We start from the raw sequence: 41,668 nt of genomic DNA, 5'->3' as shown, positions 1-41,668 counted from the left end.
CCAACCGCTTATTTCGACAGGAATAATGCCCTGGAGGTGATGGATGATTTGGGGTACAAGTACGCGATGACCCAATATATAGAAAGGAAAAGTAGTTATACAATGTCTATGGATAAGGGAAAGGGACATATAGCTGATTTTATTTATGGAGAACGGAATATTTTTGTAGAAAAAGCAACGTATTTTCCTAAAAATAAATCTGTGCTTTTTTATCAAGGACTAAAACACCTTGTAGCTCCAGAGGTTGGAGTTCAGATGTTAACTTTAACGAGAACAAGTTTTATTCGTTATTCCCATCCAGTAGGAATCAATACATTTTGGGCTAACTTTTGGAGTTTAGTACAAGGAGGTAATAAATTTGGTAAGGAATTTGACTACATGAATGAAAATATAATGTATGAAAAAACACGATTAAAATGAAAAGTATAATTAGAACGACTTTATTATTGATAATAATATTGGGAGGATGTAAATACGACACTGCAGAACGGGTAAACAAAGAATTTAATAAAGAGTATCTAAAAATTCGTTCAATGTTTGACAGTTCGCTTGTAACCATATTTCCTTTCTATGTTCATTCTTCATATTCAAGAATTAGAGGATATACTTTGGGTTCATATGAATATTATAGGTTTAACGGAATGATTTTGGAGGTTTCTTACTCGGATTCTCTTGCCCGAGCATTAGCCAATAGTAAATTTAAGATCGCTTATTCTTCACAAGATAGTAATTTGCTGATTGTCGGTAGACTCGGGGAGAGCACTTTGGAACGATATCGGGAATTTGGAAAAAATTATTCTTGGTCGAAAAGTAAAGACTATATACCGGTACCTAATTTTTATGAACATAACTATCCTATTGGAACTCATCCGGGTATTACAGATCCACTAAACAATCGTTTACCGGAGGGATACACGATTTACGTGGTAGACGCCTCGCCCGGGATCTATATCAAAAAAGAGTGGTTGACGGAAGGTTTAGGTCTTCCTCCCGAGTGGAAGAACGGTTATTCCCGGGGCTATGCAATCAGTAGTGATACCACTAAAAATATTATTTACTGGTTAGCGATTTGGTGATTTTATTTGTAAAATAGGGATATAGTTACGGGGGAATGTCTTTTGGGCATTCCCTCGTTTGTTGTTTTATTTGAATTTTGAATATAATGTTTTAAATTTGTTATCGGCGGTAAAGTCCGGGACCGTTTTGACAGCCACCTACACTTACCTGGCCGACGGGACGAAGTTAAGGGTAGCGGACGCGAGCGGTAACGGGTTCTATTACTTGGGTTCTTTGACATACGTTAAAAACAGTGCCGGGATACAGTTAGAAGGTGCGACCACGTCGAGCGGCCGGGTGTTGGTCGCGGCGGGTAGCCGTGTCGGTACCGATATTCGTTACTTCCTGACGGATCACCTCGGTAGCGTCAGGAGTGTCGTTGACCAGACGGGAACCGTGAAGGAGCGAAACGACTACTACCCCTTCGGCACGAGATACAGCCAGTCGGGCGGTAACGTGGATCCCGCCAACCGTCTGAAATACAACGGCAAGGAAGATCAAACCACGGGCAACCTCGATTACCTCGACTACGGTGCCCGGATGTACGACGCCGAGCTGGGACGTTGGTTCAGTGTCGACCCGATGGCCGAAAAGTATTACTCGTTGAGTTCTTATAATTATTGCGCGAATAGTCCGATTTTGTTTATTGATCCTGATGGACAGGCCTTGGATTGGTTTGTTGATGCCGATGGTAGCTTGTATTACGATCCATTTATGAAAAAAGGAGACGAATCGAAGCTTGGAGATTCCTGGAGTTGGTTGGGTGAAAACGGAATGTTCGGAACCCCGGACAGGAATATTTTAAATAAATATTCCAACAAGATATCAAAGAAAGGAATTTCAACAAAAGATTTTTTTATTTCAGGTATAGGGGAATGGCGGAAAGTTGGCTTGCCAACCGCTTATTTCGACAGGAATAATGCCCTGGAGGTGATGGATGATTTGGGGTACAAGTACGCGATGACCCAATACGTGGAAGATAAAACTAGTTATACCATGTATGTAGATAAGGGAAAAGGGCGTATGGCTGACTTTATTTACGGAAAAAGTGATATCCTCGTGGAGAAGGCAACATATATTCCTAAGAATAAATCAGTTTTTGGTTATAAGGGATTAGCTTATATTACTCCTCCTGAATTTAAAAGTTGGCTATTCGTTACAAGTCGAGTAAGTTCTATACGTTATTCTCATCCCGTGGTAATTGAAGCGTCGTGGGCAGGATTTTGGAATTTAGTACAATTTAGCTCAAAATTTGGTAATGAATTTGATTATAGAGATGAAATTGTAAATTATAAAAAACAGGATTAAGATGAAAACTACAATTGGGGTAATTTTCTTATTATTAATAATATTGGGAGGATGTAAATACGATGTAGCGGAACGAGTAAGAAGAGAGTTTAATATGAATTATTTAAAAACATCTTCAATGTTTGACAGTTCGCTTGTATCTATATTTCCATCTTATGTTAATTCTTTACCTGCAAGAATTAAAGGTTACGCGTTACATTCTTTTGAATATTATCGGTTTAACGGCATGGTATTGGAGGTTCCTTACTCGGATTCTCTTGCCCGAGCATTAGCCAATAGTAAATTTAAGATTGCTTATTCTTCACAAGATAGTAATTTGCTGATTGTCGGTAGACTCGGGGAGAGCACTTTGGAACGTTATCGGGAATTTGAAAAAAATTATCCTTGGTCGAACAGTAAAGGCTATATACCGGTACCTAATTTTTATGAACATAATTATCTTTTTGGAACTTCTCGCATTGATCGTGATCCACTAAACAATCGTTTACCGGAGGGATACACGATTTACGTGGTGGATGCTTCGCCCGGGATCTATATCAAAAAAGAGTGGTTGACGGAAGGGTTAGGTCTTCCTCCCGAGTGGAAGAACGGTTATTCCCGGGGCTACGCAATCAGTAGTGATACCACTAAAAATATTATTTACTGGTTAGCGATTTGGTGATTTTATTTGTAAAATAGGGATATAGTTACGGGGGAATGTCTTTTGGGCATTCCCTCGTTTGTTTTATTTTTAATTTCGAATATAATGTTTTAAATTTGTTAGTAGCGGTAAAGACCGGAACCATGTTGACATCCCACTATATTAACTTGGCAGATATGGTTCTGTGTCGATCCGATGGCCGAGAAATATTACTCGTCGAGTTCTTATAATTATTGTACTAATAGCCCTATTTTGTTTATTGATCCGGCTGGAAGATTTTTTGTACTTATTGATCATACGGGAATTACTTTGAAATGAATTGATTTTTAAGATGGTTCCGATGCTATTTTGCAGGTAGCTTTATTATGAAACATTTTTGTTTAAAACAAATTTGTTTCATATATTTGTTTCATAAAACGGATTTTACAATGAATACACCATTTATTTTCGGAAGAATAGCCAAGTCGGAAAATTTCACCGACAGGGAAAAAGAGACCGCGTTGCTGGTCTCTAATTTTAATTCACTCATCAATACGATTATAATCTCTCCGAGACGTTGGGGGAAAAGTTCTCTTGTTGCCAAGGCTGCCGATATTGCAATTTCGCAAAATGAAAAACTCAAGATTTGTAAGATTGACCTTTTTAACGTGCGCAATGAAGAGCATTTTTACGAGCTCCTTGCTATGAACATTCTGAAAACCACCTCTTCGAGATGGGAAGAGTCTATTGATTCGGTTAAAAAATTTTTCACCCGAATTATTCCCAAAATTGTTCTTGCCGGTGATACGCGAAACGAAATCTCTCTTGAGTTCGATTGGAATGAAATAAGAAAAAATCCAGATGAGATTTTAGATTTAGCTGAACGAATTGCGATAGACAAGGGAATTCGTATAGTTGTATGTGTCGATGAATTCCAGAATATTGCCGAATTTAATGATCCGCTTTACTTTCAGAAAAAACTGCGTTCGCATTGGCAGCAACATCAATATGTTTCTTACTGCCTCTATGGAAGTAAACGACACATGATGCTCGATGTATTTACCAATTCGTCAATGCCGTTTTATAAGTTTGGTGATTTGCTGTTTCTTGAAAAAATAGACACCCCTTCGTGGGTTGCATTCATCACGGAACAATTCTCAAAGACAGGTAAAATCATAACCGAAACACAAGCACGCCTGATTGTCGGCTTAGCAGACAACCACCCGTACTATGTTCAACAGCTTGCGCAACAAGCATGGCTTAGGACAAGTGATTCTTGCACGGAAGAGATTGTAAAAGAGGCTCATATCACTATCGTCGAACAATTAAGTTTATTGTTTGTAACGATTACGGAGTCGCTAACCAATAATCAGATAAACTTTTTAAAAGCAATGGTTGCGGGAGAAACAACATTGTCATCAGCCAAGGTGATTGCTCATTACCGCTTAACGTCGTCCGGTAACGTAACTCGTTCAAAAAAATCTCTTATAGAGAAAGATATTTTGGACAATAAAGCGAATAAGCTTTCGTTTCAAGACCCGATGTATTATTACTGGCTTAAAAATCAATATTTTGCATGTGGGTTATAGTCGGAGATATAACCGTCAAACATGGGAGTACTCCGCTTTCGTTCTTTGAATATGGGTATATATTTTTTAATATAGTTAATTGTCAGATGTTTGTGTGAGCTAAAGTTGGGTTATTGAGAGCTGCGCTTTACTAACATGTACAATTTTTGTGGATTTGCTGGTGATCTAAAAAAACTTGATGATGGTTCTTGGATGTGATTTTTGTCACCCCAAAAGAACCGTCCCTGCAAATCACTAATTTTTTGTTTGAATTTATCGTGTAGTAATCCGGAGGGAGAGGGGTGTTGGTGTAAGGGGAACTTGGATAAAAGCTGTTTGTTTCTCTCAATTATTCCTAAATAGATTCTTTGTATAAGATATTGTTCGTATATTTGCGAACAATATAAAAGTATGAAAAAGCCAGAAATGAGTAAACAGGAGAGATTAGCACGGATTGCCAAAGCAATGGGACATCCTCACCGTATAGCAATACTTTCTTTTCTTGCAGGTCAGGATACCTGTTTTTTCGGTGATATTCACGAGATTTTACCCATTGCCAAAGCAACCGTATCACAACATCTCAAGGAGTTGAAAGATGCCGGGCTGATTCAGGGGGAAATTGAAACACCCAAAGTAAGATACTGTATAAATAGAAGAACCTGGGACTTGGCCCGCGAGCTGTTCCAGAATTTCTTGAGAGAATTGCCGGAAAATAAAGATGTATGCTGTTAGCATATATTTTTTATATATAATGTTCGCAATATTACGAATGATAAATAATTACAATTTATGGATAAAAATAAGATCAAAGAGATGGTAAGGCAAAAATACAGTGAGATAGCCTTACAAGATAAAGAGACAAATCAATCCTCCTGTTGTGGTTCCGGCGGATGCTCCACGGAAGTATATCGTATTATGAGTGAGGAGTACAATGAACTCGATGGTTACAATCCGGATGCCGACTTGGGGTTGGGGTGTGGTCTGCCTACTCGATACGCGAAAATTAGAAAAGGGGATACCGTGATAGATCTGGGGAGCGGTGCCGGAAATGATTGTTTTGTTGCAAGAGCGGAAACCGGGGAAACCGGAAAGGTAATCGGTATTGATTTTACTCCTGCCATGATTGCCAAAGCCAGAAAGAACGCTGAAACGCGAGGTTTTAACAATGTCGAGTTTCGGGAAGGGGATATCGAAAATATGCCGGTATCGGATGAGGTTGCCGATGTTATTGTCAGTAACTGCGTTCTTAATCTCGTACCCGATAAACGTGCCGTGTTTGCCGATATTTACAGAGTATTAAAGCCCGGAGGGCATTTTAGCATATCCGATATCGTTCTTACGGGTAATTTGCCGGAGAAGATCAAATCGGCGGCTGAAATGTATGCCGGTTGTGTTGCAAGTGCCATCGATAAAACGGAATACCTCGGTTATGTCGCGGAGGCGGGATTCACGAATGTAATCCTTCAAAAACAAAAACCGATTATAGTACCTGACGATATACTTAAGCGTTATTTGAGTGATAACGAGATTACAGAATATAAAGCTAATCCGACGGTAATTTTCAGTATCACGGTTTACGCGGAAAAGCCAAAATCTTGTTGTTTGTCGAATAGTTGTTGTAAGTAAATCATAAGTACCCCGTAAACCTTGTCATAGTAGCTTACAAATTCGTTTTGCAAGAATTCGGATTATTTTTTATAAAGTGTGAAAGCGCATACGGCTATAGAAAATACGCTATAGTCCAATAGTGTTTTTATATTTAAAAAGAACAGCATAGAAAAAGCGGACGTCAATCATGGGATGCCGCAAAGAAGAGTAGCCAAACGTTTTTGGAACCCTATCAATAACCGTATGCCGAGAATGATTTTATAGATTTATATGTTTCAGCCGGGTATATAGATGTATCGCTGATTTTCAATGTTATCCTCTATGGGTGACTGATTTTATATTTTATTGTAAGTTAAAAAAAATTATTATATTTACGAAGTTGTTGAAATAAATGTTGTTTGTGAGGACATGTGTGATAACAAATGAATATTTGTAGTATGAAAATAGAAATTTTAGATTCAAAAAAACAGATCGGACTTTTATTATTGAAAGGAGTTTGGTTGTGCTCGTTAGTAGGGCTTGCAATCGCTCTTTTTATGGTAATTCAATGTTACGTGACCGGGGAAACCGGTGAAGTTTTGGGAAAACAGTTGTTTTATACTAAAATAGGGTTTGTCGCGTCTACTTTACTCGGAGTCGCTATGATTTTCACGCGTCGTTATGTTAATAAAGCCGTGCTGCAGGTTATCCGGTTTACGGGAATTTTTTACGGCATTTGTTTGGGAAGACTTACCAAAGATATGAGTAATAGGCATTCAGGCGGTATGGCTTGGAGCGATCTGACCGTAGAGTGGTATAATGTCGTTGCGATTTCTATCGTCATTATCGTGCTTTTGTTTACTTACCATTGGGTTTATATCCGGGTTAGACGGGAAACGGTATAAACAGATGTTGATTTTATGAAGGAAAATGTACATGTATCATTGGACGAGGAGGGGATTAGAGTCACGATATTATCCTTGGAGAAACAGGCTTTAGAGCGATGGAATCATGGAGATCCGGATGGGTTTATAGAGTTGTCATCCGATGATGTCGTTTACTTCGATCCCGCTTTGGAAAATAAACTTGAAGGTAAGAAAGCCTTAGAGGAATATTATGATCGTGTCCGGGGGAAGGTTAAAATAGATTTGTATGAGATGATACGGCCTGTTATATTGTTATCCTCGGAGACTGCCGTCTTAGCGTACGATTATGAGGCTCATGGGGATGGGCAGGTGTTTAGAATGCATTGTACAGAGGTGTATAAGTCAGATTCATCCGACCGATGGCGGATCGTGCACACGCATTGGTCTTTTGTCTTGCCTAACCATTGATGTTTTTCGGGGACGGTTTCAAGCACGAAAATGTATTTTGAAACCGTCCCCGAAAATACCCGAGGGTTATTCGGTGATTTCGCTTTGCTGGTCTTCTTCCAGGACGAGGTTGATTTTGTATTGGTGTTTGCCGGAATAATCGGTCGCCTGAGAGGTGGTGACTTTCAGGTGGTCGGCGGGGATGCCTTGGGTTGTCAGGTAATTGAATGTCTGTCTGTTGCGTAATTCTATCAAACGATTTATTTGTGATTCCACAAATGCCGCAGACAGGAGGGACCGTGTTTTTTCCTGTACGGAAAGGGTGGAGATACTTGGGTCTACCTTGCTGTTCAGGTAGCTGTTGAAGTTCGGGTCTTTGGTTTCGATTTCCATAATTTTAGCGTAATCGATGGCTTGTAGCGTGGTATCGCTTTTTTCGGAATGTAGTGAAAGATAGTAATCTTTTTTGATATCGAACAGGGCTATCTCGTTGTAAGCGGCTTCCCGGTCGATCTCTTGTTCCAGGGTCAGCGTCATGTCCGGTTTAGCCTTGATTAATTCCGTTAAGGCATTGAAGGTGGAATATTGTTCGGATGTGAAATCCCATTGGGTGGCAGTCAGGGGAATGGAACTCAATTTGTCGGGAGAGAAACCTAATGAATTGGCTAAAAAAGAGACGGGAGACACGGCTACTTTGATCAGAAGGTTTGTCAGCGTTTTAAAGATGAGTTTACGGTATGAAAATTCGGGAGAGGAGATATTTCCGCTGACCGGAAGATTCATGTTGATTTTATCGTTTTTGTCTTTGATCAGGTAGAGGGCCGTTTTTAAAGGAAGGTTATACTCTACTTTAAGTCCTTTTTGTTTGTTTTCCAATTCGCAAGCGAATACGTCTAATGAGTTACGCCCTTCCAATTGGCTTTTCTTCACCGTGTTTATGCTGGTGAACGCAAGGTTCCCTTTTCGGATCGGGTAACCGAAATATTGTAAGCAGTAAGGGGTAAATTCGATCAGGTTCAGGTTTTTGATAGCTAACGTCAGATCCAGGTTGCTGATGTCGTCCAGTTTACCTTTCCAGTTGATATAGGCTGATCCACCGTCCGGTAATTTCGTTTGAAGGCGAATGTGGTTAACGCCCGATAGAGTCAACGTATCGGAAATGATACTTAATTTGTCCATGCGAAAAGAGAACGGCTTGTGCAGGGTATGATCGTTAAACGTGAAATCGGATTCGGTTACGGCTAATTTTCCCAAACGTAAATCCATGGGGATAGCGGTCGTGTCCGGTGCGGCGGTCGGTGTTTCGGGCACGGTATCCGCTGGCGTTCCCGATTCTTCTTTGAGAAATGCCGTGTAGTTATTGTGGTCGGAGTAGAGTTCGAACGAGGAGCTGAATTTATGGATGGCTAACGCGTTGAAACGGAACTTAGCTGTTCCGGGATTGATCTCTTCTATATCCAGACCGACAGAGTCGATAGAGACTATTTTTTGTGCTTTTTCATCAGTGATATGTAATTCTCGTAAAGAGGTAAGCCCTTTTATCGAGATGTCCATGATGTGGTTCGTGTTTCCCGCGATTTCCAAATCGGCGGAGAGCGAGCCGTTCAATCGACCGATCTTCACGTAATCCGCCAGGTAAGCTTGGAGATTGTCGATGGCGAAATTGTTTAAATTCAAATGAACCAGATACTCTCCGTCCGTCAGATTATATTGGGTTTGAGTCTGTAATGAACCTCCGTTACTGAAATTTAAATTAATGCCTACATCTGTATTTTGTCCGCTGAAATAGACTCCCGGAATACGCAGGTTCATATCTTCCATATCCCATAGGGAGTTGCGGATCAGATCTTTGTATCGTATATGTCCTCCCGCGAGATTAATATTGTAGATGGCTATTGCCAGGGAGGAGGTATTTGAAGTCGTATCTTCCGGAGCTGTGAGCGTATCCGTCGAATGTTTTTTCAACAGATCGGTGAAGTTGAATGTCTCGCCTTTTTGCCAAAGGTTTACTTTCGGATTTATAAGTGATATCTCGTTTATTCTTAGTTCGTTAACGATTAAACGATACAAGGAGAGATCTACTACTAACGTGTCGAACGAGATAAAGGTATCGGAATCGTTTGTTTCATACAAGGTAAAACCGCAAATCCTGTTATAACCCGTGAAAAGATTGGCATAGAGTTTTTCTATCGTTACTTTGCGGCCGATTAATTCTTTCCCGTGTTTATTAATGTAGTTTTTAGCGATAGGCGGGGCTATTAAAATACCGATAATTATCAGACTAAAAAAAATAACCAATGTGATAATAATAATCTTAGTGATCTTCTTCATGATTTTAATTTTTATCTATAAATCGTCATAAATCCAATTGCGAAATTATCAAAAAAATGCAAAATGGATCCTTTCGGCAGTGGTTTTAAGTCTAATTCTTGCTTGAGTTTTTGGTATATACTATAGAGGATTCCATAGTTTCAATTTTTTATTAAAAAGAGTGATTTAGTTCGATTTTGTTACTTAAATGATTAAATCCTGTTAAAAATTAAGTTAAAATAGATTTTAGAGTCACCCTTTTGCTACCCTTTGGTGTTATATAAGCAGAAGATTAAAATTGATGATACTATGTTGAAAATTATTTTAGTTGTTGGGATGTTATTATTCAATTTGGTAGAAGTTGAAGCCCATGAGAAAGAGATGGTGGCATTGGATGAGTTGGTACGAAAATTTGAAGCAAATCCGGCAGATGCACAAAATACGATTCAATTATTGAAAGAATTAAAAAATCAAGGTAAGCCGAATAGTGATGTGGTAGAGCGCTATTTTAAGACTCAGAGCGAGACGGATTACTTGAAAGAGTATAACTGGTCTATTATTCGGGATTTCGTGGATGATGTCGATGCGCCGCAGATAAAATATTTGTTCAAAAACCAACTTAAATTTATACAGTCTTATTCTAAAGATGATGTTTTCCAGAAGTTGGATAACGTATTAGTAGGGCATCTGGAGCGTTTTTACGATAAGGATAAGATTCAATACCGGAATTATTTGGAATCGTTGAAAAAATCCGGATACGAACATTACGATGTGGTTGCTGATTATTTTTATATCCGGGAATTACGTTCGGAGCGTAAATCGGAAGATTATTTTTATAAAGCCCGGAAGCTTTTCCGTTATTTTCCGGAGAATCGCAAAATGATCAAAGAGATCACGGATGGAGCGTTAGAGATCATGAATGATGTTTCCAGGTTAAAGGTAATACAGTTATGGGCGGGTAAGACCGTAGAGTCTGCTAAGGATTTCGATGCTATATACAATTACGCCTTGATATCTCAAAAGTGTGGATTTAAGGATGTTGCTGAGAAATACGCTCGTTTGGCCAATGCTATCGCTGAAAAATCGAAAAATCAGAACTTTCAGGAGAAGGCTCGTAAATTGATGCAAGTAGTAAGATAGTCTTTGATTCGTAATAAAAATATAACGGAGGGTAATCGCGGTGGTTATCCTCTTTTTTTATATCTTCGCAATTGAACAGAAGAGTAAAAGAATGGAAAAGAAAGGTTTGATTATTGCTGTTGACGGTTATTCATCCACCGGTAAAAGTACGGTTTCCAAGATTTTAGCGGCACGTTTGGGGTATACCTATATCGATACGGGAGCGATGTATCGAATGGTAACCTACAGGGCGATATCCGAGGGTATGCTGTCGGTGGACGGAGTGGATGACAAGCGATTGAAAGAGGAGTTGCAAAGGATTGTTTTTGGATTTAAATACAACCGGGAGAAAAATCGATACGAATCTTATTTGAACGGGGTTTACGTGGAGGATGCGATCCGTCGGATGGATGTATCCGATTCTGTCAGTTTGATCGCGGCGATTCCTTATGTGAGAGAGGTACTGGTACGTAAGCAACGGGAGATGGCCGAAGAAGGGGGTGTCGTGATGGACGGGCGGGATATAGGAAGTGTCGTGTTTCCTCATGCGGAAGTTAAGTTCTTTATGACGGCTGCTCCGGAAATACGGGCTCAGCGCCGTTACAAAGAGTTGGTGGAGAAGGGGGAAAAGGTGACTTATGAAGAGGTTGAAGAGAATGTTCGTAAACGAGATTATATCGATGAAAACCGGGAGGTCAGTCCGTTGAGGAGGACACCGGATGCTATCGTTATTGATAACGGGAAGATGTCTATCGAGGAGGAAGTGTCGGAGATGTTGAAAGTGATAAAATCAAAATATGAAGGTCGAGATTGATGAGAACTCTGGTTTTTGTTTTGGTGTCGTCAATGCTATCGAAAAGGCAGAGGAGGAGTTGACGCGCGGTCCTCTATACTGTATCGGGGATATCGTACATAACAGCCTGGAGGTAGAACGACTGAGAAAGTTGGGGTTGTATACGATCGATCATGAGGTTTTTGCCCGTTTGAAGAATTGCCGGGTATTGTTCCGTGCTCACGGAGAGCCGCCCAGTTCTTACCGGATGGCGGAGCAGAATCACGTGGAGATCATAGATGCATCTTGCCCTGTCGTGTTGAATTTGCAGCAAAAGATTCGCAAGGCTTTTTTAACGGAAAAGGAGGCTCAGGTTGTTATATACGGGAAACGGGGACATGCTGAGGTAAACGGTTTGGTCGCTCAAACGAACGGGGAGGCCGTGGTCGTGGAAGATGAAACGGATATCGAAAATATTGATTTTTCCCGTCCGGTTATATTGTTTTCTCAAACGACCAAAAGTTTAGACGGTTTTCGGAGTATGGTGGAGAGGGTTAAAGCCAGGGCCAGGAATTCGGTAACCGTAAATGATACGATTTGCCGGAAGGTGGCGAATCGTATTCCTCAATTAAAGGAGTTTGCGGCTCGTCATGATGTGATCCTTTTTGTGAGCGGGGAAAAAAGTTCGAACGGCAGACAACTTTTTGCGGTTTGTCGGGACGTGAATCCCCGTACTTATTTTGTTCAGGGAGAGGATGATATCCGTGAAGAGATGATCCGGGATGCTCGAAGTGTAGGTATTACGGGAGCGACCTCGACACCTCATTGGGTTATGGAGGCTATTTTACATCGGTTGGAAACAGACCCTTTTTAATTATATAAGACCGTTTTAAACAATAACGTTTATCAGGAGATTACTATGGGAAGAATAAAAAAAATAGGTGTTTTAACCTCAGGAGGTGATGCGCCGGGAATGAATGCCGCTATTCGTGCGGTTGTAAGAGCTGCTATTTTTAATGGTTGTGAAGCTTATGGTATTTATGACGGATATGAAGGATTAATTTCGGGTAATGTGAGACGTTTGCAATCTCATGACGTGAGTAATATTATACAACGGGGGGGGACGATATTGAAAACGGCGAGGAGCGAAGCTTTCCGGACACCGGAAGGACGGACTCAGGCTTACGAGTGTTTGAAAAAGCATGGTATAGATGCCCTGGTAGTTATCGGGGGTGACGGAACTTTTTCCGGGGCTCGCGAGATGATACAGGAACATGATGTGCCTATTGTGGGGATACCCGGAACGATCGATAATGATCTTTACGGCACGGATTATACGATCGGTTACGATACGGCGGTGAATACGGTGGTGGAAGCTGTCGACAAGATCAGGGATACGGCAAGTGCGCATAACCGTTTGTTTTTTATCGAGGTCATGGGACGCGATGCGGGATTTATTGCCTTGCGCTCGGCTGTGGCTACGGGAGCGGAGGCCGTTCTTGTCCCGGAGATCAAGACGGATTTGGATGCGTTGAATCAGTATTTGGAACACGACTATAAGCCACATAAATCCAGCGGCATCGTGATCGTGGCTGAGGGTGAGAAATCAGGAGGGGCGTACACGATTGCGGAAAAGATATCTGAGAAACATCCGGATTATGATGTACGGGTAACGGTTTTAGGGCATATTCAACGAGGTGGTTCTCCTTCTGCCTTTGACCGGGTAACGGCCAGTACGTTAGGAGTCGCGGCCGTAGATGCTTTAATGGACGACCAGATGAGTATTATGGTAGGGATCATGAATAAAGAGGTCGTGCACGTACCTTTCAATAAGGCGATAAAAAATTCCAAACCGTTAAATCATAATCTGTTGGGGCTTTTGGAAATACTGTCGATTTAATTGCAGATTTTAGATTGACGGATTAAAGGATCGGGGGATTGAGAGATTACGTGATTAGGGTGATTACGTGATTGAGGGATTAGAAAGATTGACGATGGTGGATGGTAACTTAAAAAACGGCGTTCAATTTACAATTAGAGCGTTTGATATAATCGTAAATATAAACTTGAAGTTTTAGCTTGGTTTACGCGGATGTTATTGTTCCTTTGGGAGTAGAGGGCTTTTTTACGTATTCGGTACCGGAAGAATGGGAGCATGCGGTAACGAAAGGGGGACTTGTTGCTATTTCCTTTGCCGGGAAGAAGCGGTACACGGGCGTCGTGTACGCTTTACATACTCAAAAGCCGGAAGGGATTACCGTAAAGCCTATAGATCGGGTGATGGAGGCGGGATTTATTCTTTCGGAAAAGCATTTGAAGTTTTTATTGTGGATGAGTGAATATTACATGGCTCCTGCGGGAGATGTCATTCGGGCTGCCTTTCCTGTTGCCATGCGTTTGGAGAGTCATACCTGTGTGAGGTTGACGGAGACGGATATTGAAGATAAGATATTTAGCGATGCCGAAAAAAAAGTATTGAATCTGCTGCGTCCGGGAGAGTTTCTTTCCGTCACGGAGATTGAAAAGTGCTTAAAGAGTAGTCAGGCGGTTAATATTGTAAAGAGTCTGTTAGATCAGGGGGTGGTTACGATAAAGGAGAAAGTTGATGATCTTTTTAAACCCAAACGGGAAAAAAGGGTTTGTTGGGCGCATCGATTTGAAGAGGAGGAGTTATCCCGTTTGTTAGATACCTTAAAGAGGGCCCCGGTACAATACCGTATGTTGTGCAAATGGATTGATTATTGCGAGGTACAGGGTGTGGATTTTATCATTAAAGAAGATTTTTCCCGTTTGATCGGGAACTCTGCGGTAGCCTTAAAGTCTTTATGCGACCGGGAAATATTGAAAATAAATTCGGTAGAAGTCCCTTGGCATGACGAGGATGAACGGGGTGAAAGGGAGGTTAACAGGCTTTCGGATACCCAGGAACTCGCTTTAATGCAAATCCGGGATTCTTTTAAAAAGAAAGATTGTGTTTTGTTGCAGGGGGTGACATCTTCCGGCAAAACCGAAGTATATATTCATTTGATACGGGAAGTATTGGCTCAAGGCAAACAGGTGTTGTACCTGTTGCCGGAAATTGCGTTGACCGTACAGATCGTGAGGAGATTACAAAAAGCTTTCGGTAATCAGGTCGGGATCTATCATTCGGGTATGTCCGACAGGGCCCGGGTAGAGATGTGGAAAAAACAAAACGGAGATGCTCCGTATCGACTCGTGTTGGGGGTGCGTTCTTCTGTTTTCTTGCCTTTTCAGAAGTTAGGCTTAGTCATTGTAGATGAAGAGCACGAGAGTTCTTATAAGCAAAAAGAGCCTTCACCCAGGTATAACGGGAGGGATGCGGCGATTATGTTGGGAAAGATGTTCGGGGCTAAAATCGTTTTGGGATCAGCGACACCCTCTTTCGAAAGTTACGGGAACGCGATGAGTGGAAAGTACGATTTGATCCAGATGAATATCAGGTACGGAGACGTGAAAATGCCGGAGTTGGTTTTTGCCGATATGAAGGAATTTCGTCGGAAAAAGTTGATGAAAGGTGCTTTTACTCCGGTATTGTACGAAGAGGTAAAACGGGTATTGGAAAAAGGGATGCAGGTTATCTTATTGCAGAATCGAAGAGGTTATTCTACTTATTTGCAGTGTGACCGTTGCGGTGCGATTCCCCGTTGTAAGCGTTGCGACGTAAGTATGACCTATTATAAATACAGGAGTACCCTGAGTTGTCATTATTGCGGAAGTCTTCGTCCCGTTCCGTCTTTATGCGAGGAGTGCGGACAGGGACGTTATATTCAGCGAACTCCCGGAACGGAACGTATCGAAGAGGAGGTGTCGGAGCTTTTCCCCGGGGCCCGGGTGGCCAGGATGGATTTGGAGGCGATGAACAGCAAGACGAAGTACAAGATGTTGATCGATCGTTTTGAAGCGGGGGATTTCGATATCTTAATCGGAACGCAGATGGTTTCCAAGGGACTCGATTTCGAGCGGGTGAAGTTGGTCGGAGTGATGGATGCGGATAGTTTGATAGGATACCCTGATTTTCGTGCCGAGGAGCGTACTTACGCTATGTTGACGCAGGTCAGCGGGCGAAGCGGGCGGAAAGGAGAGCGGGGAAAAGTTGTCATACAGCTTTCGGATCCGGATAACCGGGTTTACCAATGGGTGGCGCGGGGGAGTTTTTCTCTTTTTTATGAAGCCTTAGCCCGGGAGCGGGAATTTTTCGGGTATCCTCCTTTTGGCCGTTTGATACAATTGGAGTTGCGTCATAAGGATGAGCTTCTACTTCGTCGTGCCGCTAACGAGTTGGCGGAACGGTTGAGGTCGAGATTGGCTGGACGCGTGTATGGACCTGCCGTTCCTGAAGTTTCGCGTATTCGGGAAATGCAACGGATTCAGTTGTTAATAAAGGCAGAACCCGCTTTATCCTTATCCAAACTGAAATCTTTTCTGAAAGGGGCGATCGTCGAACTGCTTACTCTTAATAATTACCGGACGTTGAAGGTGTATTTTGATGTGGATCCCATGTGATCCGTCGGATTTGGCAAGGAAATGGAAGTTGATTCTCGGGTTGACGGTTTATATTATTCCTGCTTTGTCGCGTGCTTTGGTGCGGATCGGGAGCATAGGGGCGACTAATCTTTTTTTTACGTGTGTTAATATTCATTTTTGCACTTTTATGTTCGTAACCAGTCGCCTTAAATTGGTCCGTCAAGGGAAACGAAAGGATCGGATAAAATAGCAAACGTCGGTTATCGGGAAATTTTGGAAGAGGTTACTATTTTTTTGGGAAAAACTTAAAGTTAGCATTAACATTTTTTAGCGGACCCATTTTAACATTTGGGTGAATAATCTTTACTTTTGAGGAAACCGAAAAAATAAGGTGGTAAATTACTTAGTTCGGTGTGTCTTTTGAAACATGTAGCGGGGGTTTTACGTTACGTGTTATTATGAAAAGTGGAATTATAAATTTCTAATTAAAATATTAAGTATATGAATACTGTTGATATTAAAGCATTAAATGAACGCATACAGCAGGAAAGTTCGTTCGTCGATATGATAAACATGGAGATGAATAAGGTGATCGTAGGCCAGAAGCATTTGATCGAAGGACTTATGATCGGCATGTTATCAAACGGGCATATTTTATTGGAAGGTGTTCCCGGGTTGGCGAAAACATTAGCAATAAATACGTTGGCTCATATTATCAATGCAAAGTTTAGCAGAATTCAATTTACTCCGGATTTATTACCGGCCGACGTGGTGGGTACTATGATCTATTCTCAGAAGAAGGAAGAGTTTGTTGTGAAACACGGACCGATATTTGCAAACTTTATATTGGCCGATGAGATCAACCGGGCTCCGGCAAAGGTACAATCGGCCTTACTGGAAGCCATGCAGGAACGTCAGGTTACCATTGGGGATATGACTTATAAATTGGACGAACCTTTTTTGGTGATGGCCACTCAGAATCCGATAGAGCAGGAAGGTACCTATCCGCTACCGGAAGCGCAGGTAGATCGTTTTATGTTGAAGGTAGTGATCGATTACCCGAAAAAGGATGAAGAGAAATTAATTGTCCGTCAGAATTTGGAAAAGAGTTTTCCGGAAGCCAACACGATATTGCAACCGCAAGATATTATGCGGGCACGCGAAGTGGTGAAAGAGGTTTACTTAGATGAGAAAATAGAGAAATACATTGTAGATATCGTTTTTGCAACGCGTTATCCTCAGGAACACGGGTTGGAGAAGTTTGTCTCTATGATCGCTTACGGGGCTTCTCCTCGAGCAAGTATCAGTTTAGCCAAAGCGGCACAGGCTTATGCCTTTATAAAACGTAGAGGTTATGTTATACCGGAAGATGTGAGGGCTGTTTGTCATGATGTATTGCGTCATCGTATCGGTTTGAGTTACGAGGCAGAGGCCAATAATTTGACGAGCGAGGATATTATCAGCGAGATATTGAACACGGTAGAGGTACCTTAATCGATTTATGGTTTCGGGTAGAAACAGGATCCCGATCAAGTACCAGTTTTGAGGCTGGAATTTCGAATTTAAAATCGGTAAATCTAAAATGAATTAAGGTGGAAACTTCAGATCTGTTAAAACGAGTCAGAAAAATAGAGATCAAAACCCGGGGGTTGTCGAAAAATATTTTCGCGGGAGAATATCATTCGGCCTTTAAAGGTCGAGGAATGACTTTTAGTGAAGTTCGGGAATATCAATACGGGGATGATATCCGGAGTATCGATTGGAACGTGACGGCTCGCTATAATCATCCTTACGTGAAGATATTCGAAGAAGAGCGGGAGCTGACGGTCATGTTGCTGATTGATGTAAGCGGCTCCCGTAACTTCGGTACGATTTCGAAATTAAAGAAAAATCAAATTACCGAAATTGCCGCGGTTTTGGCTTTTTCTGCCATACAGAATAATGATAAAATCGGAGTTATTTTCTTTTCGGATAAGATAGAGAAATTTATTCCACCCAAAAAGGGAAGAACTCATATCTTACATATTATTCGGGAGTTGATAGATTTTAAGCCTGAAGATAAGCGGACCAATATAACGGAGGCTTTACAGTATTTGACCAATGCTATAAAAAAGCGTTGTACTTGTTTTTTAATCTCTGATTTTATGGATGATCATGATTTTGAGCATCCTTTAATGATTGCGAATAAAAAACATGATATCGTGGCGTTAAGGGTATATGATCCTCGGGAAAATGAGATTCCTCCTGTCGGGCTGATGTATTTAACGGATGCGGAGAGTGGCGAACACATTTGGGTCGACACATCCGATCGCCGGGTGCAGGAAGATTATCGCCGTTATGTATTTGACCGGGAAAAGGAGTTGGATCGTGTATTCAAACATTCCGGGGTAGACGTCGCTTCAATCAGTTCTGACGAGGATTACGTGAAGTCCCTGATTGCTTTGTTTAAACGCCGGGGAGCCGGTTATTAAACATAAAAATGCGGCGGAAGAAGAAATATAAAAGCAAAAGATGAACATGAAAAATAAGTTAGTTATATTGATTGTTGTTTTGCTGGGATGTATCGCGGGTGTGAAGGCGCAAAACATTGAATATATTGCCGAGTTGGACACGAACTACATCATGATCGGCGACCAGATTCATTTGAAAATGAAGGTGAAGGCCGATCCGGGTGTTCGGGTCGTTTTTCCGTTGTTGAAAGATACGATCGTTAGCGGTGTCGAGGTTATTTCCGGTCCTGTACGGGATTCGATCAGGGAGAAAGACGGTCGTATGTTGATACAGGAGGCTTACCTGATCACTTCCTTCGATTCAGGGGTCTACAGGATACCACCCTTGCCTATCCAAGTGGAAAAAGAGAGTTATAACAATGTGTTGCGGACAGATCCCATGCAATTGATCGTAAACACGTATGCAGTGGATCAGCAGAAAGGAAATTACGATATCGTCATGCCGATAGCAACGCCTTGGACTTTTGCCGAAATCTTACCTTATCTGTTATGGGTTTTATTAGGTCTTGTGATTCTGTTGCTGGTTTGGTGGATCATTAAAAAGCGTAGGGCCAATAAGCCTTTGTTTGCTATCGAAAAACCGGCTATTCCCCCTTATGATTTGGCAATGAAAGCCTTGAACGAAATCAAGGAGGAAAAATTATGGCAAAGTGGAAAGACAAAGGAGTATTATACGCAATTGACGGATGCGATCCGGAATTATTTGGATGGAGAGCTGGATATTCCGGCTATGGAGCAGACTTCGTTCGAGACCATGCGCTCTTTGGAGGGGTGCAGGGAGGTGGCCGCACCGTTGAAGGATAAGTTAGGGATGATGTTTGAGACTGCCGATTTCGTGAAATTTGCCAAGGCGATGCCGTTACCGGATGAGAATGCCCGGAATTTGGATATCGCTTTTGAGTTTGTCAACCATACGAACGAGCAGGTACAGGAGTTAAAAGAGCGGGAAAAGCAGGAGAAAGAGAGCCGCGAGCGGGAAGAACGGGAGAAGGAGGAGGCTGCACGAAAGGAAGCGGAAGAGGGAGAAGAAAAGTAGAATTGATTTGAAAATATATTCATTTGTAGATTTGGAAAAGAGCGATTCTTTCGAGAGCGTGAACTTTTTCAAATGTCGAATGTTCAAATGAAAAGATTATGTTTGGATATGAATTTGCAAGCCCTGGGTATTTTTGGATATTGTTGGTATTGATACCGATGATTATCTGGTACGTACTGAAGGAGAAAAGTTCGCATGCTGATTTGCAGTTTTCTTCTATCAGGATATTTAAAATGATGAAACGGGGCAATCGGATTTGGGCTCGTCATTTGTTGTTTGTCGCGAGAGTGCTGGCCATTGTATTTTTAGTATTTGCCCTTGCCCGTCCTCAGTCCAGTAACAGCTGGCAGACTTATAACAGCGAAGGTATCGATATCATGTTAGCTTTGGATATCTCCGGAAGTATGCTGGCACGGGATTTTACTCCAGATCGTTTGGAGGCTGCCAAAGAGGTTGCCACGAAATTTATACTGGAGCGTCCGCAGGATCGAATCGGTTTGGTGGTTTTTGCGGGAGAGAGCTTTACCCAAAGTCCGCTGACGACGGATCAGGCCGTGTTAGTCAATGTGATGAAAGATATTCATAGCGGGATGATAGAGGATGGAACGGCGATAGGATTGGGGTTGGCCAATGCGGTGAATCGTTTGAAAGACAGTCCGTCCAAGTCGAAGGTAATCATTTTGCTGACGGATGGAGTAAACAATCGGGGGGCTATTGCTCCGATGACGGCTGCCGAGTTGGCTAATACTTTCGGTATTCGTGTTTACACGATTGGCGTGGGGTCTTTGGGAGAGGCCCCTTATCCGGTACAGACTCCTTTTGGCGTTCAATTGCAACGTATGCCCGTGGAGATCGATGAAGATGTCTTGACGCAGATTGCCAATATGACAGGAGGAAAATATTTCAGGGCGACCGATAATGCTAAATTGGCTCAGATATACCAGGAGATCGATCAATTGGAAAAAAGTAAGATAGAAGTAAAGCATTTTAGTAAGAAAAACGAGCAATATTTTTATTTTGCTTTGATCGGAGCTTTATTGTTGATATTGGAATCCGTATGTCGGTACACGTTGTTGCGGAAAATTCCGTGATCGTTATCGAGGAGATGTTATATGAATAGTATTGAACATGTGGTTTACCACTTAAAAAATAGAAGGTATGTTTAGATTTGCGCATCCTGACTTGTTATATTTATTGATTGTCATTCCGCTATTAGTTATATTTTATATCGTGACGGTAAGGCATAAGAAGAAGGCGATAGCAGAATTTGGAAATCCGGATTTGCTAAACGGTTTAATGCCTTTATTATCCTTTAAGAGGGGAGCTTTGAAGTTCGTTCTGATCTTGATTGCGCTCCTTTTTATCATATTGGGTGTTGCGGGACCTCAGTTCGGATCCAAGTTGCAGCAGGTGAAAAAAGAGGGCGTGGAGTTGATTATAGCCTTGGATGTTTCCAACTCGATGTTGGCACAGGATATAAAACCCGATCGCTTAGAGGCTGCCAAGCAAGCGATTTCTCGTATGGTGGAAAAGTTGAATAATGATAAGATCGGTTTGATCGTTTTTGCCGGTGATGCTTATGTGCAATTGCCTATTACAACGGACTACTCTTCTGCCAAGTTATTTTTATCCGGCATAAGTACGGATATCGTACCGATTCAGGGAACAGCTATAGGTAACGCTATCGATTTGGCATCCAAATCGTTTACACCGAACACGGAGGCTTCTAAAGCAATCATTGTGATTACGGATGGAGAAAATCATCAGGATGATGCCGTTGCCGCGGCCAAAGCAGCCCGGGAGAAAGGGATATATGTACATACGATAGGAATGGGACTACCGCAAGGAGGACCGATTCCGGAAAAAGGAAATCCAGGTCAATTTATGAAGGACGGTTCGGGAAATGTAGTGATTTCCAAGTTGGATGAAGAGACGTTAAGGGCCATAGCCAAAGCGGGAGAAGGTATGTTTGTACGGGCAAGTAATTCGAATGTCGGATTGACAACTTTGTTGGACGAGATCAATCGAATGGATAAGACCTTGTTGGAAGAACGGGTATACAGCGATTATTCAGAGAAATATCAATATTTTATCTTAATAGGTTTATTATTCGTATTACTTGAATTTATCGTTTTAGGGCGTAAGAATAAGAATCTATTGAAGATTAATATATTCGGTAATGAGGAAAACGTAAAAAATTAGGAGTATGATGAAGACAATAATACTGATAGCGGTTGCCTTGATGATGAGTTTGACATCGTGGGCACAACAGGAGAGAAAGTTCATCCGTGGCGGAAATAACTTGTTTCATAAGCAGGATTTTGAAAAAGCGGAAGTGGAGTATCGGAAGGCTTTGGATAAAGAAGTGGATTCTTATGAGGCGGCTTTTAACTTAGGTGATGCCATGTATAAACAGAAAAAATACGATGAGGCATTGCAACAATTCATGTCTTTGACCAAGGACGAGACGAATAAGGAGCGGTTGGGTGAGTTGTATCATAATATTGGCAATACTCTATTGTCTATGAATAAGTTAGATGAAAGTATAGAGGCTTATAAGCAATCTTTACGGAATCGTCCGAACTCTCCCGAGACCAAATATAATTTAGAGTTTGCCCGTAAACAAAAGCAAGATCAGCAAAACAAGGATGATCAGAACAAGGACCAAAACAAAGACCAGAACAAGGATCAACAGAATCAAGATCAAAACAAAGACCAGCAAAACAAGGATCAAAATCAGCAAGATAAAGAGCAACAGAACAAGGATCAGAATAAGAATCAACAGAATCAAGATCAAAACAAAGACCAGCAGAATAAGGACCAGCAAAACAAGGATCAAAATCAGCAAAATAAAGAGCAGCAGGGACAGGGAGCGAAGATTTCCAAGGAAGATGCCAAGCGTTTGTTAGATGCTTTGGAAGCTGACGAGAAGAAGACGCAGGAGAAGGTACAAAAAGAGAAAGTTCAGGCTCAGAAAGCGAAGAAAATGAAAATAGAAAAGAATTGGTAATTTTGTGTATTCTTAGAGGCTAACGGACACGTTTAAAAAAAGAACAATGAGGTCATTTATAATTGCAATAGTCATATGTATTTTAGGGGGAGTAAAGGGATTTGCCCAGGATGTTAAACTGGAGGCCTCTGCTCCGAGTGTCGTGGGTGTTGGAGAACAGTTCAAATTAGTTTATACGCTGAGTAAAAAGGGTGAGAATATGAAATTACCCACCTTAAAAGGATTTGAATTGTTGATGGGACCTTCCGTGAGTGAAGCCCAGAACGTTACAATTATTAACGGTAAAGCGACAGTAGAGGCATCGGTAACCTATTCTTATATATTAATTGCCGATGAAGAGGGTGAATATACTATCGATCCGGCCACGATCGTTGTGGATGGTAAAGAGATTAAGTCTAAATCATTGAAGATAAAGGTCGTGAAAGACGAGGGTACTTCTCGAGTAAATCGGGGCCAAGAGCAGACCGACACGCGTGAGGTATCCGGACGAATTACGGAGGATAATTTATTCTTGCGGCTGGAAGTTAACAGAAGCAGTCTATACGTGGGCGAGAGTTTAGTGGCTACATTGAAGGTATATTCGAGAGTGGATTTGAATGGTTTCGGGCGTACGAAGTTTCCCGCTTTTGACGGATTTCTCGCTGAAAATGTAGATGTTCCTCGTGTCGAACTGAAGAGAGAAGAGTATAATGGGAAAATTTACGATGTCGGCGTGTTGAAGCAGGATGTTCTTTTCCCTCAGCATGCCGGTGTCCTGACGATAGAACCTTTCGAGTTGGAGTGCAGAGTGCAGCAAAGGGTGGGCGGTTCTCCGGATTTTTTTGATAGTTTTTTCGGAAATACACGTACGGTAACGGTATTACGACGTACGAAACCGGTAAAAATAACCGTAAAAAATTTGCCGGAAACCGGGAAACCTTTAGGGTTTAGCGGGATGGTCGGAACATTGAGTATGTCGACTTCTTTGTCGCCCGATACGTTGAAGGCGAACGATGCATTGACTTATAAAGTGATATTCAAGGGAACTGGTAATTTGAAATTACTGGAAGCCCCGAGAATCTCCCTGCCTCCTGATTTTGATATATTCGATCCTAAGGTTACCAAGGATCTGCGGACAACGGTAAGCGGTTCGACGGGTACGGTTACCTACGAATACCTGATTATACCTCGTTTCGCGGGCGATTATACGATACCATCCATTGAATATTCTTTCTTCGATCCTTTAGCGGCTAAATACAAAATATTGAAAGGAAAGGAGTATAAGGTACATGTTTTAAAAGGAAATGATACGGGAGGAGGAGTACAGGGAGGTGCCGTACAATCCTTTAAAAAGGAAGATGTAAGGATGTTGGGGGAGGATATTCGCTATATTAAGACGGGAAATAGTGCTTTAAAAGCGAAAGGAGTTCAATATTTTGCCTCGACGGCCTATTGGCTGAGTTTCTTGATACCTTTTATCCTTTTTGTCATAGGAATGATATTGAATCGTCGTAGGATCAAGGCGAATGCGGATTTGGTAAGAGTGAAGAGCAAGGCTGCCAGCAAGATGGCGCAAAAGCGTCTGAAAGCTGCTGCCGTGGCAATGAAAAGTGGTAATTCCGAGTTATTTTATCAGGAAGTATTGAAAGCTTTATGGGGGTATGTCAGTTTCAAATTGAATATAGAAGTTTCGGAGTTGAACCGGGACAATATCAACGAACACCTCACGAAACGGGGAGCTTCTGCCGAATTGATACAAAATTTTATAGATGTTTTGGATCATTGTGAATACGCTCGTTATGCTCCCGGAAGCAATCAGGGAGAGGAGATGGATAAGGTGTATAAAGACGGTTTGACTGTCATTACGAAATTGGATAAGGCTTTGTAAATTCGTAAATCTGAAATTATGAAAAAAATATATATCATATTGTGTTTGCTTTCATTGAATCTGAGTGTGTTTGCTGTTGATGTGAAGGCGTTGGAGGGAGAGGCGAATAAGCTGTATCAGGACGGAGATTATCAGAAAGCAATAGAGTTATATAATCAGGTTTTAGATGCGGGAGTGGAGTCTTCTGCAGTTTATTACAATCTGGGAAACAGTTATTATAAGGCGGGAGAGATTTCCAAAGCGATTTTGAACTACGAGCGGGCTTTGGTTTTGAATCCGGGAGATAAGGATACGAAATATAATTTGACGCTGGCTCAGAAAGCGACGGTGGATAAAATTAAAGTTTTGCCGGAATTGTTTTTTGTTCGTTGGTATAACTCTTTTGTTTCCACTTTCTCGGCTGACCAATGGGCTTATTTTTCCGTGGCTTTGTTCATCGCCTTTTTGATAATGGCGGCCTTGTTTTTCCATTCCAATTCGATAGGTTTGAAAAAAACAGGTTTTACGGTGGGAATTGTTTTACTACTATTGACTGCGGTGACTATTTTCTTTGCCACGAAACAATATCATCGGGTGTCTGATCGGAATTACGGTATTGTAATGACTCCGAGTGTCGTTGTGCGAGGTGCTCCCGATAGTAGCGGAACGGAGTTATTTGTGGTGCATGAAGGATTAAAAGTTCAGATCGTAGAATCTTTAGGGGATTGGTATAATGTCCGGATGGCCGACGGAAATGAAGGGTGGATTATGAAATCGGATCTGGAAAAAATTTGATTATTTCGGATCGAAAATAGAAATTTATTGTAGAGTTGGTTTTTACTTTGTAACTTTGTAGACAAATTATTCGGGTTGTTGAGGTGGTAGCATCTGTTTTAGCCGAAAAAACCTGATTGTTTATTTCTTTTTGTCCTTCTTGATAATCATGTGGTTATATTATGGAAAATTATGTTGTTTCAGCTCGAAAATATAGACCGGCAAGTTTTGATACGGTGATCGGACAGCGTGCGATTACCTCTACGTTGAAAAATGCCATATTGAATAAACAGTTGGCTCAAGCCTATTTGTTTTGCGGACCTCGGGGGGTCGGAAAGACAACTTGTGCCCGTATTTTCGCTAAGACGATCAACTGCATGAATCTTCAACCGAACGGGGAACCGTGTAACGAATGCGAGTCCTGTGTTGCGTTTAATAACTCCCGTTCCCTGAACATCCATGAATTGGATGCGGCTTCCAACAACAGTGTGGACGATATCCGCGGGTTGGTGGATCAAGTACGTTTACTGCCACAAGTCGGAAAATACAGTGTATATATCATTGACGAGGTGCATATGTTGAGTGCTTCTGCTTTCAATGCTTTTTTGAAAACGCTTGAAGAGCCTCCTGCCCATGCTATTTTTATTTTGGCTACGACAGAAAAGCATAAGATATTACCGACCATTCTTTCCCGTTGTCAAATTTATGATTTTAACCGGATAAAGGTTTCGGATACCATAGAGCATTTAAAGAGGATAGCGGATAAAGAGGGAGTGCAGGTCGAGGAGGAGGCTTTAAATATTATAGCTCAGAAAGCGGATGGAGCGATGCGGGATGCCCTTTCTATTTTTGATCAGGTGGTTAGCTTTTGCGGAAAAGAGTTGACTTACGCGAAGGTGATAGAAAATCTGAATGTATTAGACTACGAGTATTATTTTAAATTAACGGATTTGTTTTATAACGGTAAGGTAGCGGAGACCTTTCTTTTGTTTGATGAAATCATGACGAAAGGTTTCGATGCGGGTAACTTGATCGCCGGTTTAGGAAAGCATTTCCGGGATTTGTTGGTTGCAAAGGATGAGGTTACCTTGTCTTTATTGGAAGTGAGTGCATCCATTCGTGAACGGTATTTACGGCAGGCAAAAGAGGTGGATGTCGATTTTATCTTTAATGCATTGAAGGTGATCGAACAATGTGAGATGCAATATAAGGTCCGGGTAGAAAAAAGGCTTTGCGTGGAGATTACCTTAATAAAGCTTTGTCAGATTAACGCGTTAAAAAAAAAAGCCTTAGTATAGAGGAGTTTGCCGGTTTATTAAAGATTGACGGTTTTGTCGGCAAATTCAAGCAGGAAACCGATTCGACCGTTTCTGCGAGTACGAATTCCCGACCGGAGGTGAAATCTGGCAAGACCCCTGCTATTCATTCCTTCAAGTTAAAGCAGGCTATGGCCGAGAGTAAGGATTATGTGGAGATTCGAAGTATACCGGAAGTCCAAAAGATTGAGAAAAAAGTAAAAGCCCAGGATCCCTTTGATGAAAAATCCGTTTCTTCGGTCTTAAGTACTTTTATTGATTCTTCAGTCGGGGAGGCCGTAAAAGTGGCTCTTACATCACATCCTCCCAAGGTCAACGGATTTGTCGTTACCATAGAGGTTGACAACGAGTTTTTGATGGCTAAAATGAATGAATTGCATCAGCGAATCTTGTCTTATTTAGCAGAACGCCTGAACAACGGTTACATCACGTTGAATATTGAGCTTTACAAGGAGACGGATGATGGAAAAGAGAAAAAGCGTTTATTCACGGCAAAGGATAAGTTTGAACATTTTATGGAATTGAATCCGGCTGTCGGAGAGTTAAAAAATCTTTTCGGTTTGGAGATAGAGTGATGAGTCTTGATTTTAATTGATGGTTTTACCTTCGGCCAGACACAATAATTTTTGGTGTTCACCCACGATCCATACGATATCTCCTTCTTCGAAGACGGTAGAGGGTGAGGGGTTCATGATGGAAGTGGAGCCTCTTTCGATGCCAATGACCAGACAGGCTTCTTTATCCCGTATTCCCGATTCCCGGATGGTGCGTCCGACCAATTTCGCCCCTTTTTCGATGATGAACTGTTCTAAACTCACTTCTTCCGTGTTTTTTTCTTTAATCTCTTTCTCTCGTTGTTGGACTCTATTTTCTACAAATTTGCGGAAAATTTCGATCTCGTTATCCGTGGCAGCCACGATAAGGCGGTCAAACGGATAAACCACCTCCTCTCCCCCGGGTATGTTTATTCGTTCTTCTCCCCGAAGAATGGTCACCACGCTAACCCCGCAGGATTGTCGGAAGTTTAATTCCTTTAGACTTTTCCCTACGCTCGGGGAGGTTTGAGCGACTTCGAATTCGGCCAAATGTAAATCTTTGGATAATAAATGACGTACAAAACGTTGTTTGATGGGCGATTTACGTTCTTCTTCCTGCTGACGTGCCGTAAAGTTTCGTAGGAATCGGCGTTCAAGAAGAATAGAGTGTTTCTTCAGGCGTTTGGAGAAAATAAAAAGCAGAATGGTAATCGTGGCGATAGCGATAAGAAGTCCCGATGCCACGTTGATCAGCTTGGAAATGACAAACATAACGATCCAGATGCATAATGCTATCCGTAAGACTATCAGAGAGATCAGGGGGCCCCTGTTGTATTTGTTGTCGTTCCATAATTGTTGAAATTCCGACGAATGATTTTTTTTCATCATGATGGCCCGTAAAAACGGTGAGATGACGAGAAGTATCAAAACGGCGCTTATGATAGAGCCCTGAATCCCCGGGATTTTTTCCCGGATAAAGGGGGTTATGTATTGTAAAAAAATGGCGATTGAAAAGATAGATAAAACCGTGTAGGTAATTACGATTTTGAACAAGGATTTCAACAGTTGTTTCCAGGTATTCTTGTGGCGGATCGTGTTTGATCCCGAGCTATATCTTTCCAGAAAATGGATCCATGATCGAGGCAGGCGGGTGCTCAAGGAGCGATAGGTCGGTTCGGCGATCCGGATCATATAAGGTGTGAAAAATGTCGTAATGACGGAAACGGCAACGACAATGGGGTATAAAAAATGATCCGTTACCTTTAGAGAGATACCTAAGCCGGCTATAATAAAAGCGAATTCTCCGATCTGAGCCAAGGAAAAGCCGGATTGCACGGCTACCTTCAGAGTTTGTCCCGAAAGTAAAACTCCCGATGTCGCACAGGTAATTTGTCCGATCATTACGGTTAAGGTAATGAGTAAGATGGGAAACCAATATTCCAATAGCATGGCCGGATCGATCATCATTCCCACGGAAACAAAGAAAATAGCCCCGAACAGGTCTTTTACCGGTTTTAAGAGATGTTCGATATTTTCGGCTTCGGTGGTCTCGGCTAAAATGGAACCCATAACAAAGGCTCCCAAGGCAGAAGAGAACCCTGCTTGGACGGCCAACATGACCATGCCTAAGCATAATCCCAGGGTCACAACTAATAACGTTTCGCCGTTCAGCCATTGTTTCACTTTTTTTAGTAGGGTCGGAATAAGGAAAATACCGGTTATGGACCAAAAGAGTAAAAAAGCACTTAATTTCAGTATGCTGTCAATCATTTCCAGTCCTTCGAAGTGTTTGCTGACGGCAAGCGTGGATAGTAGAACCATCAATACGACCGCGAATAGATCTTCTACCACCAATATCCCGAATACGACACTTGCAAAACGCTGGTTACTCAATCCCATGTCGTCAAAAGCCTTGAAAATGATAGTCGTTGAAGACATCGATAGCATTCCTCCCAGAAAAAGACTGTTCATGTGTCCCCAACCTAAAAACATGCCGACCACGTATCCTAATGTCATCATTCCTCCCACGGTGGTAAGAGCTCCTATCATGGCTGTTCCTCCCACGTTCATCAATTTTTTGAAACTGAAATCGAGGCCTAAGGCAAAAAGTAAAAAGATAACGCCTATATCGGCCCATATCTGAATATCTTCCGTATCGGTTACTAATGGTCCTCCGAAGGTATAGGGGCCGGCAATCAATCCGGCAACAATATACCCTAAGACAACAGGTTGTTTAAGCCATTTGAAAATAATGGTAATTAATCCGGCCGAGAATAGTATAATTGCCAAATCCGATATTAAAACGGGTACGTGCGACATTTGAATCGTTTTAACGACGCTCCAAAGGTAATGAATTTTGCCCCGGATGGAATGATTCTGTCGAAAAAAGATGTTTCGTGTAGAATATGAGTCTGTTATTTAGATTCAAAAAAGATATCTTTTCTACTTTTTTAACATTATAGTCTGAGCAAGGATATTACATTTGTCAAATTAATATATGTGTGTTATGAAAATAGATCGTTTTTTACAAATTTTTGTCGTAAAGGAAAAGAAATTTTATCCGATGTATAAGGAGCAGGCTTCTGTGATAGAGCAAGCCGCCAATCTTTTGGTAAAACTTTTGCAGGAGCAAGACCCTGAAAAACAGAAAGTATTGTATAAGGATATAAAAACTTTTGAAAACCAAGGGGATAGTATTACTGCAAAAATATATGAAGAACTGAATAAGACTTTTGTTACTCCTTTTGACCGCGAAGACGTGAATTCGTTAGGTTCGCGGATGGATACGTTTTTGGATTTCATACATGATTCGGCAAAGCGGATTCTGATGTACCGGCCCAAGAGTGTGAATAAGACTTTGGTCGAAATCGGAAAGCATATTGCGGAGGATGCCGTTATTTTAAAGTCGGTTATGGAAAATTTGGAATACATTCAGAAGAAGCCGCAAATGATCAGTGAGAAATGTTATCAGATCAAGGCAATCGAGCATGAGGTGGACGATTTATACGAGCAGTTTATGAGTGATGTGTTCGCCAACGAGAAAGATGCGATCGAATTGGTTAAGTTGAAAAATATCGGGCAGGCTTTGGAAGATGCCACAGACCGGGCCAAGGACATAGGAGATACGGTTCGGGGAATTATCATTAAATTTGCATAAACCTATGTTGACCATTGTACTTATTGCGATTGTTGTAGCCTTGTTATTCGATTTTTTGAATGGAATGAACGATGCAGCCAACTCGATAGCTACTATTGTGGCGACACGGGTATTTTCTCCCACGATGGCTGTCTTATGGGCTGCCTTTTGGAATTTTTCTGCGATTTTTATTTTTGGAGTAAGTGTAGCTCACACGATGGGGGAAGGCATAGTCGAACCCACTAAGATCAACGAATTTTTGATTTTAGCTGCCCTATTGGGATCGGTAGTTTGGGTTTGGTTGTGTACTCATTTCGGTATGCCTATCAGTGTTTCTCACGCTTTGATCGGAGGTTTGATCGGTCCGGTTTGGTTTACTTACGGAAGTTCGGCTCTGGTATTTTCCGGAATTTTCAAAATAGCTATATTTATCGTACTTTCCCCGCTGATCGGTTTGATACTCGGGTTTATCATGATGTGTATTACTTTGCGCGTCTTTCATAAGCAGCATCCGGTAAAAGTAGAGGGGCTTTTTAAGGCCTTCCAGCTTTTCTCGTCTGCAATATTCAGCTTGGGACATGGTGCTAATGATGCACAGAAAACGATGGGAATCATAGCGATCCTTCTTTTCAGCGTGGCTGGAAGTAACGAATTTGTCGGTGAATATCTATACGAGAATACGGGTCAGTTTCATGTCCCGTTATGGTTGATTATTACCTGTTATTCCGTCATTGCCTTAGGTACTATTATCGGGGGTAAAAAGGTGATAAAGACGTTAGGGGACGGGTTGGCCAAATTGAAGCCTGTACAAGGTTTTTGTGCGGAAACAGCAGGAGCTTTGACGTTGATCGGAACAGCGGTATTGGGAATACCGGTCAGTACTACTCATACGATTACCGGTTCTATCATAGGGGTCGGTATTACGAAAGGTGTTGCTTCTGTCCGTTGGGCCACGGCTTCCAATATTGTTGTCGCTTGGATATTAACCATCCCTGCCACCATTGTCATGTCCGGTTTGATTTATTGGATGATGGGATTCTTTTTGCCCTTGCCAGAATGACGGTTGCTAAGAACAAGATGTATCAGATGAATACCTGGATAAGATTTTTGAAAGGGCCTTATCCAGTTTTCAATTAATTATCAATTATTATACCTGCTGGGCAATGGTCCGAATGGTTGGCGTTGGGAAGAATATAGGCATCTTTTAGTTGGGCTTGTAAATTTCGGGATGCCATGCAATAATCGATACGCCATCCTTTGTTGTTTGTTCTGGCATTGAATCGATAGCTCCACCAGGTGTAGCAATCAGGTTCTTCCGGGTGGAAAAGCCGGAAAGTATCGATAAAGCCGGAATCGATGAAATTACCTATCCATTCCCGTTCTTCGGGAAGAAAACCGCTATTCGTCGCATTCCGTACGGGATCGTGAATGTCTATCGGGCGATGGCATATATTATAATCTCCGCATAGAATTAATTTCTCGCGTGTTTTCTCCAGATCTTTGACATAATTTTGAAAATCAGCAAGCCATTTCATTTTAAAAGCTTGTCTTTCATCTCCGGTAGTTCCGGAAGGATGATACACGCTCACGACGGAAAGATCCCCGTAGTCGGCCCGGATGAATCGTCCTTCATTGTCGTATTCGGGAATATTCATTCCGTATACTATTTGATCCGGTTTCTGTTTTGTCAGGATGGCTACGCCGCTATATCCTTTCTTTCGGGCTGAAAAAAAATAGGTGTGATATCCTAATGCTTCAAATTCCAGAAGTGGAATTTGTTCCGGTTGAGCTTTGGTTTCCTGAATACATAAAACATCCGGTTGTTCTTCAGCCATCCATTCCGTCAGTCCTTTGGAAAGAGCGGCCCGGAGGCCGTTCACATTGTAAGTGATAATTTTCATTTTATTCCGTTAAAACGGACAAATCTACATTTTTTGCTGAAGAAGAAAAACGGAATCGAGGTTCTTTATTTTAAATAATCGTGACGAACAGGCATGAGTTGATCGTCTAATTCGAACAATTGAGGAATACCGGTCGGTATTTCCAACTTGACGATATCTTCATCGCTGATGTTATTTAAATATTTAACGAGAGCTCGCAAGCTGTTCCCGTGTGCGGTTATCAAAACCGTTTTATCGCTTAATAAAGCCGGTGCAATATAATCTTGCCAGAAAGGCAGGACTCGATTAATGGTCAGGGACAACGACTCTCCGAGAGGCAGAGCTGCCGGGTCCACATCTTTATATTTGTTTTCAAAGACGGCGTTACGGGGGTCGTCGGGTTCTAACAAAGGAGGTGTTACATCAAAGCTTCTTCTCCAGATGTGGACTTGTTCCGCCCCGTATTTTTTGGCTGTTTCTGCTTTGTTCAATCCTTGTAATGCACCGTAATGTCTTTCATTTAGCCGCCAATGATGGATTTCCGGGACCCAAACCAGATCGGCCGCTTCGGCCAGCAGATGTTGTGTCCTGATAGCCCGTTTTAGAACAGAGGAGTAAGCGATATCGAAAGTCAAATTATTTCTTTTGATTAGTTCTCCTGCTTTTCGGGCTTCCTCTTCTCCTTTTTCGCTGAGGTCTACATCGATCCATCCCGTGAATTTGTTTTCTTTATTCCAAACACTTTCTCCATGTCTGACTAATATCAATTTTTTCATGTTTTTTCTTATTTGTATTTATGGGTATTACGTGTTTGTAACACGAAATGTTTTGGAAAGCCGGAGGGTATCGCGTGCAATAATAGAGGTTTCCGGGGTTTGTAGACGGAAATAAAAACGGTTGTAAGTAAAAGGTGGGGTTGGGAAATCTCCGTTTGTTTCCTGTACCGTATAGTAGTCCGGTAACGATACAGTCGTCTTCCCTATCATGATGAATGCGGCAGCAGTCATTTTTAACGATAGGGAAAACGTATACGTTTCATGGTTTTCTCTCGGGTGAGTACTTGTTATAAGTAGCATCAGGCTAAAAATACCGCCTGATCGTTTCGCCGACATGGGTAACTAAACGGATAATTAAAAAAAAACGAGCCGGGAATGAAACAATTTCAGTGGAAAGAAAGTTTAATAAGAAAATAAAAAATATAAAGTTATGATATTTATTCTGTACATAATTATCGGTATATTAGCCGGGTATTTTGCCGGTAAGATCGTTCGGGGCGGTGGATTGGGTTTAATCGTGAATTTGATTGTCGGTATTATCGGTGGCGTGTTAGGCGGCTGGTTGTTCGGGTTGATGGGAATTGCTATGGGAGGAGTTATTGGGAGTTTGATTTCGGCAACTGTCGGGGCTATCGTATTATTGGCAATCGTGTCGTTATTCAGCGGCAAATGAACGGATAAAATTGAATTGTAATGTAATTGATAATGAGAAACGGACGAAGGGGAATTTGTCTGCTCGTATTTGTATTATCATTGAATTGCTTTGTCACGGGGCAGATTCAGGGGATAAAGGAAGATAGTTTATCACGTCAACGGGAACGATTGATTCGGGAAAAAGTACGTCTCGATACGATTTTGCCTAATGAAGAGGATGCTTTAGCTATTTTTGATAATACCCCGAGTTTCGGAATATACAGAGATAATTATTTTGTGACCGGAGTTCCGACCAATCGTCGTATAGACAAAAATAGTGCGGATGCGAAATTTCAAATCAGCATCCGGCAAAGATTGACTAAAAGTATCTTACCTTTTAGAACCTTTCTTTATTTGACCTATACTCAAAAATCTTTTTGGGATATATACCGGAAATCGAGTCCGTTTTTAGATAATAATTTTAATCCCGGGCTTAGCTTAAGTAAAGCCATCATATATAAAAATCAGATACGGGGAGTTGCGGTATTCTCTTTTGAGCACGAATCGAACGGAAGGGATTCTTTAGAATCCAGGAGTTGGAATTATTTTTCTTTATCCGGTTCTTATTTTTTTGATTTGCGCTTTTCGCTGCAACTTAAATTATGGGCCGGATGGGTCGATAAAGACGGGAATCCAGACTTGTTGAAATATAAAGGTTATGGATTATTGGCTTTTAATTATCAAAGTGCGAATGAACGTTTATGGTGTTCCGTCGTTATTAATCCCCGACGTCAATTTATTGATATGAATACCATATTGGAAATAAATTATAAGCCATCCCTTAAAGCGAATGAGTATTTTTTTATTCAGTATTACAACGGTTATGCAGAGAATATGCTGGAGTATGACCGTTATGTTTCGATGGTACGCGTGGGATTTTGTATAAAACCTTTTTTAAGAAACTATTATTGACAAATAATATTACTTGATTATTAAAAGATTTGGATGAATATATTGGAGTAGATGTGGGGGAAATAGGGGTTTAATTTGTAATTTTGTTGTCTCCTTTTTGTCATGTTTGGAGAGTTTCTTAAAATAAGTGTGTGAGTAATGACAAGAATTAAATATGATAAACAAATCTCTATTTAAAATGGACTATAAATCGTATTTGTTGAGTCTGATTTTATTATTTTCGGGGATAAGTGGATTACAAGCCAGAGAGGTAGCAGAAGATAAAAAATTGTTGGTGATTAGTTCTTATTCTCCTCTGAAAGAGAGAGGAAGTCGTATCATTTCGGCCTTCATAGAAGAGTTGGGGCTGAACACGGATGTGAAGGTGAACATAGAATATTTGGATTGTGAAGCTAATCCGAATTTTGAGGATTGGAGTAGTTGGATGAATTCTTTATTTCATGCTTATAGCGTGTTGCCGAAAGCCGTTATTCTAATTGGAAGTGAAGCTTGGATGGCTTATCGACATAGTTGTATAGAGAAATGGAAAGGTATTCCGGTCATACTGGGAGGTGTAAAACGTGGTATAATCGACTATTCGGGGGTTAAGGCAAAAGATATACACGATATTTTATCTACAGAAACAACATTCGACGGATACAAGGTGGCGGGTTATTATATCGTGGATTATTTCGAGGAAAATCTACGGTTAATAAAACAGTTACAACCGGAGGTGAAACATATCCTACTTTACTATGACGACCGTTATCGCCAGATCTTTTTCGAACCCTATTTGAAATCGATTGTTGAAAAAATAGGTGGTTTGAAGATACATTATTTTCCTGGAAGTCGTTTGAGTACGACAGCTTTATTGGATTCTATCGCTTTGGCTGATAATCATTGTGCCTTGATTTCTGCCGGATGGTATACCGATGTGAACAAGTCTTTACATGCGAGCACCATGTTGAGTAACGAGTTGCCCTATCATACGGACAAATTCGTTTATGGAATATTAGATTTGGATTTTGGAGATTCTCGTAATTTCGGAGGGTATTTTGTAACCGGAGAGGAGCTGGGAAGGGATCTGGCCAGTTTGACTTATACGGTGTTGAAGAACGGGATAGAGAAGGCTCCGTTTTTTACGATAACGCCTACGCGGCCTCGTTATCATCTGAATTATTCCATCTTCTCGCAATCCGGGATCAGTAAGTCTCGTTTGCCGGAAAATGTGGTTTGGCATAATATGCTTCCCTCTTTTTGGGAAGAGTATCCGGAGGAGGTGGTTGTGTTTTTTGTTCTGCTTATCTGTTTGGTGATTGTTATTTTATTTATTGGTTATAATAAAAAACGAAAAGAGAGGGAATACGTACGGTTAGTTTCAAAAATGACCCATTTGTTGGAAAATATGCCGGACATGGTGGTTATTTACGATAGTTTCCTGAATGTGATAGATATTGTTAATCCTTTGCAAGATGTATTATTGGTATTGACAAAGGAGGAGATACTGGGGAAAAATATTCAAGAAATAGGAGAAATAGCGCCTGAATTTAAGGAGGCTTTTACGATTATAGAAGAAAATGTCAGGCGTACGATAAAGGACAAGAAGCAATATTCTTTTAATTACGTGGTAAAAATAGGTGATAAGGAGGCATTTGCTGAGTCGAGGACGGCTCTTTTCGAGGGCGATAAAGTGATCTGTTTTGTACGTGATATAACCCCTCGCGTAGCGGCGCAAAAAGAGGTTCTGAAATTGAAAACTTTTTTGCAATCGATCATCGATAACCTGCCTGTTGGACTCTTTGTAAAAGATGTCTCGAATGATTTCCGTTATATTTTTTATAACCGGAAAACGGTAGAGTTTTACCAGGAAAAATCTGATATTTTTTTGGGGAAGAATGATTTTGAGTTGAACGATCCTAAAGCCGCCATGTATAGAGAAGAAGATAGGATGGTGCTGAATAGTGATATGCCGTTGACATACGAGAGGTGTATATATGATCAAGAAGGTGCTCTTTTGCGTTGGGGCGTGTTGACGAAAACAAAATTATTGAATAATGATGATTCCTGTTATCTTATCGGAATTGTTGTTGACATTACGGATATCAGAAAGAACGAAATCGAATTAGGTAATATTAAGAATGAACTCTCTTTGGCCTTGGATGCCGGTTCTTTATCGGTTTGGACTTATGATGTATCCCAAAAGAAGTTCTCCTCTTTTTATCATGATACGGTAGCGCAGAACGGTTTGAGTTTTGAGGAAGCATATTCCATATTGCATCCGGATGATCGGGGAAAGTACAAGCGTTTTATGAACGTATTGATTTCCGGGGAGAAAGAGAAAGATTCCGTTCGATTGCGTTTTAAACGGGGAGAAAATTACAAGTGGTATGAAACGCACGCGATCGGTATTTGTTCTGTGGACAATGATTCGATTTGTCAGATCGTCGGTACGGAACGGGATATTACGGATGAGATCGGTAAACAACAAGAGTTAGAGGAGAGTAAATTTAAATTGGAATTGTCTTTTGAAGCGGCGGATATAGTGCCTTGGGATTATAATGTTGAAGAGGATTTATTTTATTCCGGCAGTGAGAAATCGGTTTTTTTTGGTAGGAGATTCAGTCTAAGCGAGTACTTGCTTCTTGTACATCCCGATTATCGCGATAGATTCCATCGGGAATTGCAACGGGTAATCTGCCGGAAAACCGATGTGATGGATTTGGTGATCTATACGACTGCTTTAAGTGGTAATTATGAATGGACTCAGTTGACGGCCAAGGCTATGGGGATGGACAAAGATGGAAATGCGCTGAAGGTTATGGGGACCCGAAAATATATCACAGAGGCAGTGGAGGCGGAGAGGAGATTAAAAGATTATATTTTTAAATCTGATTTGGTCATAAAATCTGGAGGAATAGTTCAATGGGATTACGATATTGCTACGGGAATATTTTCTTCACCCAATCCTGAGTCTTTCATGTACCATGGTATTACGACGGAAGAGTATTATTCTTATATGTACGGAGATGATATTCATATCGTGGAAGAGGCTCTTCAAGAGTTGATTCAAGGAGAGGTCGAGACAATAACCATTCAAGTCAGAGTGAAATTACAAAATAAGGATTATCGTTGGGTAGAGATTCACGGAGTCGCCTATGAACGGGATGATAAAGGAAAATTAGTGAAGGTCACGGGGTTGAGGAGAGATATAACGGATTGGAAGAATGTAACGAACGAGTTAATTCTATTGAGAGACAAGGCTGAAGAATCCAACCGATTAAAGACGGCCTTTTTGGCTAATATGAGCCACGAGATTCGTACTCCGTTGAATGCGATTGTCGGTTTTTCCGACCTGATTACCCAAACGACCGATGCGGATGAGATTCAGGATTATTGTCGGATTATTGAGACCAATAACGAGTTATTATTGCAATTGATTAACGATATTCTGGATCTGTCGAAAATAGAGGCGGGACAGCTTGAATTTGTCTATTCCGATATAAATGTCTCTACCCTGTTCCGGGATCTGGAACAGATATATCTTTATCGAATTAAACCGGATGTACGGTTGATTTGCGAATTGCCTGAGGAGACCTGTATCATTCATTCTGAAAAAAACCGTTTAACACAGGTGATATCTAATTTTTTAAGTAATGCCAGTAAGTTTACATCGTCGGGAAGTATTCGTATGGGGTATGAACGGGTTGCGAAAGGATTACGTTTTTACGTTACTGATACTGGTAAAGGGATTGCTCCTGAAAATCTAAAGAATGTATTTGAACGTTTTACTAAATTCGATAGTTTCGTTCAAGGAACCGGATTGGGGTTATCTATATGTGAGATGATTGTTAAGCGGTTGGGAGGAGAGATCGGGGTTGACTCCGAATGGGGTAGAGGAAGTACATTTTGGTTTTTCATACCTTGTGACGTTTCGGTTGAAAAGGGGGTGAGAACCGATCTTTTGTTGCCAAAAAACGGAGCGTCGGTTAAGAAGGAGAATCGCGATAAAAAAGTAATTTTAATTGCCGAAGACAACGATAGTAATTTTTTGTTTTTGTCCACTATTTTAAAGAAAGAGTATGAATTGGTATGGGCCAAGAACGGAAAAGAAGCGATTGCTTTATATAAAGAAAAAGCTCCTCAAGTGATTTTTATGGATATAAAGATGCCTGAAATGGACGGATTGGAAGCGACATGTGAAATCAGGAAAATAGATAAAAGAATCCCGATTATAGCTTTGACTGCATATGCGTTTGATGAGGATCGAATTCGTGCCGCGGAGGCAGGATGCGATGAATTTCTGACCAAACCTGTCAACGTGAAGATGTTGAAGGATTTGTTGGTTCGGTTATTTGAAGTTTGAAGATTCGTGATTGGATAATTGAAACGACGGGAAACCCCGTCGTTTCAATTGTAAATCCGTTTGATATTTAACGCAGATCGTTGATTTCTACATCGGGATGAGCTTTCGTGTCGAAACGGAAAAAAGTTATGTCCAATTCCTGTTCCGGTTTTTTTAGACTTTTAATCGTAATGATAATGTCGTTTCCGTCTTTCCCGTAAGAGATAACTTTCTGTACCGTATTTTTGGCCGTATCTATCCAAACTCCTATTTTTTTTATTTGTTTATGAGGAGCTTTAGGGGTTAATTCGATGTAAGCAATCCCGTTTTTATTCTCGACTAACTTTTGGTTGAACTTTTGATTATGAATGTCGAAAAGAATAGTCGGGTTTAAAAAGGATTCCTGATCTTCGTCGGGGAGTTTTACGGTTACCTCTTCCGCATCCGGCATGTATGTATAAATGGTCTCTCCGTCAAAGTAATTTATTTGATCCATAATTTCAATCTTATACATTTTTTCCTTCATGTAAGCTTTCCCCTCGTAAGACTCGTGGATATTTTCGGCTTTATTTTCCATCGCCATGTCGAATACAATTTCTACGGCAGGATACGATTTTATTTTTTCTACAGTTTTGTCCAGAATGTTTTTAGCGTTCGTGTCTGTTTGAGCGTAAGAGAGCATGCTGCTCATGGCGATTGCGATAAGGGATAAAATGTATTTCATAGTGATTTGCTTTATATTTTCTTTAATATGGAGACAAAGATAAAGAATATCGGATAGATGTAAAAATTTGGGGGCAAATGTTTCCTAAAATTCGTATGGATCTTATTAAGGATAGATACGTTGGATCAGGCCATTGCTTGCTAATCAATTTGATGAGGATATAATCGGGAATAGGTTGTTCCTTTCTTTAATTGTTTATTACCTTTGCGGCATTTCGAAGGAGACGATATGAAGAAGGTAAAGGGAATAGTGTTTGCTGCCGTGTCGGCTGCCACTTTCGGATTGATCCCGTTGTACGCGAATCAAGCTATTATAGATGGGGTGAATAACGAAACAATATTGGTTTATCGGTATGGGATTGCCGGTTTGTTGTATGCTATTTATTTGTGGATAAGTAAGGTAAGCATGCGTCTTTCCCTGGCGGAATTGAGGGAAGTTTTGATCGCCGGTGTCGGTGGATATGGGATTACGGCTTTTTTTCTTTTTCTTTCTTATCATTATATGCCGACGGGGATGGCTACGGCTATTCATTTCTTCTATCCAGTCGTGGTGGCCGTATTGATGGCTGTTTTTTACCGGGAAAAATTATCCGTGGTTGTAAAAGTCGGTATTTTAATGGCCATCGTCGGTGTTTATTTTCTCTCTTGGTCTCCGGGAGAAATCAAGTGGTTCGGGTTGTTTTTTGTATTGATGTCGACCTTGACTTACGGTTCTTATATTGTTGCTTTGAACCGTCCCGTACTGAAACGGATAAATCCCGATGTCCTTACCTGTTATGTGATGTTGTTTTCGGCTGCATTTTATTTTTTGGTCGCGGTCGTACAAGGGAAATTAGAGATAGTGGCCCGCCCGGCTTTCGTGTTGGATATGTTTTTATTGGCTTTATTAAGTACTATTTTGTCTGCTCGTCTTTTGGTTGCAGCCGTAAAATTGATAGGTCCTGTACCGAGTTCCGTGTTAGGGACTTTAGAACCTTTGACAGCGATTACCGTTGGTGTTTTTTATTTTCACGAGCAATTAACCTTCTTGAATTATGTCGGATTGATCGTTGTTATTGTTGCGGTGACGATCGTCATCTGTAAAATGAAAAAGTAACCTGCTTTTCTGTTTGAAGTTTATTCGGATGTTTGCGGGTTTGTATTGTATTTTCTTTAAATTTGCAAAAGATTTTAGATATGGATTCTATATGTTATTGTTTATAAAACTCGGTTTTTTTGATATTATAGATATTTTATTGGTAGCATTTATTTTTTATCAGGTGTATAAACTGGTGAAAGGAACAGTCGCTATCAATATTTTTGCCGGGATTTTTACGTTCTACGTGGCTTGGTTATTGGTCCGGGCTTTTAATATGGAGTTAATATCTTCTATTCTGGGGCAGTTTATCGGAATGGGAGTGATTGCTTTATTGATCGTTTTCCAACAGGAAGTAAGGCGTTTTTTATTGTTGATCGGCAGCAAATATAATCTGCAAAACATATTTAACCTGGAAAGATTGTTTTCGAAACCTTCCATGAAGGACGAAGTGATAGATGCTATCGTACGGGCGTGTGATTATTTTTCCAAAACAAAAACGGGGGCTTTGATTGTATTGTCTCAAAACTCGGAATTGTTTAATTATGCGCAAACCGGAGTTCTGCTTCGGTCGAATGTTTCGGAAGAGTTATTGGAAAATATATTTTACAAGAATACACCTCTTCATGATGGTGCCGTGATCATTACCGATAATAAAATTTTGGCGGCGCGTTGTATCTTGCCTGTTTCGGATAATAACAATATACCGGGGAGTCTGGGGTTACGCCATCGGGCGGCTATCGGTATGAGTACGGCAACGGATGCCCATATCGTGGTCGTTAGTGAAGAGACCGGAAATATCTCTTTCGTTAAAGACGGTCACTTTAAGGTACGTATTACTCCGCAAGAATTAAGTAAATTTTTGCATAATGATTTTGCCGGTTTTGTCGTAAACAAGTGATAGTGATACCCCTTGGTCGATGCATGGAGTATTTGACCGCCTTTTATGTACCCCGTATTTTTATTCGAAGCGATCGATTCTCGATT

The 41,668-nt window shown here is 41.1% G+C and carries 36 protein-coding genes and 1 pseudogene; 31 read left to right on the top strand and 6 right to left on the bottom strand.

Features of this window, described 5'->3' with window-relative positions; all coding sequences use genetic code 11:
- The 9 genes from DMB45_RS14430 to DMB45_RS14390 all read left to right on the top strand — a co-directional run.
- Positions 1–420, top strand: a 420-nt coding sequence (locus DMB45_RS14430) for a hypothetical protein (protein WP_237143315.1), incomplete at its 5' end; no start/stop codon positions are given.
- On the top strand, positions 417–1,076 hold the full coding sequence (locus DMB45_RS14425; protein ID WP_041504529.1) for a hypothetical protein: 660 nt from the start codon (positions 417–419) through the stop codon (positions 1,074–1,076). The genes DMB45_RS14430 and DMB45_RS14425, both read left to right, overlap by 4 nt.
- Before the next feature lie 97 nt (positions 1,077–1,173).
- Positions 1,174–2,364: an RHS repeat domain-containing protein gene (locus tag DMB45_RS14420; RefSeq protein ID WP_235375113.1), complete on the top strand. Its 1,191-nt coding sequence runs from the start codon at positions 1,174–1,176 to the stop codon at positions 2,362–2,364.
- A 1-nt stretch (position 2,365) separates the two neighbouring features.
- Positions 2,366–3,025 (top strand): hypothetical protein, encoded by a 660-nt coding sequence (locus DMB45_RS14415; protein ID WP_041504527.1) that lies wholly within the window; start codon positions 2,366–2,368, stop codon positions 3,023–3,025.
- Between the two features lie 407 nt (positions 3,026–3,432).
- On the top strand, positions 3,433–4,572 hold the full coding sequence (locus DMB45_RS14410; RefSeq protein WP_041504713.1) for an AAA family ATPase: 1,140 nt from the start codon (positions 3,433–3,435) through the stop codon (positions 4,570–4,572).
- Positions 4,573–4,962: 390 nt separating this feature from the next.
- The gene (locus DMB45_RS14405) at positions 4,963–5,283 is read left to right on the top strand and encodes an ArsR/SmtB family transcription factor (RefSeq protein ID WP_041504525.1); all 321 of its coding nucleotides are present in this window, start codon (positions 4,963–4,965) and stop codon (positions 5,281–5,283) included.
- A 57-nt stretch (positions 5,284–5,340) separates the two neighbouring features.
- Complete coding sequence (locus tag DMB45_RS14400) at positions 5,341–6,177, top strand: arsenite methyltransferase (RefSeq protein WP_041504524.1); 837 nt, start codon at positions 5,341–5,343, stop codon at positions 6,175–6,177.
- 419 nt (positions 6,178–6,596) lie between these two features.
- Positions 6,597–7,043, top strand: coding sequence for a hypothetical protein (locus DMB45_RS14395; protein ID WP_041504523.1), 447 nt, complete (start codon positions 6,597–6,599; stop codon positions 7,041–7,043).
- 15 nt (positions 7,044–7,058) lie between these two features.
- Positions 7,059–7,472, top strand: coding sequence for a YybH family protein (locus DMB45_RS14390; protein WP_041504522.1), 414 nt, complete (start codon positions 7,059–7,061; stop codon positions 7,470–7,472).
- A 66-nt stretch (positions 7,473–7,538) separates the two neighbouring features.
- Here the strand turns inward: DMB45_RS14390 and DMB45_RS14385 are convergent, their stop codons facing one another.
- Positions 7,539–9,782 (bottom strand): DUF748 domain-containing protein, encoded by a 2,244-nt coding sequence (locus tag DMB45_RS14385; RefSeq protein ID WP_041504521.1) that lies wholly within the window; start codon positions 9,780–9,782, stop codon positions 7,539–7,541.
- 288 nt (positions 9,783–10,070) lie between these two features.
- On the opposite strand from DMB45_RS14385, the gene DMB45_RS14380 reads away from it, so the two are divergent.
- The 15 genes and pseudogenes from DMB45_RS14380 to DMB45_RS14305 all read left to right on the top strand — a co-directional run bounded on the left by DMB45_RS14380 (position 10,071) and on the right by DMB45_RS14305 (position 27,204).
- Entirely contained in the window at positions 10,071–10,901 is an 831-nt protein-coding gene (locus DMB45_RS14380) for a hypothetical protein (RefSeq protein ID WP_041504520.1), read from the top strand.
- 91 nt (positions 10,902–10,992) lie between these two features.
- Positions 10,993–11,694 (top strand): (d)CMP kinase, encoded by a 702-nt coding sequence (gene cmk / locus DMB45_RS14375; protein WP_041504519.1) that lies wholly within the window; start codon positions 10,993–10,995, stop codon positions 11,692–11,694.
- The gene (locus DMB45_RS14370) at positions 11,678–12,526 is read left to right on the top strand and encodes a 4-hydroxy-3-methylbut-2-enyl diphosphate reductase (RefSeq protein WP_041504518.1); all 849 of its coding nucleotides are present in this window, start codon (positions 11,678–11,680) and stop codon (positions 12,524–12,526) included. Before cmk ends, DMB45_RS14370 begins: the two co-directional genes overlap by 17 nt.
- A gap of 45 nt (positions 12,527–12,571) precedes the next feature.
- Positions 12,572–13,552 (top strand): 6-phosphofructokinase, encoded by a 981-nt coding sequence (gene pfkA, locus DMB45_RS14365; protein ID WP_041504709.1) that lies wholly within the window; start codon positions 12,572–12,574, stop codon positions 13,550–13,552.
- 179 nt (positions 13,553–13,731) lie between these two features.
- Positions 13,732–16,176 (top strand): replication restart helicase PriA, encoded by a 2,445-nt coding sequence (priA, locus tag DMB45_RS14360; RefSeq protein WP_041504516.1) that lies wholly within the window; start codon positions 13,732–13,734, stop codon positions 16,174–16,176.
- A gap of 462 nt (positions 16,177–16,638) precedes the next feature.
- Positions 16,639–17,631 carry an AAA family ATPase gene (locus DMB45_RS14350; RefSeq protein WP_041504514.1) on the top strand — a complete coding sequence of 331 codons (993 nt, stop codon included), beginning with the start codon at positions 16,639–16,641 and terminating at the stop codon, positions 17,629–17,631.
- A gap of 98 nt (positions 17,632–17,729) precedes the next feature.
- Positions 17,730–18,608: a DUF58 domain-containing protein gene (locus DMB45_RS14345; RefSeq protein ID WP_041504513.1), complete on the top strand. Its 879-nt coding sequence runs from the start codon at positions 17,730–17,732 to the stop codon at positions 18,606–18,608.
- A 46-nt stretch (positions 18,609–18,654) separates the two neighbouring features.
- Positions 18,655–19,683: a BatD family protein gene (locus DMB45_RS14340; protein WP_082027426.1), complete on the top strand. Its 1,029-nt coding sequence runs from the start codon at positions 18,655–18,657 to the stop codon at positions 19,681–19,683.
- 98 nt (positions 19,684–19,781) lie between these two features.
- The gene (locus tag DMB45_RS14335) at positions 19,782–20,774 is read left to right on the top strand and encodes a vWA domain-containing protein (RefSeq protein ID WP_041504511.1); all 993 of its coding nucleotides are present in this window, start codon (positions 19,782–19,784) and stop codon (positions 20,772–20,774) included.
- A gap of 67 nt (positions 20,775–20,841) precedes the next feature.
- Positions 20,842–21,885: a VWA domain-containing protein gene (locus tag DMB45_RS14330; RefSeq protein ID WP_041504510.1), complete on the top strand. Its 1,044-nt coding sequence runs from the start codon at positions 20,842–20,844 to the stop codon at positions 21,883–21,885.
- Between the two features lie 4 nt (positions 21,886–21,889).
- Positions 21,890–22,693 (top strand): tetratricopeptide repeat protein, encoded by an 804-nt coding sequence (locus DMB45_RS14325; RefSeq protein WP_052634883.1) that lies wholly within the window; start codon positions 21,890–21,892, stop codon positions 22,691–22,693.
- Positions 22,694–22,739: 46 nt separating this feature from the next.
- Positions 22,740–24,560, top strand: a complete 1,821-nt coding sequence (locus DMB45_RS14320) for a BatD family protein (protein WP_041504509.1) — start codon at positions 22,740–22,742, stop codon at positions 24,558–24,560.
- An 18-nt stretch (positions 24,561–24,578) separates the two neighbouring features.
- Complete coding sequence (locus DMB45_RS14315) at positions 24,579–25,334, top strand: tetratricopeptide repeat protein (RefSeq protein WP_052634881.1); 756 nt, start codon at positions 24,579–24,581, stop codon at positions 25,332–25,334.
- A 161-nt stretch (positions 25,335–25,495) separates the two neighbouring features.
- Positions 25,496–26,584 (top strand): annotated as a pseudogene (locus tag DMB45_RS14310) (DNA polymerase III subunit gamma/tau); the annotation flags it as partial.
- Between the two features lie 125 nt (positions 26,585–26,709).
- Complete coding sequence (locus DMB45_RS14305; RefSeq protein ID WP_146216459.1) at positions 26,710–27,204, top strand: hypothetical protein; 495 nt, start codon at positions 26,710–26,712, stop codon at positions 27,202–27,204.
- Positions 27,205–27,216: 12 nt separating this feature from the next.
- Here the strand turns inward: DMB45_RS14305 and DMB45_RS14300 are convergent, their stop codons facing one another.
- On the bottom strand, positions 27,217–29,484 hold the full coding sequence (locus DMB45_RS14300) for a cation:proton antiporter domain-containing protein (protein WP_041504505.1): 2,268 nt from the start codon (positions 29,482–29,484) through the stop codon (positions 27,217–27,219).
- A 187-nt stretch (positions 29,485–29,671) separates the two neighbouring features.
- Between DMB45_RS14300 and DMB45_RS14295 the strand changes: the two genes are divergently transcribed.
- Complete coding sequence (locus DMB45_RS14295; RefSeq protein WP_041504504.1) at positions 29,672–30,322, top strand: DUF47 domain-containing protein; 651 nt, start codon at positions 29,672–29,674, stop codon at positions 30,320–30,322.
- Between the two features lie 4 nt (positions 30,323–30,326).
- Positions 30,327–31,361 carry an inorganic phosphate transporter gene (locus tag DMB45_RS14290; RefSeq protein ID WP_041504503.1) on the top strand — a complete coding sequence of 345 codons (1,035 nt, stop codon included), beginning with the start codon at positions 30,327–30,329 and terminating at the stop codon, positions 31,359–31,361.
- A 73-nt stretch (positions 31,362–31,434) separates the two neighbouring features.
- Here the strand turns inward: DMB45_RS14290 and DMB45_RS14285 are convergent, their stop codons facing one another.
- The 3 genes from DMB45_RS14285 to DMB45_RS14655 form a co-directional block, all read right to left on the bottom strand.
- Positions 31,435–32,202 carry an exodeoxyribonuclease III gene (locus DMB45_RS14285; protein ID WP_041504502.1) on the bottom strand — a complete coding sequence of 256 codons (768 nt, stop codon included), beginning with the start codon at positions 32,200–32,202 and terminating at the stop codon, positions 31,435–31,437.
- A gap of 65 nt (positions 32,203–32,267) precedes the next feature.
- Positions 32,268–32,957 carry a 2,3-diphosphoglycerate-dependent phosphoglycerate mutase gene (gene gpmA / locus DMB45_RS14280; protein ID WP_041504501.1) on the bottom strand — a complete coding sequence of 230 codons (690 nt, stop codon included), beginning with the start codon at positions 32,955–32,957 and terminating at the stop codon, positions 32,268–32,270.
- Positions 32,958–32,984: 27 nt separating this feature from the next.
- Complete coding sequence (locus DMB45_RS14655; RefSeq protein WP_152616181.1) at positions 32,985–33,293, bottom strand: hypothetical protein; 309 nt, start codon at positions 33,291–33,293, stop codon at positions 32,985–32,987.
- A 94-nt stretch (positions 33,294–33,387) separates the two neighbouring features.
- Here DMB45_RS14655 and DMB45_RS14275 point away from each other — a divergent pair, with 94 nt between their 5' ends.
- The 3 genes from DMB45_RS14275 (at position 33,388) to DMB45_RS14265 (ending at position 38,904) form a co-directional block, all read left to right on the top strand.
- On the top strand, positions 33,388–33,630 hold the full coding sequence (locus DMB45_RS14275) for a GlsB/YeaQ/YmgE family stress response membrane protein (protein ID WP_041504499.1): 243 nt from the start codon (positions 33,388–33,390) through the stop codon (positions 33,628–33,630).
- Between the two features lie 32 nt (positions 33,631–33,662).
- Entirely contained in the window at positions 33,663–34,562 is a 900-nt protein-coding gene (locus DMB45_RS14270; protein WP_041504498.1) for a phospholipase A, read from the top strand.
- Positions 34,563–34,740: 178 nt separating this feature from the next.
- A complete protein-coding gene (locus tag DMB45_RS14265) occupies positions 34,741–38,904 on the top strand; it encodes a response regulator (RefSeq protein WP_052634879.1) in 4,164 nt (1,387 codons plus the stop codon).
- A gap of 67 nt (positions 38,905–38,971) precedes the next feature.
- On the opposite strand, the gene DMB45_RS14260 is transcribed toward DMB45_RS14265, so the two are convergent.
- A complete protein-coding gene (locus DMB45_RS14260) occupies positions 38,972–39,607 on the bottom strand; it encodes a LolA family protein (RefSeq protein ID WP_041504497.1) in 636 nt (211 codons plus the stop codon).
- A 228-nt stretch (positions 39,608–39,835) separates the two neighbouring features.
- On the opposite strand from DMB45_RS14260, the gene DMB45_RS14255 reads away from it, so the two are divergent.
- Positions 39,836–40,702, top strand: coding sequence for a DMT family transporter (locus DMB45_RS14255; RefSeq protein WP_041504532.1), 867 nt, complete (start codon positions 39,836–39,838; stop codon positions 40,700–40,702).
- A 91-nt stretch (positions 40,703–40,793) separates the two neighbouring features.
- On the top strand, positions 40,794–41,582 hold the full coding sequence (gene cdaA / locus DMB45_RS14250; RefSeq protein WP_041504531.1) for a diadenylate cyclase CdaA: 789 nt from the start codon (positions 40,794–40,796) through the stop codon (positions 41,580–41,582).
- Positions 41,583–41,668 lie beyond the last annotated feature (86 nt).

The sequence above is a fragment of the Sanguibacteroides justesenii genome, from assembly GCF_003204205.1.
Taxonomy (GTDB): Bacteria; Bacteroidota; Bacteroidia; order Bacteroidales; family Marinifilaceae; genus Gabonibacter; species Gabonibacter massiliensis.
This window is presented reverse-complemented; position numbering and strand designations above follow the sequence as displayed.

What these genes read in the sequence shown, in the direction of transcription:
- DMB45_RS14385 (WP_041504521.1), bottom strand. Translation starts at nt 9,782, where the DNA reads ATGAAGAAGATCACTAAGATTATTATTATCACATTGGTTATTTTTTTT.
- gpmA (WP_041504501.1), bottom strand. Translation starts at nt 32,957, where the DNA reads ATGAAAAAATTGATATTAGTCAGACATGGAGAAAGTGTTTGGAATAAA.
- DMB45_RS14655 (WP_152616181.1), bottom strand. Translation starts at nt 33,293, where the DNA reads ATGTCGGCGAAACGATCAGGCGGTATTTTTAGCCTGATGCTACTTATA.
- DMB45_RS14405 (WP_041504525.1), top strand. Translation starts at nt 4,963, where the DNA reads ATGAAAAAGCCAGAAATGAGTAAACAGGAGAGATTAGCACGGATTGCC.
- DMB45_RS14290 (WP_041504503.1), top strand. Translation starts at nt 30,327, where the DNA reads ATGTTGACCATTGTACTTATTGCGATTGTTGTAGCCTTGTTATTCGAT.
- cmk (WP_041504519.1), top strand. Translation starts at nt 10,993, where the DNA reads ATGGAAAAGAAAGGTTTGATTATTGCTGTTGACGGTTATTCATCCACC.
- DMB45_RS14380 (WP_041504520.1), top strand. Translation starts at nt 10,071, where the DNA reads ATGTTGAAAATTATTTTAGTTGTTGGGATGTTATTATTCAATTTGGTA.
- DMB45_RS14330 (WP_041504510.1), top strand. Translation starts at nt 20,842, where the DNA reads ATGTTTAGATTTGCGCATCCTGACTTGTTATATTTATTGATTGTCATT.
- DMB45_RS14285 (WP_041504502.1), bottom strand. Translation starts at nt 32,202, where the DNA reads ATGAAAATTATCACTTACAATGTGAACGGCCTCCGGGCCGCTCTTTCC.
- DMB45_RS14270 (WP_041504498.1), top strand. Translation starts at nt 33,663, where the DNA reads ATGAGAAACGGACGAAGGGGAATTTGTCTGCTCGTATTTGTATTATCA.
- DMB45_RS14315 (WP_052634881.1), top strand. Translation starts at nt 24,579, where the DNA reads ATGAAAAAAATATATATCATATTGTGTTTGCTTTCATTGAATCTGAGT.
- DMB45_RS14395 (WP_041504523.1), top strand. Translation starts at nt 6,597, where the DNA reads ATGAAAATAGAAATTTTAGATTCAAAAAAACAGATCGGACTTTTATTA.
- DMB45_RS14300 (WP_041504505.1), bottom strand. Translation starts at nt 29,484, where the DNA reads ATGTCGCACGTACCCGTTTTAATATCGGATTTGGCAATTATACTATTC.
- DMB45_RS14335 (WP_041504511.1), top strand. Translation starts at nt 19,782, where the DNA reads ATGTTTGGATATGAATTTGCAAGCCCTGGGTATTTTTGGATATTGTTG.
- DMB45_RS14415 (WP_041504527.1), top strand. Translation starts at nt 2,366, where the DNA reads ATGAAAACTACAATTGGGGTAATTTTCTTATTATTAATAATATTGGGA.
- DMB45_RS14350 (WP_041504514.1), top strand. Translation starts at nt 16,639, where the DNA reads ATGAATACTGTTGATATTAAAGCATTAAATGAACGCATACAGCAGGAA.
- DMB45_RS14265 (WP_052634879.1), top strand. Translation starts at nt 34,741, where the DNA reads ATGGACTATAAATCGTATTTGTTGAGTCTGATTTTATTATTTTCGGGG.
- cdaA (WP_041504531.1), top strand. Translation starts at nt 40,794, where the DNA reads ATGTTATTGTTTATAAAACTCGGTTTTTTTGATATTATAGATATTTTA.
- DMB45_RS14295 (WP_041504504.1), top strand. Translation starts at nt 29,672, where the DNA reads ATGAAAATAGATCGTTTTTTACAAATTTTTGTCGTAAAGGAAAAGAAA.
- DMB45_RS14275 (WP_041504499.1), top strand. Translation starts at nt 33,388, where the DNA reads ATGATATTTATTCTGTACATAATTATCGGTATATTAGCCGGGTATTTT.
- DMB45_RS14260 (WP_041504497.1), bottom strand. Translation starts at nt 39,607, where the DNA reads ATGAAATACATTTTATCCCTTATCGCAATCGCCATGAGCAGCATGCTC.
- DMB45_RS14320 (WP_041504509.1), top strand. Translation starts at nt 22,740, where the DNA reads ATGAGGTCATTTATAATTGCAATAGTCATATGTATTTTAGGGGGAGTA.
- DMB45_RS14255 (WP_041504532.1), top strand. Translation starts at nt 39,836, where the DNA reads ATGAAGAAGGTAAAGGGAATAGTGTTTGCTGCCGTGTCGGCTGCCACT.
- DMB45_RS14400 (WP_041504524.1), top strand. Translation starts at nt 5,341, where the DNA reads ATGGATAAAAATAAGATCAAAGAGATGGTAAGGCAAAAATACAGTGAG.
- pfkA (WP_041504709.1), top strand. Translation starts at nt 12,572, where the DNA reads ATGGGAAGAATAAAAAAAATAGGTGTTTTAACCTCAGGAGGTGATGCG.
- DMB45_RS14390 (WP_041504522.1), top strand. Translation starts at nt 7,059, where the DNA reads ATGAAGGAAAATGTACATGTATCATTGGACGAGGAGGGGATTAGAGTC.
- DMB45_RS14425 (WP_041504529.1), top strand. Translation starts at nt 417, where the DNA reads ATGAAAAGTATAATTAGAACGACTTTATTATTGATAATAATATTGGGA.
- DMB45_RS14325 (WP_052634883.1), top strand. Translation starts at nt 21,890, where the DNA reads ATGATGAAGACAATAATACTGATAGCGGTTGCCTTGATGATGAGTTTG.
- DMB45_RS14340 (WP_082027426.1), top strand. Translation starts at nt 18,655, where the DNA reads ATGAAAAATAAGTTAGTTATATTGATTGTTGTTTTGCTGGGATGTATC.
- DMB45_RS14370 (WP_041504518.1), top strand. Translation starts at nt 11,678, where the DNA reads ATGAAGGTCGAGATTGATGAGAACTCTGGTTTTTGTTTTGGTGTCGTC.
- DMB45_RS14410 (WP_041504713.1), top strand. Translation starts at nt 3,433, where the DNA reads ATGAATACACCATTTATTTTCGGAAGAATAGCCAAGTCGGAAAATTTC.